Below are 57,671 nucleotides of genomic sequence, written 5' to 3'. Positions count from 1 at the left end.
ATTTTAAGTCATACACCATAGCCATTCCGGATGGATCTTCGGTAAAGCACAAGTACCCGACCTTTTTCATTCAGGCCGGAATCAGCATCAATATCCCGGATATCCCACGATCACCCATGAAGAGTGACCATGTGCAATTGAAGCATATTTATACAGATCCTGTGACTGGCAAAAGAATGGAGGTGCGAGGGCAACCAATCCATAAGCGACAAAATCCCAAAGTAGGAGAAAACCATCGGAAACTGTGGCGTTATAAAAACAAGAACAAGCGCAAACTTAACCCTACCAAAAACTAAGCTCTAGCAGGGCTCAACAAAGTGAATTCTGTTGGTAAAAAACCATCGGGTTCACCCAAAATTTCGCTAAATTGCGGGTTGATTTTTGGCAAACCCAAATAAGCATAAATGGCAGACGGAGATATTGAAAACTTAGCTTCATCCGAAGAGAATATTATCCCAATAAATATTGAAGAAGAGATGCGTGGTGCTTACATCGATTATTCGATGAGCGTAATCATTTCGAGAGCTTTACCAGATGTAAGAGATGGCTTAAAACCTGTACACCGAAGGATTCTTTACGGTATGGATGAGTTGGGGGTCAACTACAACAAGTCCTATAAGAAGTGTGCAAGGATTGTAGGGGATGTGCTCGGTAAGTACCACCCTCATGGGGATACAGCAGTATATGATACGATGGTGAGGATGGCTCAGGACTGGTCTATGCGGTATCCACTCGTGGACGGACAGGGTAACTTCGGTTCGGTGGATGGGGATTCACCTGCAGCCATGAGATATACAGAGGCACGCTTGAGGAGAATTTCCGAGGAGCTTCTGGCTGACATCAGAAAAAATACCGTTGACTATGTGCCAAACTATGATGATAGTACCGAAGAGCCAAGTGTACTTCCATCAAAGATTCCTAACCTGCTGGTGAACGGTGCAAGTGGTATTGCGGTAGGGATGGCCACTAATATGGCACCACACAACCTTTCTGAGGTAGTAGATGGCACCATTGCTTACATCGAAAATAGAGAAATCACCATAGAAGAGCTCATGCTGCATGTTACTGCCCCAGATTTTCCAACTGGCGCAACCATCTATGGATACCAAGGTGTAAGGGCTGCATTCGAAACTGGAAGGGGAAGGGTAGTTCTAAGGGCTAAAGCAGAATTTGATACTACAAGCACGGGCAGGGAACAGATTATTGTGACTGAAATACCATATCAGGTAAATAAGGCCACTATGATAGAAAAAACCGCCGCGCTTATTAATGAAAAGAAAATTGAAGGAATTGCGGATATACGTGATGAGTCTGATAAGCAAGGGATGAGAGTTGTCTATGACCTTAAAAAAGATGCAATTCCAAACATTGTACTAAACAATCTATATAAGCAAACGGCCCTCCAGTCTTCTTTCAGTGTAAATAATGTGGCACTTGTAAAGGGTAGACCGAAAACCCTTAATCTCAAGGACTTAATTGTGCATTTTGTTGAGCACAGGCACGAGGTAGTGGTTAGAAGAACCGAATTTGAGCTGGATGAAGCTGAGCGAAGAGCACATATTCTGGAAGGCTATTTAATCGCATTAGACAACCTGGATGAAGTTATCAACCTTATCCGTGCTTCTAAGGATCCGGATGAAGCCAGAATTGGGTTGATTGAGAAATTCAGTCTCTCGGAGATTCAGGCTAAGGCCATTCTGGATATGCGACTTCAGCGATTGACCGGCCTTGAGCGAGATAAAATCCAGAAGGAATACGAAGAGATACAGGCACTCATAAAGGAACTGAATGAGATTTTGGGTGATGAAGGCAAGCGAATGCAGATCATCAAGGATGAGCTTCTGGAGATGAAAGAGCGCTATGGTGACGAGAGACGTTCCGATATTGAGCATAGTGCAGACGAGTTTACGGCAGAAGACATGATTCCAGATGAAGATATGGTGATCACCATCTCACATCAGGGATATATCAAACGAACACCGTTAACTGAATATCGCACCCAGGGAAGGGGTGGAGTAGGTAGTAGAGCGGCTACCTCCAAGGACGATGATTTCACTGAGCACCTTTTCATAGCTTCAGCACACAACTATTTATTGATTTTTACGGAATTCGGTAAAGTATTCTGGATCAAGGTGTGGGAGCTACCGGAAGGAAGCAAAGCCTCCAAAGGACGCCCGATTCAAAACCTTATTAACATTGAATCGGAGGATAAGGTAAGATCGGTCATCAACGTCAAGACACTGGATGATCCGGATTACATTAATAACAACTTCCTGGTAATGTGTACCAAGAGAGGGATCATCAAGAAAACCTCATTGGAAGCATATAGCCGTCCCAGAAAAAATGGTATAAATGCCATCACGATCCGAGAGGATGACAAATTACTTAACGTTCGTCTGACGGATGGTGATAACCACATTGTGATTGCATGTAATACCGGGCGGGCAATTAATTTCCATGAATCCGACGTGAGATCAATGGGAAGGATGGCCTCCGGGGTTCGTGGAATGAACATCACCAGCAAAGAATTTGTCGTTGGTATGGTTTGTGTTGATTATAAGAACCCATCGAACCTGTTGGTTGTATCCGAAAAGGGATATGGCAAGCGATCTGATCTGGAAGATTATAGAATCACCAAAAGAGGTGGTAAAGGGGTAAAAACCCTCAATGTAACAGACAAGACAGGTGCCTTGGTAGCAATTAAAGATGTGATTGATGGCGATGAATTGATGATTATCAATAAGTCAGGAATTGCGATAAGAATGTCGGTAGACAATCTCAGGGTAATGGGAAGAGCAACTCAAGGTGTTCGACTTATTAAACTAAATGAAGAGGATGAAATCTCCGCTGTAGAAAAAATTTCCAATATCGGAAACGATGAATCTGACATGGAAGATCCATCCTCTGAAAATGAAAACAAAAAAGATAACGAATAACTTAACAGACGTATAATGAGAACTTTTTTAACTCTAGTACTAGCTGCGGTTTGCATAGCGGGGTACTCACAGAAAAAGCCAAAAATTAATCAGGCACTTTCGGCTCTGGAAAATGGAGAATTGGCGGAAGCTAAAACCATCATTGATGAAGCTATCGTGCATGAAAAGACCAAAGATGATCCAAAGACCTGGTACTACAGGGGTCAAATTTATGCTGCCTTAGATACAGCCAATAGCGAACCAGGAGCGCTTGATGAAGCTTTGGAGGCATTTAATAAAGCCCTTGAGCTAGATCCTGAACAGAAGTCACTTAGCACTGTAGACTTTACTACTGGACAAGTTGAAAATGTAGATTCAAAGATTCAAGGCTGGTATGCGCATTATTATACGGATGCTCTTTCGGATTATAATTTAAAAGATTTTCTATCAGCAGCTGAGAAGTTTGAGACTGCTTTTTATATCAATCCAAGTGACACCAATGCTATTCTTAATGCTGCTTTTGCATCTGTAGCAGCAGGTAATGACGAGAAAGCGGAAGAAAATTTTAACAAGGCGTATGAAGCAGGAAGTAGAGATAAAACTATATTTCTTCAGTTATACAACTATGCAATTAGAAATGAAGATTTCGAAGGAGGGCTTGAAATTATCAGAAAAGCCAAGTCTTCCTATCCAAATGACGTTGATTTTGCGAAGTATGAAATCAACTTGCTAATCCAACTAGAAAGGACAGAAGAAGCAAAAGCTGAGTTGGAAAACGCAATTACTGCCGATCCTGAAAATGCTGACCTACTTTTTAGCCTGGGTGTTTTAAAAGAAGAGTTGGGAGAAAAGGAAGGAGCAATGGAAAGCTATAACAAAGCCTTAGAAATCGATCCAAATCATTTCAACTCAAATTTCAATATTGGTGTGGCATCCTTCAATGAAGCCAACGAGTTGATAAAGGAAAGAAACGCCCTAAGTTATAAACAAGAGACAAAGTACAAGGAGCTAACCACGAAAATCAATGTGAAACTAGAAGAGGCACTTCCGTACTGGGAAAAACTTTATAGCCTGAAAAGTGAAGATCAAACTGTGTTAGAAACACTTGCATATATCTACACATCATTGAAAATGAATGACAAAGCGGAGAAAATGCAGGATGAACTTGATGCCCTGGGTGGAAATTAATTTGTAAATGAATCAATTGCCAAAGCCGATCCAACGATCGGCTTTTTTTGTTTGAGGTAACAAAAGTTACTTTTGGTATCTGCTCCAATCTTTATTTTAGAGGCTTATGAAAAATCTCCTGGTTCGACTTTTCCCCATCCTGGACTGGCTTACAGGATATAAGAAGGAAGATCTAAAAGGAGACCTATTCGCAGGAATTACAGTGGGTATAATGCTCATTCCTCAGGGAATGGCCTATGCACTCATTGCGGGGCTACCGCCAGTCTATGGTTTGTATGCCTCCATTGTTCCTCAGGTAATCTATGCTATTTTTGGTACGTCTAGAAGTCTCTCCGTTGGTCCCGTAGCTATGGATTCCTTGCTGGTAGCCGCAGGGGTTTCTCTCATAGCAGCAGAAGGTACTGACACCTATATTGCTTTCGCCATCCTGCTTGCCACATTTACTGGCATCTTTCAGATTCTGCTTGGTTCCTTTAAGCTTGGGTTCATTGCCAATCTGCTTTCAAAACCGGTTATTAGTGGGTTCACTTCAGCAGCAGCATTGATTATCGGGCTAAGCCAACTCAAATATTTGCTTGGGGTGGGTATTCCCTCAAGCAATCGATTCTATGAAGTAGTGATGAACTCCTTCGGCCAGCTAGGCGAAACACACGTACTAACCTTGCTGACCAGTGTTGGGGGTATACTAGTCATGCTGATGTTGAAGAAAATTCATCCAAAGATTCCTTCTTCCCTGGTAGTTGTAGCCATCGCTACCATAGTAGTTTATCTAACAGGACTTAACCAATTGGGAGTCAGTATTGTAAAAGACATCCCGAAAGGCCTTCCAACTTTTAGAACTCCTGATATATCCTTGGGAAAATATTCCGAACTAATACCTCTGGCATTTACCATTTCAGTGGTAGCATTCATGGAAGGCTTTTCTATTGCCAAGACAATCGAAGCTAAACGAAGGGGTCACAAGGTGCTGCCAAACCAGGAACTGATCGGATTGGGACTGGCCAATTTTGTCGGATCACTTTTCCAATCATACCCTGTAACTGGCGGGTTTTCCCGAACAGCCGTCAATGATCAGGCAGGAGCAAGGACACCACTTGCTTCGGTGATTAGCGCATCCATTGTTGCTCTGACACTGCTGTTTCTCACACCAATATTCTACTATCTTCCGCACGCCATTCTCGCTGCGATAATCATAGTGGCAGTCAGCAATCTGTTTGATCTTGCATATGCTAAAAAGCTCTGGAAGCACAATAAAAAGGAGTTTTCGATTCTACTGCTCACTTTTCTGGTGACCCTCAACATCGGAATGGTGACGGGTATAGTTACCGGCATCATCAGTTCCATATTACTTTTTCTATATCGTGCCGCATACCCGCATATTGCTCAGTTGGGACGAATCAAAGGACATCACGAATTTCGAAATGTGACTCGGTTTTCCAATTTGGAAACATGGGAAGGTCTCGTCATCATCCGGATCGATGCACCCCTTAGTTTCATCAACATCCAGGGAATTAAAGAGTACATCCAAAAATTGATTCACACAAATGACAAACTGAAAGAGATCATCGTGGATGCCGGACCGGTGAGTCACCTGGATGCATCCGCCAGCGAAGGAATCCATGAAATTCTGGATTTGCTGAACCAGAAAGGGGTGAGGCTGGTTTTTTGTGACGTGATAGGGCCGGTAAGGGATACAATGAAAAAAAATGGTCTGACAAAAGCCATAGGAAAAAATAACCTGTTTTTAAGTATCAATGAAGCATTGGACAATGCCCTGACCAACACCAAAGATCCATTTAAAAAAGTGACACTACAGACCAATATAAAAGGGTAACAAATATTACAAACTCATGCTAAGAAGCATCGTAAATTTGAATCAAATAGATTAGTTGAAATTATGAACATAGAACAGATATACACCGGATGCCTGGCGCAGGGAGCCTATTTTATTGAGAGCGATGGAGAGGCAGCTATTATTGATCCATTGAGGGAGTCTGAGCCGTATTTGAAGAAAGCTCAAAAAAATGGTGTAAAAATCAAATATATTTTTGAAACCCACTTTCATGCGGATTTTGTATCCGGCCATGTGGATCTGGCTCAGAAGTCTGGGGGAAAGATTGTATATGGGCCTGGAGCTAAAGCTAATTTCGACTTTCACGAGGCTAAGGATGGAGAAGTTTTTGAATTGGGAAAAGTGAAGATTAAAGTCCTTCACACTCCTGGTCACACGCTCGAGAGTTCCACTTATCTACTCATTGATGAGGCAGGGAAGGAGCACGCCATCTTCAGCGGTGACACCCTGTTTATTGGGGATGTGGGCAGGCCGGACTTAGCACAAAAAGGAACAATGACCCAGGACGACCTGGCAGGAATGCTCTATGATAGTCTTCGGAATAAGATCATGACCCTTCCTGATGAAGTGATCGTTTACCCGGCACACGGAGCGGGCTCTGCCTGTGGAAAGAACATGAGCAAGGAAACCTGGGATCTGCTGGGCAACCAGAAAAAGACCAATTATGCGCTGCGAGCCAATATGACGAAGGAAGAGTTTATCAAAGAGGTGACAGATGGCCTGCTGCCTCCACCACAATATTTTGCTCAGAATGTTGCCATGAATAAGGCAGGAGCTGTGGGGCTAGACAAGGTATTAAAAAAAGGAAATGTCCCACTCGATGTAGAGACATTTGAAGCAATGGCCAATCACGAAGGGGCACTTGTGCTCGACACACGCCATCAGTCAAAATTCATCGCCGGGCATATCCCGAATTCCATCTTTATAGGAATCGATGGTGGATTTGCACCATGGGTGGGGGCTCTTATTCCGGACTTGCAGCAGCCCATAATATTTATCTCAGATGCCGGACGTGAAGAAGAAGTGGTGACAAGGCTTTCACGTGTGGGGTATGACAACACACTTGGATACCTGGACGGTGGATTAGAGGCCTGGCAGTCTGCGGGCAAAGAGACACAAACGATAGAGTCAATCTCTGCCAGGGAATTTGAACAGGAGTTGGAAAAAAGCAAGCTCAATATCATGGATGTACGAAAGCCCGGAGAATATGAAGCTGAGCATGTGGAAGATGCCATAAACATTCCATTGGACTATCTGAGTGAACGCATGGATGAAATTGAGGATGACAAGACATACCATATTCACTGTGCTGGAGGATACCGCTCTGTTATCGCCGCGTCGATCCTGAAATCCCGAGGATATCACAATCTGGTGGACGTGGCTGGAGGGTTCAAAGCAATTAGGGATACCCAGATACCTGTAACGGCTTATATATGTCCAACCACTCAAAAATGAACCTAAGAAAGGAGCGGGTAAATTAGGGTAGACTGGATAGAGAGATCATAAAAGCGTGGTAACTTAAAGCCATGACATTAATAACACTATTGCTGCTGGGTCTGGTGGCCATCATCTGGTTTGTATGGTATATCTTCAGAAATGAAGGACCACATCACAGATAAGCTTGATGCAAGTTTTATTGCATTATTTGTATTTGTGCAGATGTGTCGAAAATTCAAGCAACTAAGTAATTCACGTATTCGATCATTTCAGTAATATCCTCGTGCAGGCATGATCAGGAAGGATCACTTTTGTTATCTAAATCAAAGTGATTATGAACCGATTAGCAGGACTCTTCTTCGCAACATTTTTGATTTCCACTTTCTGCAGTGCCAATACCAAAAATGGTGATGTGTGTACTGAATCTACAGAGGATGACAGCATTACAATACTTGCTAAATCATTGCTATCAGTACTGGAAACGTATAAAAACGAACAAAGAGACCAGTGCATTTTTGAACTTACACAAAACCTGGGTTTTGAGCTGGTAAAGGACGTAACACATGAAGTGCCCAAAAACTGCACAGTAGACAGCCTGGTGGTAGGAAATGATCAATTGTCCCGTTGGGCTTATTTCAAGACAGTAGACCTGGAATACCTGAAAGACGTAGAGGCTGTGATCACACTGAAAACCACAGAATCAAAAGAGCTGGCAAAATCGCTTGCTGACATACTGATGCGTGAAGGATTCGATTTGAGCCAACCAACAGCCACCTTGTACGAATTTAAAGACCAGCAGGGAGGACATGTAATTGACAGCAGGTTTTGCGTGCCAACCAGATCTCACATACGCACACGGTATCATTATCAGATAGAAGTATTGGATGACTATTTGATTTTTGATGTGCGGGAAGTCCTATCCGACAACTGGGTGACTGACGCCATGGAAGACATGGAACAATCCAGGCTGGCAAAGAATTAACAGAGCACATTCACCACAGCAGACTAAAACCTCCGGATTTCACAAATGCATGCAAATCCTCAAAACACCCACATAGGACAGTGTTTTGATTTCATTACTTAACATAATATAAATTATGTAACGAGCTGACGCTCGTTAAACATAATAATGTTATGCTAAATAGCTACGAACGATTGAGCATCGTTTCATATTGCTATTTAGCTTTTTTTAATAATTCAAGTAGTTTTTTTAGGATCCTGCCGATTATCCCAGAAAGCTGTGATGATTATTTCTCAGGAATTGAACTTTTCACCAACGGGCTCTTCACCAATGCTTCTTTCATCTTAGGCTGTGGATTGTATCTTCCACTAAGGCCTACATCTTCCAGCAAAAGTGCGTCCGGAGTGATGTAGCTGGTACGTCCATGGTTTTCCACCATCAGGCTGGAGGATATCCCAAGGATTCGCTTTAAGTTATTGATACCCAGATCAGTAATGTTGGCACCTCTCAAAACTTCTTCCTCGCCAGTTTCTACATGCACTTTAACCACGCTGAGGTCATACAAACCTCCGTATTCATTGGCTTCCCTGATAATAATGGCATATTCCTGATCGTATTTTCTGGCCAGTTCAAGCAACCGCTGACGTAGTGCTTCTTTAGTAGAGCCCTCAGAGGTTGAGATCAACGCCACACCAGGCCCTGAACCTGTTCCATTGGCCACCTGGGTTTCTTTGGTAAGCGTTCGTGAGGTCATGAGGTTTTTTAAGATGCCATTTTCGATAAGCACGAGGGTATCCGCAGGCATTACTCCCTCACTATCAATACGGTAGCTCCCGCTCAATGCCGCACCTCCCCACTCAGTAAGAGTGGGAAGAAGTGTTACGGAAAGTTCTTTCGAAATCACCCGCTGACCGATCCGGTCGTCCATCGCGTGTGAGCCCCCATTATAACCCCCATAATAGCCTTCACTTTCCAGCTGAGTAGAAGCATAAAGCTGATTTATCAGGTACGAGCTAAACAGCCGGGATACGGTCTCGTCCTCAAATAGCACGGGCCCGTAATAACTATCCACAAAGCGCTCGGCACTGTCCTTGGCCAGCATTTTTCCTACCAATCCAGTTACAATCTTTTGCACCTCTTCCATTGATGGCAGAGAATCTTCAGGAGCTAGTTCATGGTTATGAGTTTCATAGCTCATTTCCCCCTCGCTATTTATCATAGAAACCGTAAAGTCAATATTGGCAAAAAGCGTGGAAGTGCGGTACCGCGTGCCCTCACTGTTTAAGAAATACTCAGTACTTACATTGCTATTGGCCCTCACAGATGAGATCAATAGATCAGGATACTCCACAAATAATGTAGAGGCTTCACGCACAAAGTCTTCCAGTTTCTTTCTGGAAAAGGGTTGCTTCAGGACGGGCTCCATGTACTCCACCACAGGCACTTTCGCAAACCGTTTATGATCAATGTCTTCATAAGTCTTACCGTCCTTTTCCAGATCATTCAAAAAATCCTTATAGTACTGCCCTGCTATCTTGTAAATAGCATCTGTTGTAATCCAAAGTGACCGCCTTATACCGTAGTAATCATCACCAAGTGGCATGGTAAAATCTGCATAACCATACGGGTATTTTCCGTCTAGCTCCATTCCATCCCCATCCAGGCTTTCGTCATTAAATTCATAATCTCCCACCATGACACGAATATCTTTGGTGCGAAAAGGCTCCTCGCTGGAATTGTGCAGAGCGCCCAGCGAGGCAGAGACGGTTATGTTTTGTTGATCAATAATGCGGTAGCGGATGAAGAATGGATCCGAATACTTATCGGATCGCAACTGTGTCATGTTTCGCTCCATCTCATCCATCATGGCACGCTCAATCGTGCTGAGCATGTCCTGTCCACTGGTAGTAAAGCCAAGCAGTACCACCAAACTTGCACTTAATGTCAGTTTTTTAATCATTTGCTTTACCACTTAAAGGTCTGGACAATATGGGAGCTTCGTCTTCATTCGTCTCTCTCATTTTCTTTTGCGTTTCTATGCGGCGCACCAACAGTCCCGGAGCGGTAGCGCTTACCGGCACATTACCAGACTCTGCCCCACAGTATCCGTTGAAGGTGGCTCGATGGTCACTTGCGGCTTTGATCTCAGCGAACATGGATAACGGGGTGCCTATCAAATCCACGCCCCGAACGAGTTCATCCGGCCGGCCATCTACATACACTTTGTATACCACTGTGGGCATAATATTGAAAGCATTCGGTGAAAACCGGTTGGTGTTTGTAAAACCTCCCTCTACATCAACAAAGTAATAGCCGTATTTCTTGCCCTGCTTTTTGCACTCTTTGATCAGCTGCTTTCGCAGGTCATCTTCGCTCAGCTGCCTGTCGGCTTCCACGATCAGGTTAGACTGACGGGAAACAGGTGCCATGCCTCCCTCTGTCCTGGCATGGCCATTAGATGAAACAAATGAATCCAGTGGTTTGCGGGTCATCAGGAAATTTTTCAAAATGCCCCCTTCTACCACATTTACCTTTTGTGCCCTCACTCCTTCATCATCAAACAAGTAATGGCCAAGCAGAGCCTGATCCCCCAGTTCTTTGATTGTAGGATCCATGTAAACGCTGATACTTTTCGGTAATACGGACTCTCCTACTTTCTCCTTGAAGGTTTGGCTGTCGTATTCGCTGCTGAGCCTGCTTCCTTCTATTCGATGGCCAAAAATCTCGTGAAAGAAAACCCCGGCCGCTCGTGGATGTAAAATTGCAGGACCGGAATATGGTTCTGCCAGTGGTGCCGATTGCAGCGCGACTAGTGTTTCAATTAGTCGGTTAATATCAGCTTTCAGTGATTCTTCATCCGGCAATTCATCCAGGTCATAGGCGAAGTAGGTTTGATAGAGAGGAATAAAGGCACCTTCAGAGTCAAGGATATTTCCACTAATGCTCAGGAAATTGTACTCAATCTGATGTGCAACCTTTGACCCTTCGGTGGATACAAAGTACTTCGTTTTTACCTCCCTGTTTAGGCTCACTTCGCCGATTATGATATTTTCATTCTGCAGAAAAAGTGCAGACAATCTTTTTAGCCTGGCTTCAATCTCGTCTGTGTCCCTGGTGAGGTCTTTTTCCTCAATTTCCTCGATATAAACCTCAGGCTTCTCTTTAGTAAAATCTGCCGTTGTGGTCTTGTCCTCCCTGGCTGTGGCTTGTCTGTACTCCTCCACTGCTGCCTGGTACTTGATATTGGTCATGGTCCAAAACATATGTGAAATAGCCTGCTCATTCGTTTCCAGCGCTATAGGCATGGCATTGAATTGCTGCTGATTAAACTCATTGACATTGTGTGTATTGTCGCGCTGGTAATCCCCGATGCGAATGTTGACGTTGGCCGTGCGTCTGCGAGAATGAGTGGAATTAACTAGGCTGCCAAGATTGGTGTGAATAATCTGCTGATTCACATCCATAACTTGATAATCCATGTAATAAACCGGATCGTCTGCTTTGGAAAGCACCTCAAACTCTCTGTCCAGCTCTTTGCTTAGAATGTCTATAAGTGGATTGCTCTGTGCCCGGACGGTAGATAAAAAAGCAAAGATTCCGACAAGCAGACACGCCAGTCTGAGGTCAATTTGTTTTTGAGGGAATGGTTTTGAATTCAAAGACTTCTTTGGTTTTTTGGTTGAAATGACCGAATTAGTTGAGGGTTGTGATGACATTGCAACGTTAATAAGTAACTGAGTAATGCATGGCATCATCGGATGATTAATTAATAGATCGAATTGAAAAATGAGTACACATGAATTTAATTATGTTTGGGAATATCTATTCTTTTAATATCCAACCATGAAAATCCATACTTTTGATTCACTTTTTGAGTGATCTCTTTTTCAAACCAAATATGGTCTCTTTAATAAAAGAATTTGTGATAGATTTTCCTAAAAGATGGTTAAAGCGGATTTTATCAATAAAAACTCGTCCGAAATTTGGAGTTAGAAAGGATTTAAGGATAATACCAGTCGACGACCAAATGCAATTTTTAGTATACTGGAAAGTCCTGCCACATGGTAAAGGCCCGGCTACTGTTCTGGAGATAGGAGATCGTGAATTTGCTAAATTTGATTGTTTTGGAGAAAAAGAGGGGCACTACCATATTTCACCCCACTATGATTTCAGAATTTTTTTTCATGAAAAATCACGTGAAGATCAAGTAAATCGCACGATTACAGAGCTTGAGTCAACGACTCAACTTTATTTATTCAAACATCCGGATCCAAAATTCAAGGCTATAAAAATAGATCAGAAAAAATTTGAAGTGGCTCTAAAAGAAGTTCGAAGGAATATGATGGAAATTGTAAAGGATATCTTTTAACTCTACTTATTTACGTTCCTTAAATTCAATACTTAAGTATCCAAACTCCACTTTCAAAGCCTGTAAATGAAGAAGAAGCGTTAACTGCCTGATCCCAAGTAGCATAGTCACCCAGAGACACACCATGGAAAGGCAACTCATTGGCATGGTGTTTTACGAGCTTAACGTTGATTCCACTTTTCGCCAATTTACGTGCATAGTCCATCGCCAAATCCTCGTCGATACTGCTGGATGCAATAATGTAAAAGCGTCCGGTGGGTGAAGTAACCGTTTCCACAATTCCGGCCGCTTTTCTAGCCTCCAATTCAGCTATTTCATCCAACTTCGCATTCACCATCACCAATTGATCCTTTGGGTACTGTTCATTCTGGAATATGGCTGATGCTTCTGAATAAAGGGAACGAGCGGATTCCCAATTCTCCAAAGACACCTCAGAATCAGCATTTTCAATCAGTTGATCGTATCTGGCTTTATTTTGTGCCTCTTGTTCTCTTCTCTTTTTCTCTGTCTCTTGCTTTGCTAACTGTTCCAAGCGTGCTTTTTCTTTCGCTTCCTGCTCCGGCTTATACTTTGCAAAATACCAAATTCCTGAAAAAACCACCGCTACCAACACCACGATGATGATAACTACTAAGGTCTTGTTGCTCCCTTTATTAGCGTATTCGTTCATTACTGCAATTTACTTTGAACTTAAAGGTAATTAAACCGGATAGATTGACATCCAAACCATTTCTCGACAATAATACCATCTTCTCTTCACTTCTATGGGTATTTTATTCATTGCGCCTCAATTTGGCCTTGATATATTTTTTGAAACCGCATTTTGCTAGTTTCATCGAATGATCCCTTATCAATTTTGTCGAACTAGATACGTGATTTACTTTTAGAAAGATTAACCTAACCAGATAAAGCCATGAAATACATCCTCATTGTTTCCTTTTCAATTCTAACCTTCTTCGCTCAGGCTCAGGAAAACATTGTTGCGGTCATTGATGACCTGACGGTGAAGTGGGACAAGCAGGCTGAAGAGCTTGAAACGTACTCAGGGATTAAATACTATTGCACCGCAGAAGTTTATCGGGAAAAGACGATCGCACTGTTAGATAAAATCCATCATTACGATACCCTGCTTTATCAGATTGTAAGCGAGAAATATGAAAACTCATCCGATAAGGAAGCAGATGCGACATTAAAAGACATCCTGACTGTGGAGATTGAATACACTACCCCAAATTTTAAAGCATTTCTGAAAGAAGAATGTGTGAAGTTTGAAGAGATTGGAGAAGAATATGACATCTCAAGCTCAAAGTATTTCAAGGAGATTGAAAAACTGGAAAAGGAGCTTGCCAAGTATGTAGATGCTGTCACTGCCCGAATTGACCTGATTGATGAACACGTTCATCATTTGAAGCTTGATTAGTTTAAAGCTAAGACAGCTTTGAGCTATTTATTTTATTCTGAATCTTCTACATCACATTAGGAAAAGCTGTTAAAGCTAAACGCTGTACAAATGAAAAGCAGGATAAGAAAATTTGATCGAGAATCAAAGAAAAAACGGTCAATCTTTTGTCCGGATGATAGAGTAGGCAAGCTTGGGAAATGTGATAGCTTACACAAAATGAAGCCATAATATTTTAAATAGAGTGCTAAATTCATTTTTTTATCTTATCATGCTCATTTCGATTCAATGATTTGAATGGAAACAAACATAGGCAGCAAGACAGCTAGATGCCCTCCTTAACCCTTCAAGGGGGGGAGTATCCCAAATGCCCCACCTCATTAAATCCTTTCATCCGAAAGGTCTCATTCCGGTATTCCAGCACGTAGTATGAACAGTTGGTGTGAGGAAAGCCGTTCATAAACTGGAGTGGATAGTTTAGCGTCCAGCAAAGCAATACGCGCATGGCTCGCCCGTGCATGCAGATCAGGATGTTTTCACCGTCTCCTTGAATCACTTCGCTCATCGCTGCTCTTTGCCGCTCCATCACCTGGATAGGGTTCTCCCCTCCTCCCACATTCAATTCCAGCTCACCCCTCTGCCAGCCATTCACCGTCTCGGCATATAGGTTCTTTGCGTTATAGTCGGCCATCACTCCTTCCTGGTTGCCCCAGCTGATCTCATCAAATCCATCCAGCGATCTGATCGGCGTAGATCCGTTGATAAATTCTTTGACTGTTTCATGGGTGCGCACCAATGCGGAAGTATACACCCGATCAAAAGCAATATGCCGGAAAGCCTCGCCTGCCTTTCGGGCCTGTAGCCTGCCGGTCTCGTTCAGCGAAGCATTGACGCCCCTGCCCTGCACCATGCCATTCTTGTTGTAGTCCGTTTCTCCATGTCTTAGAATGTAAATGGTCTTGCTTTTCAAATCTCCTTTACGTTGGTTTGCTATCGAAATGGCAAATGAACGAATTTTTCCCGACTACATCGAACTGGATGTAGTCAACAGCATGTCGGAAGGATGCATGGTAGAGCATCTGGGCATAAAATTTACTGAAATAGGGTCTGACTATCTCGTGGCAACTATGCCCGTTGATCACCGAACAAAGCAACCCATGGGATTGTTGCATGGAGGTGCTTCGGTGGCCCTTGCGGAAACGATGGGAAGTGTGGGGTCTACCCTCTGCATCGATTTGAATACGCAGCATGCAGTGGGATTGGAAATAAACACTAACCACATCAAATCGGCACGTGAGGGATTGGTCACAGGAAAAGCCAAACCCATTCACCTGGGCAAAGGCACACAGGTGTGGAGCATTGAAATTACTAATGAGCAAAAACAGCTGGTTGCCATTAGCCGGATAACAATGGCTATTTTAGACAGGAAATAGTGAGAGAATTACAACAAATACTGGATCTTCAGAAAGGCGATACACTGCTGACCAGCCTCATGCATGCTGGCTATGCATTTGCCGCATGGCGAATGCCAAAGAAAGAAGAGGTCACCTTCATTGTTTCGTTAAAGGAAGTACAAAAGCAGGAAGGTATTACCCTGAGTGCCGCCGATCCGGGGTTTTTGGTGAATGCATTCAGCGATAACCACCCGATAAAACCCTATCACATTGCCGCTGATATCATCATTACCAGTCAGGGCGAAGTGACCCTCAGTCCGAAAGTGACTTCTACGGAAATTGATGACTTTAAAGCTCGTCTGGCGGAAAATGTGACAGCAAGGGCTTTAAAATCAACTGAATCAGTACCTTTTAATAATTATGAGCAAATCGTAGCAAATGCAGTAGAAGAGATCAAAAATGGTTCATTTGAAAAGATCGTGCTTTCCCGCTTTCGGGATGAAGTGCTTCCGAATGATTTCTCTGCATGGGAGTTCTTTGGTGAAGTAGCAAAAGCGTATGCTAATGCTTTTTGCAGTCTTACTTACATTCCCGGTAAAGGGCTCTGGATAGGTGCTACTCCGGAATTGTTGCTTTCAGACTCCAATGAGCGTTTCATGACTGTAGCACTGGCAGGCACCAAGCGACTGGAAGATGATCAGCCATTGAGTGAAATCGCCTGGACGCAAAAGGAAATTGAGGAGCAGGTGCTGGTTAGTCGGTACATCATTAATTGCTTCAAGAAAATTCGACTTAGGGAGTTTCACGAGCATGGCCCCAAGACCATTCAGGCCGGAAATCTTGCTCACCTGAAAACAGAGTTCATCGTGGACTATACAGAGCTTGTGTTTGAAGACCTTGCCGATCAGATGTTGGAGCTCCTCCATCCTACTTCGGCAGTTTGCGGTATGCCGATTGAGTTGGTAAAACCATGGATTGTGGACAATGAAAAATACGACAGGGAATTCTATGCAGGCTTTATCGGCCCGGTCAATTTTGATGGTGCTACCAATCTATTCGTAAACCTCCGATGCATTAAGGTGGAAAATGAGACCATTCGTTTCTTTGCCGGAGCGGGCATCACAGAGGATTCCAACCCTAAAAAAGAATATGTGGAGACCGAGATGAAGATTGATGTGTTAAAAAGGATATTCAAGTAATCCATGCTTCACCCTACCGTATTCAACACCTCTCAAATCTGCCGTCAGCTTGGCATCATGCATGCGGTGATGTCTCCGGGATCCAGAAATGCACCACTTACAATCTCCTTTGCCCGACATTCGGAAATAAAGAAATGGATCATTCCGGATGAGCGAGCAGCAGGTTTCATTGCCTTGGGGATCGCTCAGGAACGAAAAGAGCCTGTAGTGCTGTGCTGTACATCAGGAACTGCCCTATTGAACTATGCACCTGCCATTGCTGAGGCATATTACCGGCAAATACCCTTGATAGTGCTTTCCGCAGATCGTCCACCAGAGCTGATTGATCAACGGGATGGCCAGACCATCCGACAATTTGAAGTGCTGAAGAATCATGTGAAAGCCTCCTATCAGCTTCCAATCATTCAGGATGAGCAATCTGCTGAGGATTATCAATTCACTCTAATCGAAGGTATTCAAGAAGCCCTGAAACAGCCTGTTGGCCCTGTTCATCTGAACATCCCCTTTGCTGAGCCCTTCTATCCTACACCTGATCAGCATTTGGAATTCAGGAAGGTGGATATCACGGAATCAGAAGTATCCATCACCCAAAGCACCATCGATCTTCATTTGGGTGATTGCAAAAAGATCCTCATTCTGATCGGTCAGCAACCATCCGATGAAAAACTGAAAGAAAAATTGATGCAGCTCGCAGATAGTATTCCTGTCATCAAATCCCCGTTGAATAACCTATCGGTGGGCATTGATCACGTCGATGGCTTCATTGATGGACAAAGCGAACTAAAACCAGACCTTCTGATTACTTCCGGGCTATCCGTGCTTTCCAAGAAACTAAAGGCCTTCATAAGAAATGCCAAACCGGCAAGACATATTCATTTCGATCCGGCCAGAGTTAAAGTGGATACTTACAGCTCCAATCCCCAGCTGATCAAGCGAAACATCATTGAATGTCTAGATCAATTGGTGGAGCATGAAGTCGATCCGGAATATGTTGCCAAATGGAAAGATTTATCGAAAGCCACCGAAACCACCATCAATGATCTGGTTTCTGAGTTGCCATTCTCAGAACCAGTTGCAACCTTAAAGGTGTTAAAAGCCATACCAGCTAATTCTAACCTACACTTAAGTAACTCCATGCCAGTACGTTATGCAGATTTATTCGGAGTGAAAGATGGCGTTGAAGTTTTCAGCAACCGTGGCACCAGTGGCATTGACGGGTGTACCTCCACGGCGTTGGGTACAGCAATGGTGAGTAAAAAGTTGAATGTACTTATCACGGGTGATCTCGCTTTTCTGTATGATCGAAATGCATTCTTTCACAACCATCAAACCCCAAACCTTCAGGTGATCATCATGAATAACCAGGGAGGTGGAATCTTCCGATTGATACCAGGACCTTCGGGTCTGCCAGAGCTGGAGGATTACTTTGAAACGAGGCATAACCGAACAGCAGAATATATTTGCAAGGAGAGCAATCTCAATTATAGTAGAGCTGATAATACAGAAGAGCTGGAGAAAGCCCTAGTAACCTTTTTTGAATCTTCTGAGCATGCAAAAGTGCTTGAAATCTATACTCAGCCTGAAATAAACGACAAAGCATACAAGGAACTAAGAACGAAGATCAATGAGCGAATCAACAATTAAGTGGGAAAAGGCCGGTGACTTTGAAGACATCACCTATGTAAAATGTGGCAAGGTTGCCAGAATAGCTTTCAACCGACCGGAAGTGCGAAACGCTTTCCGACCTAAAACGGTAGCAGAGTTGTATAAAGCCTTTCTGGATGCCAGGGAAGATGTCAACATTGGTGTGGTGTTGCTTAGTGGTGAAGGCCCTTCGAAGAAAGACGGTGGATGGGCTTTTTGCAGTGGTGGAGATCAGAACGCCAGAGGTCATCAGGGTTATGTAGATGACGATGGCATGCCCCGTTTGAACATCCTCGAGGTACAGCGACTGATTCGCTTCATGCCCAAGGTGGTGATTGCGGTTGTGCCCGGATGGGCTGTAGGTGGCGGTCATAGCCTTCACACTGTTTGTGATTTGACACTTGCAAGTAAAGAGCATGCGATCTTCAAACAGACAGATGCAGACGTTACGAGTTTTGATGGTGGATATGGATCAGCATATCTGGCAAAGATGGTTGGTCAGAAACGAGCACGAGAAATATTCTTCCTGGGTAGAAACTACTCAGCGCAAGAAGCTTTTGAAATGGGTATGGTGAATGCGGTGATCCCTCATGATGAATTGGAATCAGAGGCTTTTCAGTGGGCTCAGGAAATCCTGGCCAAGTCGCCTACATCTATCAAGATGCTGAAATTTGCCTTCAACCTTACCGATGATGGTATGGTGGGTCAGCAGGTGTTTGCCGGTGAAGCCACCCGTCTAGCCTACATGACGGATGAGGCCAAAGAGGGAAGGAATGCGTTTTTGGAGAAACGAAAGCCAAACTTTGATGATATTAAGTGGATACCATAAGGGCTGCTTCTTAGCAACCCTTTCCTTTTAACACTGCCTCTTTGCTGGAGTATTCGTATTGCACATTGAATGTTCTGGCGATGATTTCAATGGCATCCCTGGCCTTTTTCTTATTGAATTTCGCTGTAAGCTTACAATTCTTGAAGTTTGGATTCTCAAACTTCATATTAATACCATAAACCTCTTCAATCACCTCTTGCACTTCAGCCATAGATGATTGATTGAACGTGATGATCTTGGTTTTCCAGGCAAGGTAGTTGAGATCGCTATTATTCCTTTTTATGATGCCTTCATTATTATTGTCTACAAGCCCCATCTCTCCTTTAGCCAACTTTACAGAAACCTCATTTTTTCCTGATTTCAAAAGCTCTACCAAACCAGACTCTACCAAAACCTCCGTTTTTGAACCAACCGCATCTACAACAAATGAGGTACCAAGAACCTTAACGGTCGCATTGCTTGTATGAATCACGAATGGTCTATTCTCATCACGCTCAATGTCAAAGTAAGCCTTTCCATAAACTCGTACTTCTCTAATGTCTTTATTAAAATTCAGAACCTCAACCCGAGCATCTCCATGAAGGGACACCACGCTACCATCGGATAGACTTTGATCGGAATAATTTATCTCACTCGTATTTCTATTGAGCACAAAAAGTAACGAGATGGCTAAAACCAAAATCGCTGCGCTTGCATATCTTACCCAAGATCGTGCAAGAAATGAAACCTGCTTGGCTTGCGGCTTATCAATAATTTGCTCCAAAATGTGGGACGGAGCATCTTCAATTTTTCCTGAACTAAGCCAAACTAACTTACTGTCATAAAAGGCTTTTGCATTCTCCTCAGACTCTGACCTCCAGGTTTCCACTGAGGAAATTTCGTCCTTAGTGGCGTTCCCCGAAAAATATTTTGCTAGTACTTCTTCCATTCTTTCGTATCTTCTTGGTTATTAACAGTTTAATTAGCCCTTCCCCTTAAAGCTTTTTTACAAATTATCGTATTTCGGATCATAATTTATTGGTACCAAATCAGCAGTACGTTCCCAAGACCAATACCCATAGGTTGTAAGGCTAAATCGGTCCAAAACCTCACCGGAAAGATCTAAACGAACACCGTTTTTCAACAGCTTGATTATGGAGATTTGATTGCCTGGATTTTTAGTTAAAATATCATCAGAGGAAATGTACTTTGAATACAAAAGCCTTGTATAATCACTATTTTTCAAGAATTCTATGCTCTCGCTTTCCTTTCTATATTCAATAATTAGATAATTTTTGAAATCAAGTTCATAGTGGTCCCCCTTAAATACAACAATATCACTTTCTACTATTTCATCATCGCGCTTGAGCTCAAAATCCTTTATGTTTTTTAATTTAAAAATTCTATAACCCTCCTTCTTTAATTCCTCATTAATTAAAGCTTGTTTAAAGTGATTAAATGAACCATAATAGGCTGCCTTTCTATTCCTTTTCCACTCTCTAATTTCTCCCTTTGAGAGTGGTTCAGAATTTCTAAACCTAATTCTTCCCCTGAAACGAAGGTCTGAATCGGTCTTAACGAAAGATTCAAGTAGGTAGCTTATCCTATATCCGAGTGCTTCATTACGAATTTGTATTGGCTGATCGGAAAAGGCTTTCAATGTGTTAGTTGCTTCGTCAAATAAGAAATTTAGGGCCTCCGGATTTTCAATTACACAATTCGCCGAATTCCTAGATTGACCCAGTAACTCCTCTTTGAATGTATTGTAATAAACTAGCCAGTTATTTTCAGAATTGCGTATTCGATCAGAGATTATTTCAACCTCTTCTAACTGTTCCAAATCCACAGACATTTGATGATTTTGAATCCGGGAGCCTCCATTGCTCTCTGAAACTTGATAGATCGCATTCTCATAGCCCACATGTGAAAATACTATATCATAGAAACCGGGAGGTATTGATGACAATTGATAGCTTCCGTCTGCTCCACTTGAGGTACCAATTGTGGTTCCATCTAAAAAGATATTTACATTTTTTAGCGGCTCATTGTTCTCATCATATACCTTGCCGGATATCACAAAATAATTCTTTCTCCTTATCGATTGTTCTTCAAGCACTTCATAGTTCAAAATAATTTGATCCTTGAAAAAAGTATACTTGAGTCCGGTTCCAACAAGCAATCGGGAAAGGAATTGATCTACTGGCAAGTTTTCTGCTGATATCGTATAAAGGCTTCCTTTAGGTAGTAAGTCTGAATTGTAGCTAAAAAAGTAGCCGGTTTGCGCCGAAAGGGTATCAAAAATTACTTCAAGTGATTGATTATCAAATGAGGCATTAACCAGATCACCTTTTTTACTTTGGCCCGATGAAAAGACAACAGGAAAAAATAAGAGAAGAAACAAATTAGCTCGCATCTCTCAGATTCTTTAAATCCCTTAAAGCTTCTCTCAAAACTTTCAAAGCCTTTCCCATCTGCACTTCAACCGTTTTCACGGAAATATCCAGGTGATCTGCAATTTCCTGATACTTCAATCCCTCATATCTACTCAATCTAAAAATCTCTGCACACCTGGGTGGTAGTTTATCAATCTCTTCGTTGATCCTATTCCTCAGTTCATCCGGATCCCTCTCATCAAATTCATTTTGATACGAAGATTCCATCACATGAATCACGTGCTGGCGATAGCCATCCTTCACCTTTTCATGCTTCAGGGTATTGAGGCATGAGTTGTGAATGGAGCGGTACAAATAGCTTTTGATCGAAGAATCCTCAGATAGTGAATCACATTTTTCCCAAAATTTTACAAAAACATCCTGAGTGATCTCCTCAGCTTCTTCCTTAGTATCCATAAACCTGGAAGCATAAAGGACCATAATGCCGTAATACTGATTAAAGACAAGTTCGAAAGCCCTCTTATCTTTGTTAATTAATCTATTTACTATTACCTCTTCGTTTTCCAAGTCCAGTGATTATTATCTCTAAAAATTTTTCGCTAAAGTTAGAAGAAATTCTAGAAGATGAACTTCCAGCAGAAATATATAACGAGACGGAAAATTATGTGTTAAAAACGGTACGCCAATGGCATTCAAAACAACATTTTTTCTATCATCAAACATCTGGCTCTACCGGAAGACCCAAGAAAATCAAGATTAGTAGGAATAAAATAGAGATAAGTGCGCGAGCGACTATGGATCATATCGATCCGAAACGTGAGCTAAACAACTCGGTTTTGTGTCTGGATCCCCGACACATTGGTGGTGCTATGGTCATCTACCGTGCCTTGATTTTCAATCATCATCTTAGAATAGTGGAGCCGTCATCCAGACCAATGACCGGGCTTAAGTCTACCGAAACATTTGATTTGGTTTCAATGGTTCCTATGCAATTCAATAACCTGACTGAAGAGGAAATCAATCGCTTTAAGGTAATCCTAATTGGTGGTGCACCTATGCCCATCCGCAAAGCCAATTTTAGGTCTCGCGTATTCTCCACTTTTGGGATGACAGAGACAGTTTCACATTTTGCACTGAGAAAGCTGGATGATGATATTTACCATACCATAGGCGATTCAGAAGTGGAAGTAGATGCTGAAAGTTGCCTTAAAATCAAAGGGTCCATCACAGATAATAAATGGCTATACACCAATGACATAATTGAACTGATATCACCTCATTCCTTCAAATGGAATGGTAGAAAGGATTTTGTAATCAATACCGGTGGTGTAAAAGTGAGTCCGGAGGTGGTCGAGGAAAAACTGAAGAATAAAATAAACGGAGATTTCATCATCGGATCACTTCCTGATAAGACCCTGGGTCAGAAAGTAATCCTGATCTGCGAAAACGAGCCACATAAAATTGATTTCGCAGAACTAGATAAGTATAGTCAACCGAAAGAGGTTTATTTCAATCAGGTGCTAGCTCGAACAAAAAGCGGAAAAATAGACAGACCAACATCCTTGAAAAAGCTGCTTGAAAATGCCCGATAGGCACCTTTGGGATTGGACTCAAAAACGAGTAAATTCAAGGAGATTAATTACTTTCAACCTTAACTCAATCTCATGAAAAGCTTAGGATTTCTTGGAAAACTCATGTATGCCGGACCAATGGCTATGTTTGGCATTTTTCACCTGATGGGAGCCTCAGATATGAAGGGAATGGTCCCTGAATTCTTACCTGCACCTATCTTCTTTGTTTATCTCACCGGACTTGCACTAATTTTAGCTGCAGTAGCAATCATTATTGGAAAAAAGGCCAAATTAGCTACCCAACTTTTGGGGTTAATGTTAGCACTTTTTGCCATGTTAATACATCTATCAGGATTCCTAAATCAGGATCCTGTTGGTTCGTCCATGTTCCTAAAAGATATTGCATTAGCAGGTGGAGCTTGGTTTATGAGTGCTCACCTCTCGGACTGAAAATACCTTATTCCATTTACAGGATAAGTATGAAGAGGAGACCCTGGTGAATGCCGGGGTTTTTTATTAAAACAAACTGTAGGCTCCACCCCTTCTAAAATGAGATGTCTCCAGTGGTTTTAGCTCCCTATCTTTAAAATACTTGCGTTTACTGACCTCAAAAAGCTTCCGGATCACCTCTGAAATCTTTCCCTCACCCTTTATCCTCCTTCCAAACTCCGAATCGTTTACATTTCCACCATGAAGATCCTGAATCTGATGCCAAACTTTACTGGCTCGATCAGGAAAATTCTTCACCAGCCAATCATGAAAAATCTTGCTCACCTGACCATTTAGCCGAACCACAGTATAGCCTGCGAAAGATGCACCGGCTTGAGCACTTACCTCCAGCACTTTAGGAATTTCATGATGATTAAGGCCCGGAATGATCGGAGCATTCATTACCCCAACGGGTATGTTGTTCTTTGCAAGCTCTTCCATGGCCTGTAGCTTCTTTAAGGCACTTGCTGTGCGTGGTTCCAGTATTTGCCTTAGAGACTCATCCAGAGATGTAATAGAAAAGATCACATGTACCAGGTTATTTTGAGCAAGGTCTTTAAGCAGGTCAATGTCTCTTGTCACTAACGCATTTTTGGTAATAATCCCTACAGGATTTTGATACTTAAGAAACACCGCCAGCAGCTTACGGGTCAATTGATATTTTTGCTCAAGTGGCTGATAGCAATCCGTGTTGCCACTCAGCATCACCACCCTGGGTTTCCAAGAAGGCTTTAAGAACTCACTTTCAAGAAGCTGTGGAGCTTCCGGTTTTATAATGATTTTGGATTCAAAGTCCAGGCCAGCGCTAAATCCCCAGTACTCATGCGAGTTTCGTGCGTAGCAATACACACATCCATGCTCACAGCCCTGATAGGGATTGATAGATGCCGAAAGACCCAAATCAGGGCTATTGTTGGTGGAGATGATCTTCCTTGGTGTCTCTTTAAAAACCTCAACTTTTGGCTTTCCCTGCAGCAGTTCTTCATCAATTCCATCCAATTGTTCCGTTGACAATTCAAGTGATGCAAACTTGTTGGGCACATTTATTTGAGCACCTTTCCCTTTCAGATAATCCATTCATTAAAATTACTAAATATATTAGTAATTTATCTATTTCTGAAAGTAAATGCGCTCACCAAACCCACAATGGCACCCATCAGATGCGACTCCCAGCTAATGCGATCATCCAGATGGAAAATGCCCTCTGCCATGCTTCCATAGATGATGATCACTATGGCACTAATGATCACAGACTTGAAATTTCCTTTGAAAAATCCATAGAATACCAGGAAGGAAGCAAGAGCATAGATCAGTCCACTCGCACCAATATGATAAAAAGAACGACCGAATATCCAGACAAGGATATTTGTAAACATGTACGCATACATAAAAACCCTGGTGGCTATAGGAGGATAAAAAAAATAGATGCTGCCACCCAGAACAATGAGGGGTATCGTGTTTGAAACCAGGTGATTGAAATTGCCATGAAGCATAGGAGCCATCACAATGCCAATCAATCCGGTGATCTGGCGGGGGTAGATGCCCAAATACCCCAGGTCTACATGCAAGTAGAATTCAATCGTGAACACAAGCCACATGAAGAAACAAAGTCTGAGGGGTGGTACTATTCCTGACTTGTGCATGATTCAATTTAAACCAAAAAACCCTGACTCAGTTAAGAAATCAGGGTTTCTGTCGGTTATGTTGGTAATTAATTACTCAATTTCCTTGATCATCTTCAGCTCCATCAACCGGGACTCCTCGTAGCTTACAGAAAGATACCCCAGCACTCCACCGGAAGCTTCCGCGATTTTCTTTGCCAAATCTTTCAGACTTGCATGAAATTTAATAGCAAAATTTCTGTCGATTTTGGGAAGTATGAAATTCAGTTTTCTCAGCTCAGAAGTTATCGCAGAGATTCTCGCATCAGTTCCTGAAGGAAGGTCATCCACGAGTTTATTGAAATTACTCTCAAATTGCTCCCCTACAAGTTTATAAAAATCGTGAAGCTGCTCACGCGATCTGCTTTGCTTGCTTCTCGCTACCTCAATGGCCTCTCTTCGCTCTGATTTGTCAATCTTTCCGTCTGCTCCGGCGATGAGAATTGCTACATAAACAGGTGCCTGAAGCAATACTTGTATTTCGTCTTCTCTTAATGGTTCAAATTCTGGAATCATTCCTTTGGATTTCAATTTTTCGGCTCGAAAATACTAAATAATTTCTGTGATGCTTGCGACATGCTCCCTAAATTTCCCTATGATTTTTACCTACTTGAGTCTGGTTGATGTTAGATTTATTTCTGGATTAAGCTTTTATGGAAAAAATTGATTTTACCTACCTGGAAGTCTTGGGTGAAGACGACCCTGATTTTAAAAGTGAGTTTGTTGAAACTTTTGAAGAAACCTATACCATGCTGGTTGCCAAAATGGAAAACGAGCTCAAAACCGGCGATCTGGACAACCTGGCCAAGTCGGCGCATCAGCTCAAGCCCTCTGCCAAAATGATTCAGTTGCCGTGCGGCGATACGCTGGAGCAGCTACAGCATAACCCCGGGAATGCAAGTATTGAAGTACTAAAAGACATTCATCAGCAATGTGAGGATGCGCTCAGGCAACTTAAAGAATGGGCTGGAGTTTAACCTTTGATTGGTAGTGTGACTTCTTCTCCAAGGTATTTGGGCTTTCGCTGAAATACATAAAGGTCCAATACGGCCATGGTACGTGCTAGCACTTCCCTCAGTGCCAGCATATTCCCGATTGGGCCACCATCATCGGCAGATACTGCCACCGCTTCCATATTGAAATAGTTAGCAATGAAGAGGGATCGGTAGCAGTGAAACTCCTGGGTCACGATGGTTACTCTATTCTGACCAAAAACTTCCTTGCATCGAACGACAGAGTCGAGTGTTCGTAGACCGGCAAAATCGAGAGAAATATCCTCTTCCGGGATGTCCAAGTCTCCAAGAGCTTGCAGCATATCTCGTGGCTCATTGTAATATCTTGTCCGGTTATCCCCACTGACGAGAATGTGTTTGATCTTCTCACTTGAATGAAGCATTGCTGCCGTCTCCATTCGTTCCATAAAAAAACGATTCGGATTACCATCAATTGTACGCTTGCTGGTGCCCAATATCAGGGCCACATCGTTCACTGGTGAATTCACAACATTGTAAATGAACCCTTTGGTAGACTGAACCACCCATATGTTTGTACCCAAAACAAAAAGAAAGAGCGTAATTGAAATCCATATTCCCAGGCGGAGAAATTTTTGCGGTGTTATTTTCATATATCCACTCCTTTCGCTTTTAAGATTAGATCAGCCTCCCTCACTATTTTCCTGTACCACTCCGAACGCAGCTCCAGCTTTTCCTGCTCTTCTAATGGTGGCCATGTTTCTAATCCTGATTTTAACACGGTGAGGCAAATAGCTGCACTCACGGAGAGGTTGAAGCTTTCAGTAAATCCCTGCATGGGAATATGAACAAATCCATCGGCTTTTTCCCCTGCTTCCTTTGTAATTCCTTCTGCCTCTGTTCCAAAAACAATGGCTGTTTTTTCCTTTGGATTTAAATCATAAATAGAGCGAGAGGTCTCATGAATCGATGTGGCATAAATTTTATAACCAGTGCGACGGAGGGTGTCATAGCAGCTGGCCACATTATCTTCACCTTTCGAATGATGATGCAAAGTGACCCATTTGGCAGCCCCTTGTACAATGTTCGGGTTCACTGAGTAGCTGTTCTTGTTTTTGATAAAATGCAGGTCCTGGATGCCCATACATTCCGCAGTTCTGAGTACCGCACTTACATTGTGAGGTTTATCGATATCCTCAAAAACCAGTGTCACATGCCTGGTTCGCTGAGAAAGTACCCGATCAATATGAGCTTGTTTATTCTCAGATACAAATTCTTCCAGGATATCGATTACCTGCTGATGATTCATTACTCCTTCTTTTCACCGAAGAGCCCTAACTGATTCTCCTCTTCTTCCACCTCGCTTTTGATCGTATTCTTAATAGCATCCAGGTCTATTTCAGCCTGTCGCGGCTTATCTTCTTTGATCAAGTCTATGGAGATTACCTGCTGAACTGGTAGCTTATTACCAATGGCCTTCCACCCTTTGATATCAATCAGATTCATCAGATCAAGCTTCTTCTTCTCATGCTTACGGCCATCCTTATAGGTGACCTCTACATCAGTCTCTATGCCTTTGGAAATAAACATCAGCCTTGAGCTTCTGGCTTCAGTTACAAAAGAGAATTTCTTATTGAGCGTATTTGTCTCGATGATGAAACGTTTCACGAAGAAATTCTTTGACTCTCCGTCATAGTGGATGGCATTGAAAGATGCATCCTGGTCCAACTTGTAGATGCCCATCACATTGTTGAAATCATAGTGATTGGTCAGCTCAAAAGTGGTAGCCTCATAGCTTCCATCTTTGTAAAATGCCACAACCTGATCGCCGGACATAAAATTGCCCAGATGATCCCCTCGCTCTTCCCTATTCAACCTACCCACTGTAGGATCATACCAGATATCTACCCCTCCAAGGGTTGACCTTCCTTCTTCCTTCAGCACAATCTTGCGAACAGGATAGCGGGTCAGAATATTTCCTCCGGCTCCCCGTCCTTTTATTTCCAGTTCAGAAAAATCGAAATCAAAAACCTTCTTACGTGCTTTACTGGCCTGTGTCAATGACACGGTGATGACCTCAGCCTCTCCATTTGGATTGGCAGTGAAGTAGTGGACTTTTCCTTTGCCTCCTTTGGTCAGGTCATACTCCCGATCCCGGGTCACAGATAAAACCTGAAAGCGTTTCACATAGCTATTGCCAGATTTGGCATCTACATAGGCCATGTTATACACCATACGCTCGTCATTCTTTTTGAAAACCCCTGCGTAGAGAATGTCTTTTCCAACAAACACCTTGTCCTGAATTTTGGTCACTACGCATTTACCGTCTTTGGTAAAGGCAATGATGTCGTCGATATCAGAGCAGTCGCAAACGAATTCATCCTTCTTCAATCCATAACCAACAAATCCATCCGCTCGATTTACATAAAGCTTAGCATTGTTTGCGGCCACCACCGTCACATTAATGGTATCAAAATTGGTGATCTCGGTTTTGCGCTCACGGCCCTTTCCATACTTATCCAGCAAGTTCTGATAGTAGGAAATCGCAAACTCATTGAGGTTGTTAAGATGATGGTCCACTTTTTCAATTTGCTCCTGCAGATCCTTCATCTGAGCATCCACCTTACTGGTATCAAAGCGTGTAATACTACTTAGAGGCTTATCGATGAGTTTCTTATAGTCCTCATTGGTAATCTCCCGATAAAACTGATCGAAGAATGGTGTGAACAAAGTGTTTAGAACCTCATAGCATTTCTGTAGGTCGCCGGAATTTTCATACTCCGGATGCTTATACATCCCTTCATTGATGAAAATCTTGAGCAGGTTGCTAAAGAATATCTTTTCTTTCAGTTCGGCTTTTTCTATTTCCAGTTCCTGCCTCAGTAAATCCACCGTTTGATCAACTGACTGTTTCAAGATATCCGAAACACTCATGAACTGTGGCTTGTCATCCACAATCACACAGGCATTGGGAGAAATGGACACCTCACAGTCCGTAAATGCATAGAGTGCGTCTATGGTAATATCCGGTGATGTGCCTGGAGCCAGGCTCACCACTATTTCTATGTCCTTAGCGGTATTATCAATGACCTGCTTGATCTTGATCTTTCCCTTATCACTTGCCTTTACAATGGACTCTATGAGCGAGGTAGTGGTGGTGCCGTAAGGAATATCCTTTATTACCAGAGTTGATTTATCCAACTCTTCAATGACTGCCCGAACCCTCACCTTTCCACCACGCTTTCCATCATTGTAATCGCATACATCTATTTTTCCACCAGTCAGAAAGTCTGGATATAACCTGACCTTTTTTCCTTTTAGAATAGCAATACAGCCATCCAGGATTTCACAGAAATTATGAGGCAGCATTTTCGTGGAAAGTCCTACGGCAATTCCTTCCACGCCCTGAGCCAGCAATAATGGGAACTTCACCGGGAAGGTTACAGGCTCCTTCTTGCGCCCGTCATAGGATAGCTGCCATTCTGTGGTCTGCGGATTGAAGAGTACCTCCAATGCAAACTTGGACAAGCGAGCTTCGATGTATCGGGGTGCAGCTGCTGAATCCCCCGTACGCACATCTCCCCAGTTTCCCTGCGTGTCAATCAATAGGTCTTTCTGTCCCAGGTTTACGATGGCATCTCCGATTGAAGCATCTCCATGAGGGTGGTATTGCATGGCACTACCGATGATATTGGCGACTTTATTGTAGCGCCCATCATCCATTTCCTTCATGGCATGCAAAATCCTTCTTTGAACGGGCTTTAAGCCATCATTGATAGCCGGCACAGCACGCTCCAGAATTACATAAGATGCGTAATCCAGAAACCAGTTTTCATACATCCCCGAGATGGGAATGACATCATGTATTTCTTCCTCGTTTTCGTGTTCTTCTCCCATTTACAAACAATATTCAATCATCTATTAATTATTGACCAGATGGTGGATTAAATCCTTACACATTTGGTACTCATCAATTGCCAAGCTTTTACGCCTTCTCCACAAGGTTGACTCATCTTTTTGTTGAATCTTGGCCAATGCCTTGTAATCATGACCTTGAAGAAATCCCGACACAGTACTTCTATCCTTTGGATGCCAACTATCTATAAAATGTTGAGCAATCCTCATCATCTTATTGATGGCTGTCGATGATTTAGTGGAAACATAAAAGCGACCAGTGTCCTTCTTCATTTCGTTCAGCCTGTTCCTTGCATTGGTCAACCCGGAACCCAGCATCTCAAGTGCCTTTTCAGGGTTTATTGGAGACTCAACTATTCCTTCATACAGCACATGCCTTAGCTTAAAATCAAACTCTTCTTCCAGGATATACTCCTCCATTGCAAGTATGATGTCTATTCCGGCCATTGCTGAAGAAACAATCCCCTGAAATTCATCAGCAAGTGTAATTGTTAGTGGTGACTCAATTGATGAACTAAATATCTTATTCGTGTAACTCACGAGCATTTTAAAATCTTCCATCAATTGATTTCCAGCCGTCTCATGACTACCAATCACATCTGCTATCAATATGAATTGCTTTTTAGCTGCCATAATGCAAAGGTTAATTTATTGTAATTTTTTTACAAAAATTCTTTATTGCATAATTTATACAATTGATCTAAACTCTAAGCTGCTTCAACCTCTTTACTAACTTCTTTCTCCACTTCATTCACCAAGTCTTTCTCAACCCGTAGTTTATCAATAATAAATTGCTGACGATCTGGCGTATTCTTGCCCATGTAGAAGGTCAACAAGTCATTGATACTGGTATCTTTCTGGAGTATGACCGGATCCAGACGGATATCATCACCGATAAAAGCGGCAAATTCTCCTGGGCTTATTTCCCCCAATCCCTTGAAGCGAGTGATCTCGGGTTTGTTACCAAGCTTGGCGATGGCTCTTCTACGCTCCTCTTCTGAGTAGCAATAGATCGTTTCCTTCTTATTTCTCACCCTAAATAGTGGCGTATCTAGAATGAAGATGTGGTTGTTTCTTACCAATTCCGGAAAGAATTGCAGGAAGTAGGTAAGCAGAAGCAGTCGTATATGCATGCCGTCTACATCTGCATCCGTGGCTATTACGATCTTCCGGTAACGCAAGCCCTCCAGCCCATCCTCGATATTTAATGCGTGTTGCAGAAGATTAAATTCTTCGTTTTCATAGACCACCTTTTTCGTATGACCAAAACAGTTGAATGGCTTACCTCTGAGTGAAAAAACAGCCTGTGTCTGCACATTCCTTGACTTGGTGATAGATCCACTAGCAGAATCGCCCTCTGTGATGAAGATCATGGTTTCATCCTGTATCGTCTCATCACCCTTCTTATCATTGAAATGAATGCGACAATCTCGCAGCTTCTTATTATGAAGGTTGGCCTTCTTGGCTCGTTCGTTGGCCAGTTTCTTAATTCCTGCAATCTCTTTTCGCTCCCGTTCAGATTGCTGGATTCTTTTCAATAGAGCGTCTGCTGTTTCAGAGTTTCTGTGCAGGAAATTATCGAGCTCAGTCTTAATGAAGTCATTGACAAACGTTCGCATGGTGGGGCCATCTGGCCCTACACTTTGAGATCCAAGCTTTGTCTTTGTTTGACTTTCAAAAACCGGCTCTTGCACCCTTACCGCTATCGCCCCTACAATGGATGAGCGAACATCGGAAGCTTCAAAATTCTTTCCATAGAATTCCCTTATGGTTTTTACCAAGGCCTCCCTAAAAGCAGCTAAGTGAGTTCCACCCTGAGTGGTATATTGTCCGTTTACGAATGAATAATATTCCTCGCCATACTGATTGGCATGAGTGAGTGCAATCTCAATGTCATCACCCTTCAAATGAATAATGGGATACCGAATGTTTTCAGCATCGGTCTTTCGATCAAGAAGGTCTTTGAGTCCATTTTCGGAGTGGTACTTTTTATTGTTGAGAATGATGGTCAGCCCTGAGTTCAGATAGGCATAGTTCCACATCAGGTTGTCCAGATATTCCGGAATGAAATGATAGTTTTTGAAAATGGTATCATCCGGTTCGAAGATAATTTGTGTCCCGTTTCTACCATCGGCTTTCTCCACTTTTGCGTCGCTGGTGATCTCCCCTCTTTCAAACTCTGCCACTTTGGTGTCACCGTCTCTATAGCTTTGGACTTTGAAATATTTGGAGAGTGCATTCACTGCCTTCGTACCAACTCCATTTAGTCCAACTGACTTCTGGAAAGCACCTGAATCATACTTACCCCCAGTATTGATTTTACTCACACAGTCTACCACTTTTCCCAATGGTATTCCTCGTCCGTAATCCCTTACAGTCACGCGATGATCAGTCACCTTCACCTCAATTGTTCGACCATGCCCCATCATGTGTTCATCTATACTGTTGTCTATGATTTCCTTCACCAACACATAGATGCCATCATCTGGAGAGCTTCCATCTCCAAGCTTGCCTATGTACATACCAGGCCTAAGCCTGATGTGCTCTTTCCAATCCAGGGATTTAATACTATCCTCGGTATATATCGCTTCAGCCATTCAATAAAATCGTTATAAATGATTTAATATTCACTAAACCAAAGTAATGATAAAAATCCAATACTTACACGTAACAACCTCACTCGTAGCAGGAGTTTTACTTCAGATAAGTCAATTTAAGAAACTGATAAAGAGCGGGTTCTATTTGTTTTTGATGATCAAAAAAATCAATCCAAAAATCCAGATTATCAATAAAACCGGCCCCATATAATTAAGGTAGGCGTAGCTGGAGGGGCTCACACTGGTGGTGTTATTAAGCACCCCTATGAACCCAATGAGAGTCGTAAGGTAGAAGTTTACTATGAAGATGAGCGATCGAACCCAGGAACCCAATTCTTCACCAAAATTCCTTGTGCCCAAATTGATTGCAATTCTTAAAACAATATTAGAAATCAGGAATACTCCAAAAGCATAATAGAAAAATATCTGCTTGTGCAAGTTGCTCACTCCTTCTATTTCCAGGTCAACTGAAAACGGGAGATAGGCGTACACCAAAAGAAAAATCGCCGTGAAGAGAAAATATGAAATGTAGTTGAGGACTTTGATCGCCTGGGTCATATGGAAATGATTATGTAATAAAATGACAGCATGAAATACTAACCAACAAAATTAGAATACAAAAATGCCATTCAGTATGAAAACAAAAATCTTTGCCATTTTAAACATTCTTTCATTTTTTGGAATGATCATCCCACTTGAGCTGGAGAGTTCAACACTTTCGCATTTAGTTCTAGCTATTTCTGCTATCTTATTTGTAGCGAGCTTGTTACTAAGTGTATGTAAGCCAAAAATTTGGAACCTGGCACACAAGAATCCTGAGCACCAATTCAGTACCTTTTATAGAGATAACTATAGAATACTATCAGGTGTTTTGGTTAGTAGTGTGGTAGTTATATCCATCGTCGGTGATTTTATAAAACCGGAGAGAGATCTATCTCTTTTTATCAGCAGAGTAGTTATTTATCTTTCCCTGTTGATGCCTAACTTTTATGTGATTTTCAAACAGCCGAAGGTCGCACACGCTGAAGTTTGATATAACTTTACTTATGGATTTTAACCCAGTAATTCTTTCCATTCCCCTCTATTTTCTTCTGATAGGTTTTGAGCTGGTTTACCAGCTGGTGAAGAAGGCTAAAATCTATCGTACAAATGATGCAATCTCCAATATCAGTTGCGGCATCTCCTCTCAGGTGACAGGGGCACTGTGGGGAGTCCTATCCATCGGGATGTATCAGTTCGTTTATCAGTATGCATCCATCACAAAAGTACCGAATGCATGGTGGAGCTATCTTCTGCTCTTTGTTTTGGTAGACCTGATGTACTACTGGTTTCACCGGGCTAGTCATGAGGTAAATTTTCTCTGGAACACAGCCCATGTTGTTCATCACCAAAGTGAGGATTACAACCTTTCCGTTGCTTTAAGGCAGGCCTCTTTCGGAGGAGCTTTTTCGATGCTTTTCTATCTCCCTCTTGCATTCCTCGGGTTCAACACCTATGCATTTCTGACGGTGAAGGGTTTAAATCTTATTTATCAATTTTGGATTCATACTGAAGCGATAAATAAGCTTCCAAGGTGGTTTGAATATGTTTTCAACACTCCCTCTCATCATCGGGTACATCACGGACGAAACCCAAAGTATATCGATCGAAATCATGCTGGAACACTTATGATCTGGGATCGCATGTTTGGCACATTTCAGGAAGAAGAAGAGCGACCCACCTATGGGGTGACCAAGCCAACAAACACCTGGAATCCTGTTTGGGCGAATGTGCTTCCCATCGTTGATATGACTAATCAGGTAAAAGCTACACCCGGATTTTTGAATAAGCTTAAAGTTCTTTTTTATAAGCCAGGCTGGCAACCAGTTGAATTAGGCGGCTATCAGATGGCTCCTGAGGTAGACAAAAAGACCTATCGAAAGTTTGATGTGCATCCACATATGCCAATGATCAGGTATGTATTTGTGCAGTTCGTCCTGGTGCTTGTCTTCACCTCTCTTTTTCTTTTCACCCAGTCCAACTACAGTTTTGAGGTAAAACTGGCTTTAGCTGGCTTTATCATTTGGTCCATTGCTCAGCTGGGCATTCTAATGGAGAATAGAAAAAGCTGGATTCCTGTGGAGTTCCTACGCTTGATTGCCTCTGCAGCAATTATCGTTTTTCTGCTTAATGAAAATTTCTCCTATGGCCTGGCCGGAGGTTTTGTCATACTTTTTAGCTTCTGGCTATTCAAATCATCTAGAAAGGTCTAGAAGTATTTTTCTTCATATTCCTCCTCTAATTTCATATGCACAGACCAAAATCCTTCTGGCTCTCGACCATTCATGAGATCTACAAGAATATCTAAGTGGGTATGCCAGCCTGCCAATGTACCAACACGCGCATCTTTGGTCTCTTTAAGGTTCTCATGCGTAAGTGTCAGTTTTACTTTATCTCCTGCTTCTTCCAACTTAAAAGTCACAATTCCCTCCCATTCTAAAACGAGCAGATGAGGCGGTTCAGCTTTGAGAACAATGGCAATAGATTCAAATCCATCCCTGAAATCTTTATACTTTTCCGGTGTGGGTTCCGGAGTAGGTGACAAAGTGGAATTGTGAAAAATAAGCTTCATTTCTCCTTTTGGAATGAGATCTGTTGACCCTCCTGCAAACCATAGCCCTCTCTTCTTTTCGTCTGTTAGATACTCCCAGACTCGTTCTATTGGGCCGGCTAGCATTCGCTCAAAATACAGTGTATGATCATTGATAAGTTTTCCGTATTTATCCATTATCGTATTATTTAGTGTTGTCTTCTTTTAGCAATTCTTCCAGTTTGTCCAGACTTGTATTCCAGAATCGGCGATATTGATGTACCCACAAGGCGATCTCTCCCAGTCTGTCCAGATTGGCATGACAGAATCGTTCTCGGCCTTGTTTTATAGTAGACACCAGTCCACATTCCTTCAGAATCCGCACATGCTTGGATACGGCTGGTCTACTCATTTTAAAGTTGTCGGCAAGTTCATTCACATTCCGTGGATGTTCGGATAGGATATCTAATATCCCTCGCCGTGTTGGGTCTGCCACTGCCTGAAATACATCTCGTCGCATAATAAGTAACCTTTTGGTTACAAGAATACTAAAAAGAAACCAAATAGTTACGTTTTAATAGCAAATTTTTAGCTTCATCTTTGCAAAATGTCTCACATCAATGACACCATTGTTGCGTTAGCTACACCCCCAGGTCAGGGAGCCATTGGAATTATTCGCGTTTCCGGATCTAATACTATTCCTATTGTGAATGAGCTATTTCGAGGTAAAGACCTGACCAAGGTGGCCTCCCACACCATTCATCTGGGGACGATACGTGACGATGAAAACAAAATCATTGATGAGGTGCTTGTCTCTGTTTTCAAAGGCCCTCACTCCTACACTAAAGAGGATGTAATCGAGATATCCAGCCATGGCTCACAGTATATCCTTCAGAAAATTCTTAGCCTTCTTATTAAAAAAGGAGCTCGCCTTGCAAAGCCTGGGGAATTTACTCAAAAGGCTTTTTTGAACGGACGATTTGACTTAGCTCAGGCTGAAGCTGTAGCGGACTTAATTGCATCCGAAAATGCAAGTATGCAGCAGACAGCCATGAAGCAAATGCGAGGTGGCTTTTCGGATGAAATCAAAAAACTCAGAGAAGAGTTAATCCATTTTGCTTCCATGATTGAGCTGGAGCTGGACTTTGCGGAGGAAGATGTAGAGTTTGCTGACAGGCAAGGATTAATCAAATTGATTAATAAAATCCAGACGCTAATTCAATCATTGATTGCCAGCTTCGAGTATGGAAATGTGATTAAGAGTGGTGTACCAACCGTCATTGCCGGTAAGCCCAATGCTGGTAAGTCTACCCTGCTCAATGCCTTGCTAAATGAGGAGAAAGCCATCGTATCAGAGGTTGCAGGGACCACCCGGGATTTCATTGAAGATCAAATTTATCTGGATGGAATCGCTTTCAGATTCATCGATACGGCGGGAATTAGAGAGACGGATGATAAAGTGGAAAGTATAGGTGTGCAGCGGACACTTGAGAAAATGAAACAAGCGAGCCTTGTAATCTATTTGGTTGATTTAATGAATGATTCAATTGACTCGATTGAAGAGCAACTCCAAGGGCTGAGAAAATCCTCTGTGCCAAGCCTGATTGTGGGGAACAAGGTGGATGAGGCCAAACCCGAACTAAAAGCACTCCTTGAAGATGAAAATGCCGTGTTTATCTCTGCAAAAGGGAAAGTCCACCTGGACGATCTGAAGGCTCGACTCCAGGCTATTGTCGCCGAGACTAAAAGCTCCAGCGAGGTGATTGTAACCAACACACGCCACCTTCAAAGCCTGCAACAAACCGACGAAGCGCTCAACCGTGTGATTGAAGGCATAAATATGGAAATGAGCAACGACCTGGTGGCTCAAGACATCCGCTCTGCGCTCTTCCACTTAGGTGAAATCACCGGTGAAGTTACAACTGATGATTTGCTAGAAAATATATTCTCCAAGTTTTGTATTGGAAAGTAACTTCCCCAATCATCCAAAACCATCAACAATAAAACCTTAAATACTGCTTAATAGCGTACTTATTGATGTTTTTATGTTCTTTTTAATTCGCATTTTCTAGCGATTTTTTGCCTTGTTTTGTACCTTATTTGTATCTAATTGTTTATCTTTATTAAAGGTACAAAAAGGGAGAAATTATGTTACATAATGATACATTAAGTTACATATAGATACACTCCTAACTTTCAGTATAAAGTGAAACAACCGTGAGTTCAAATATCAGAGTACAGAGAATTTGCCAGCATTGTGGTAATGAGTTTACCGCCAAAACAACTGTCACAAAGTATTGCGGTGACAATTGTGCGAAGAGAGCTTATAAGAAGCGTCAGAAAGAGGAAAAGATTGGCCAATCCAATAAGGAAACATTGGAGATTAAAGCTGCACCAGTCAAGGCAATTCAAGAGCAGGATTTTCTAAATATCCAGGATACTTGCGAGCTCCTCGGCATTAGCCGCATGACTTTATACCGCATGATTAAGGATGGCCGCATTCAGGCCACCAAAATTGGAAGACGTACCATCATAGCTCGGAAAAATATAGACCACCTTTTTAATATCAATCTATGAAAGTCACACTACGTCAAAAGAAAATATCAAAAGGAAGATTCAGTCTGTACCTGGACTTCTACCCTCCTCTTGTGGATCAGGAAACGAAGAAATCAACCCGAAGAGAGTTTCTCAAACTCTACCTTTATGATAAACCCAATGGAGTATTTGAAAAGCATCACAACAAAGAAACGAAGATTCAGGCGCAGAGTATTTGCTCAGCTCGTCAGTTAGATATTCAGGCCAGCAGGTTTGATTTCATTTTCAAAAAATCCAAGCAAATAGATTTCCTCCACTACTTTAAGAAACTGGCAAACTCAAAGTGGGACAGTGACGGCAATCATGGCAACTGGATGAGTGCTTACAAGTACCTGGTAAGGTTCACTCATGGCCAGTGCACCACTGCTGACATTAATCAACAATTCTGCGAGGATTTCAAGGAATACCTGAAAACTACACACTCACTAAAAAGTCAAACGAGGAAAATATCTCAAAACAGCCAATCCTCTTATTTCAGTAAGTTTTCTGTAGCTGTGGAGACTGCATTTAAGAAAGGGCATCTTGAAGAAAACTACATGCTTAAAATTGACAGGATCAAGCAGAAAGAAACTGTTAGGGAATTCCTTACCCTTGAAGAGCTTAAAGCTTTGTTCAATACAGAATGCGAATCGATAGAACTTAAGAAAGCCTCGATCTTCTCGGCACTTACTGGCTTACGCTGGAGCGATCTGATCAATCTAACCTGGGGAGAAATCCAATACTCGGAGATCAATGGCTATTTCATTCGTTTCATTCACCAAAAGACTGAAAGACCACAAACTCATAACATTCCGGAACAAGCAGTTAATATACTAGGCTATCCGAAAACAACAGAACAAAAGATATTTCAAGACCTCAAATATTCAGCCTGGACAAATCAAAAACTATCCGAATGGATTAGGAGAGCAGGTATCACTAAAAAGATCACTTTCCATTGCTTCAGACATACTTACGCCACACTACAGCTATCCTTAGGAACTGATATATACACTGTTTCGAAATTGCTCAATCACAAGACTGTCAAAACCACACAGATCTATGCCAAAGTGATCGATCAGCGAAGGAAGGAAGCAGCTGAAAGGATTCCTAATCTGTCATCAGATAAATCAAACATGAGAATCGCATAATTAGAGTTTATTCTTATCACTAACAAATATGACGACATGACAGGTGAAACCAACTTATCCAAATTGATCAAAACAATGACTCCCAAATTAAATAAGGGAGATTACATTTTTGCGACCATTAAAAACATTGATAAAATAAGCCGACAAGACACACTTTGCGAATTCAAGGAAGATGAGGGATGGTCTGTGATAATTGAAAGAAGAAAAGCAGATGAATTGGGGATTTCTTATAGTTTCATTGCTTCATGGATTACTCTTGATGTGCATTCTTCACTGGAAGCTGTGGGTTTAACAGCTGCGTTTTCAACAGAGCTCTCCAACCACAACATAAGCTGTAATGTGATAGCTGGTTTTTATCATGACCACATTTTTGTAGATAAAAAAGATGGAAAAAAAGCTTTAGAAATCCTGAGAACTCTTTCCAAGAACGCCTGATAATTAACGTCTTTTATTTTAGAGAGCTATTCTTTATCCGGGTATTGGGTAATCCTAACATTTTCTCTTGAAATCTTAAAGGTTGCTAAAAGCACCAGAATGATGCCCAGAAACTTCATTATACCAAAATGACTTTTGTATACAATAATATCACTTGCTATTGCTATTACAGGCTCTATGTACATCAATGGCGCAATAAGAATTATGGGTATTGATTTCAATGACTTATAAAACAGAACATAGAGAATGGCTGTATGAACAATACCCAATATCAAAACATATACCCAGCTTTTCAACTCGATTGATTGCAATGAAAAATCAATAAAAAAGGAAAAGAACAATGCACCTATGCACATTTGTAATAGACTAATATATTCAGGAGGGTAAAATTTGATTTTTTTACCAAATAGAGTCGCAATTGCATAAAATAAGCCTGCAAGTAATCCAAAAACAACACCAATATAAAGGTCAGCACCGTCAATCACATCTATCCCGTTTGCAGCAGCAATTATTATTCCTAGGAAAGCAAGAAACAACCATGCAAACATGGAGACTTGGACATTTTCTCTCATTAATACTGAGCCAAGAATTAGCACATAAAATGGAGCTGTGAAATAACATAAAATACCGATAGTAATGGATGCGAGTTCGAAAGCCTGGAACAAGCAATACCAGGTTGACACCAGACTTAAACCTCCAAATATCACATATAGCAACTCCATGCTTATTTTAGGTATTTGGATTCTCCTCCTATTGTATGCACAATATATAAGCATAGTAATAGCAGCAAAAAAGCATCGAAAAAAAACCAAGCGTTCAGGTGTCAATTCCGATTTCATTGCAAATACACCAATTGTACCTGCTATTAACATTGATAAGCTGAATTGAAAAATTGGTAATTTCATTTTTTAACCATTAAAAAAAGAGTAGATGGTTAAATATATAATATTTTTATCTATATTAACCAGTAAAATTATAATTGATGGTTAATTCGAATACATCAGGACTTAATCCAGGAGATTACAAGGGGACCTATAAACTAATTGGGGGGTCACTTTGCTTTGACTTTGCCAATACAATGAGTTGGAGAGATTCAGAATCACCTCACGAATGGCTCGATGGAATCGACAACTTGCTTGAATGGTGCCGATTGGCTGAAATTGTTAATGACTCTGAAGCACAAATCATACTTACTGAATTCGAAAAAGCGAAGGATAGTGAGGCTTTGTTGGCGGAATTAATAGACCTGAGAGAGTTAATCAATAAGATTTTTTGTGCGGTTATTGACCATTCTGTGCCCAAAGCAAATGATATGGTTAAACTTAATCAGTTGGCGAGTAAAACGCTGAGCAAACTAGAAGTCGCTTATTATGAAGATAAATACCAACTACGGCTGCAGAAATGTGATTCAATTATTGGTAAAGTCTTCAATGAAATAGTTTGGTCTTCCATTAGAGTACTTACGGAAACGGATATAAAACATATTAAAAAATGCAAGGCCTGTCATTGGCTATACATCGACAAGAGTCGGAATAACAGTCGTACATGGTGTACAATGGAAGATTGCGGAAACCGCAGTAAAGTAAATCGATTTAATAGGAAGAACAGAGTCTAAGCGCTATTACTTAAAAATATGGAGTATAATCTTTTAGGAAAGACCGGCATAAGTGTTTCATCCTTGTGTCTGGGAACAATGACATTTGGAGATGGTGCTGACGAAAAAGTCTCCGCTGAGATGTATGCGTTGGCACGCGATAATGGGATCAATATATTTGATTGTGCTGACGTTTATGCAAATGGAGAGTCGGAAGTGTTGTTAGGGAAGTTCGTTTCAAACCACAGACACGAAGTTATACTTACCACTAAGGCTTATTACCCTACTAGTGAAAATATCAACTTCAAAGGAGGAAGTAGGTTCTACCTTACCAAGGCATTGGATAAAAGCCTGAAGCGTCTGAAAACAGAATACATTGATATTTATTACCTGCACAGTTTTGATGAGAATACAGACTTAGAGGAAAGTCTCTCAACACTCAATGATTTTGTGAGACAAGGTAAAGTTCTCTATTTGGGGTTAAGCAACTTTTCTTCCTGGCAGGCTATGAAAGCAATTGGCATTTGTGAGCGCAAAAATTTCGCGCCCATTTCCTGTTTGCAACCTATGTACAACTTGCTCAAGCGGCAATGTGAAAGTGAAATTCTTCCTATGGCACAGAACGAAAAGCTTGGGGTTTTCTCATATGGCCCTTTAGCTGGAGGTCTACTTACAGGGAAGTACCTTAATAAAAACAGAAATGAATCCGGAAGATTTGATACCAACGAGATGTACGTTAGTAGGTATGCAGATTCTGAAGTTCAAGAGTCCTTGAAGCTATTCATCAATTTTGCAAAACATCATAATTTCAATCCGGCAAGTTTGGCCATTGCCTGGGCTAAAAGTCACCCTGCTATATCAGCCACAATTATTGGATCTAGAAATTCCAAGCAACTCAATTCAATTTTAAATTCTTTGAATATTGAAATGACAGATGAATTAAGACTAACTATTTCTGAATTCACACAAAGACCAGCCCTGGCCACTGATAGATCAGAAGAAATCAAAAAAGCTTAATTGGATTTCCTCAATTCATCTATCCTCCACCCACTCTCATTTTCTTTCTTAGAAAGTAGGTAACTCCAAACAGTAAAAATCCAATAGCTACACACAGTTGAAATAAATCGTGTATTACTGTATCATCAGCTGGAAAAATTACCAGACATCCTATTACGAGAAAAATATCAGATAAAAGACTACACCATTTATAAGCCTTTGATACACTCATAGCTTTAAAGTATTCAGGAATATCTCAGTTTTGCAAGCACTTAAAAATATTATAAATGCCAGTGCTGAGAGTATAATTATTTTATTTTTCATTCTTTAGTTGAGTTCTATTGTTTTGGCCTAAGATTCTCAATAACCTTTGCATCCACCCAATAAGGGCTTCCTACCCAAAAAGAACTTCCATCTTCTTCAACCCTTTCGTATCCCCTCCAGAAGAATAAATATTTCTCATCGGGAGTCACCTTTGGACCACTTTCCCCATGTGTCGTGTTTATCTTGTCTCCCATGTTAATTGCAAGCGTCCATGAACCATTGTTCTCTTGAAAACTAACATAGATGTCAGAATCACCATATCCATCCTCTCTTTTGACATTCCATAGCAAATAGGATTCATCCGGAGCAATGTAAGGATGTGCAATCCATGCACCTGTGTTAATCTCCTCACCAAGCTTTTGGCGAGGTTGATATTCACCATTTACCCTACGTGAATAGCTGATAGCCCCCACTGTATCAGGTCTCTCGAATTCATCAAAGACGAATTCATCAAAGAAAAATGTCCCACTATTAGAAACCGTTATTCCCATGATGATCTTGTCGGTAAAAGGCGATCCCATACTTTTGAATTCCGACCAACCTGAGTCAGTTCTAACTTTGTATTTATTGCCACGGTAAATAGTGTTTCCATCCTTTGAGAAAACTGGATATTTAATGTCCGTCTCAACTTCATCCCCCCAATTTCCATTTTCATATCGAATAACCATTGATGTGGGTTTTTCATATTTTCCTCCATGCCTGACGAAATAGTATTCCTTCAAATCGGGTGAAAACGTGTTGCCATCTTCGAAATACTCTTCTGTGGATACAATACCTGGGGCGAATGCTATAGGCGTTAAGCCTGGTGGTTTTTGGCCGAGATAGCGATCGGATATAGGTTGTAAATAAGAATCTTCATCCTTTTTTGTTTTGGGTTCACACGCATCTAATAAAAGTGTGCCGGCAAGTATTAATATCAAATAAATCTTCTTCATTGCTTTCAAAAGGTTGCCGTTTCATTATTGCTTAGGTCTAAGATTTTCGATAATCTGACTGCTTACCCAAAAAATATCTACATTTTCATAATCATCAGAACCCATATTTCTGTTAAAGAAGAGGTATTTTCCATCTGGCGTTACACTCGCTGATGCTTCCCACGCTTCTGTATTTATTTTGTTACCCAGATTAATAGGATCACCCCATTCTCCATTTTGTTGGCGATAACTGATATAAATATCAGAATCTCCAAATCCGTCTTCTCTTTTGCTATCAAATATTAAATACGACTCATCATGTGCGATAAAGGGATGAAAACTTTTTCCAGTATTAATCTTTTTGTCGAGCAGTTTAGGTTCTTCATATTTCCCATCAACAAATCTTGAATATCGAATATCGCCTGTAAAGTCCCGTTTGAACTCATCAAAAAAATAAGTCCCTTTAGAAGAAGCCGTAAGACGCATAATTGGTAAGCTGTCGAAAGGAGCTCCAAGTTTTTTTATTTCAGACCAATCTCCAGTATCAGTACGCTCTTTATATCTTCTGCCAAAATGCATTTTCTTGCCATCTGGAGAGATAAAAGGCTCTCCTTGGCGAGAAGATATGACCGTCTCATTCCATTTGTCTCCCTCATTTTTATAGACAACAAATTCTTGTTCTTTGGTTCCTTCAACTTGTCTGAGGAAATAAAATTCTTTCATATCTGGACTAAAGACTCCACTGTATTCCCAACCTCCTGACGTAACTAAATCAGGAGCAAAAGGCTCTGGTATTAAGCCAGGTGGTTTTTGACCAAGGTAAGGGCTTTCTTTGGTTGAAGAATCATCATCTTTCGATTTCGATTTATTTGCTTTGCAAGCACTTAAAAGTATTATAAATGCCAGTGCTGAGAATTTAATTATGTAGTTTTTCATTGTCTGTTTATTTAATTACCGCCAACATATTGTATGGTCTATTTTGGTCTTAGATTTTCAATAACATCGGTGCTCACCCAATGAATATTTGACAGTCCGGGTTCAATATCTCTTTCGTCCCTGCCAAAAAACAAATACTTGCCATCAGGACTAATACTTGGTGTTTTTTCAGAAAAAGTGGAGTTTACTGTGGCTCCAAGATTAATGGGGGTTGACCATGTTTCATCTTCATTCTTGAAATAGACATATATATCATTATCCCTTCTATTTTCTCCTCCTTGATTGCTGCGATCGGTCACTAACAAATAATCACCATTTGGTGAGATAAAAGCATGATGCCCTATTTCAATCTCAACTGCTCGGGGTTCTACGAATTCACCATTTTCATTAGGAGCATAGGAGGTTTTGAATGTTGATAAGTCGAAGTAATATAGCCCACCGTTCTTTGCATGATTTGCAAAAAATACTTTATCATTATTTACGGGAGAATTCAGTTTAATAGCATCGCTCCATCCGTTCTCGAAACGGTTGACATACCATATCCTTTCATCTGAAAAAGTAGAGTCAAATGCGGTAAAATAAATCCGTTTACTATCAGGACTCACGAAAGGGTGCATTTCTTCTTTTTTATTTCCTTTAGTAAGATTTGCTTTTTTAATTGGGGTCCAGGTACCATTAACAAGTTTGGAAAAATAGATTTGAGATGCCTCATCCTCATGTTTAGCTTCAAAGTATAGCTCTTTTAAATCTGGAGAAAATGAAATAGTGCTTTCAAACCTTCCATTGATAGACACTACATCAGGAGCGAAGACTTCTGGGATTAACCCAGGTGGTTTTTGATCAAGATAAAAACTTTCTTTGGTTGAAGAATCATCATCTTTCGCTTTCGATTTATCTGTTTTGCAAGCACTTAGAAATATTATAAATACCAACACTGAGAATTTGATTATATGGTTTTCCATTGCTTAATTTTTTTTAATTACCGTCAACTTTCCTTTTAATTAAGTGAACCTAGAAAAGTAGTAATAGCATTCCAGTATTCGTCAGCACCTTTTTGACCACTCCACAGGACTCTTGACCCATGATACCCATTGCTTTCGGGCACAAAATGAACTTTCGTTTTCGACAGTTTAACATCACCTAAGAGTTTCTCTATCATAACTGCCTCTTCCTTTGAGGAAGTAATAAAAAAAGGCTTATCAATAGTTGGAATAACACTACCAAGACTAGCTTTAGCATCACCGAAATAGTCACCAGGACTGAATGCCATTACTGCTGCAACATTTTCATTCTCAGAAGCAATATGGAGTGCAAGGCTTGAGGAATAAGAACTACCCCAGACAATCACCTTTTTACCATATTTAGTATACAAGTAGTCTATAGCTGAGTTAATATCTTTTTCCGCCTCTAAGTAGCTTGTTTCTAATTGTTTTTCCTTAGCTCTTTCGAAGGTTTCATTCGGTTTCTCAGCGAAGGTGCCACCGGATCGTTGATCGATTGCAAGACAATTCATACCCATTGCATTGAGTCTCGGAGCTATATCGGCATATTCATATTTATTATATCCAGCTTGATGACAGAGTAAAACAACAGGGGCACTTTTATCAATTTCATATAGACTGCCTATTACTTGAAGATCATCGCTAGATCCAAACTCCACTTTTTGAGCTGGATATTTATTCATCATTTCACCTGGGTTTGGTTGTTGAACACTTTCCCGCATCTGCCTCGCCTGCTCCATTTCTTGTTTGACAAGATTCTCAACCAATTCAATCCTAACTATCTGACCTGATTCATCAAAGTGTATATACGATTCACGCTCACCCATCAAATCGAAGTTGTAATAAACTTTAGCCTTCCCAGTTTCAACATCAATTATCTTTATGCTTATCAATGGAAGGTTGGTGACAATGTTGTTCAATACAGCCGGAGTATTAGCTACGGGGACCGGATCGAACTTCAACTCAGGGCTTATGTGTGGTTTAATATGACTAATATCCTTATTCTCGAAACTTTTTCTAAATGCCTCGACCTGGGCTGTATAGTCCTGGCTGAAGCCTTGAATCGACAAAACTGAGAGAACAACTAATATCCAGGGTCTTAATGAAAAGACAGACTTCTTAACCTTTTTAAGGGATTTTCTATTTGAAAATAGCCACATAAACATGCCTATATTAAAAAGTATGAGTTCATAATACCATGGATAACTTTCTGGTACTACTGCAAATGCACCAAGCATAATGATCACGCCAGCTACTAACATTATTTTTTGTAAAAGGGAATTTTTCATTTCTCTAAAGTTTTGTTCAAATTCTATTCTACCTGTAGGTTGCACAATACTGACTAGCGTTACAGTTTTTACGATTTATTTTCTTCTAAGAGTTCATCTCTATATGTTTCCAGCTTATTTACGTAGTTCCCAAATTTGAGCTTTTGAGAATAACGCTGCACATAGAAGGCAAAGACTCCTATAACAAATGGGCTTATGGCTAGCACTAACATTCGCCAATCCCAGGAGAAGCTATCTTCTCGATAGGCATAACCATAAAAAAGCCAGGTTATGATAACGGGAGACATAAATGCATCTGAATAAATATTGAAATTCATCGCCTTTTTCATTGCCTCGATAACCATATCCAATGACTTTTTAAGAGGTAAGGCCTGCGTTTCTGCAGCATCAACTTTTTGATAGGCTCGATAGTTAAACAGCAACATTGCGGTGAGCGACACAATCAAAGTACAATAAAAAAGAATGGTCTCTTTTGGACTAAACATAAAATCCAGCGTATTGAATTTTTGAGGAGCTATGAAAATACCCATTAATAGAGCCGCCCCTACCAGTGTTACTAGTCCTCCAATAACCAATTTGAATAACAAAGCCCTCCGAATCTTTCCAACTTCTGTTTCGGATTTCATGTGAATAGTTTCAATTAAGATTTTATCCTCTACAAAATCGTTTTTGCTGATGTCGGCATTTATCAGGTGCCATATGGATTTTAATTCTACTAGTTCCATTTTCTTAGTCTTTAATTTTTTCAGAAATCTTCTTCTTAATTCGGTTCATTTTTACCCTAACATAATTAGGCGTGATACCTACAATATCTCCGATTATTTCATTGCCGTTCCCATCCAAATGAAGCATGATAATCGCCTTGTCCAGTTTGTCCAGATGACCAATTGCCTGATGAAGCGTACGAAGCTGTTCGTCTTTAGTCGGGTCATAGGCAACATCCTCCACATCCATAAATTCATATGATTTAAAAAATATGAGCTCTCGTTTCTTAATCTTCCTAAAATCCTGTATCGCTACGTTCAATGCCACCCTATACATCCAACTTGAAAACTGGCTCTCACCCCTAAATGATGGAAACGACCGCCATAATTGCACCATGATCTCCTGAAAAAGATCCTTACGGTGATCCTCATTTTTACCATACATGTGGCAAACTTTATGAACTATGCCCTGCGAGTTCTTCACCTTATCAGTAAATTGTTTTTCCAGGTGTTTTCTATCCAAAACTTAAGCTTAAGTGTACATCCATTAGTTTGTTGTTATTTATCGCCAAGCATTACACTTGAATGATATTTTTTAGAGCATCCGCTAAATAAAAACACGCAATTTCTTATTTACCAACATCATCAATAGAGTACCACTAATCCTTGTGACTTTATTCAAATATCCTATCTTCAAACAATCGCTTCAGTTCGTCAAAAGTCTGTTTAGGTTTTCTACAGATATAAATATGTTGATGTAGTTCCTCTTCATTTTCAGAGTAAGGATTATATATGGTCCTTACCTTAATTATTTCGTCAAAATGTTCATGAAAAAAGCCTCCAACATTATAGCCTAACGCAATCGTAACAGCAGGCATTTCTCCTTTCGGCACCCAGTTGTAGAAACTCCCATGTAATGAAAAGGCCGTTGGCAAACCATACTGCTTATTAAAAAGATTAACCGCTCCTGCCTGAGCATAGTGCTTGCCCCAGATTATCGAGTTCTTCCTGTCAGTTTCAGGCAAACTATCGTACACACTTTGAAGTTCTTTAAGCGATTCTGACCATTTTTCTTTTGAGTACCGTTCTTCAAATCTGATCCCATATTGCCCGCCAGCTACTTCTTTTTTCTCATAGGGATAGTCATTCTTTAAATAACTGGCCAATGGAAAAACAGGCATTCCAAAGGGAATTAATATGACACCAAATAATAGAATAACGCTTACCGGATAAATGAGCCATTTTCTTTTTGCAAACAGGACATTTTCCCAAAACACACCCCCATAAGTTAAAATAGTAAGTGCCATTGGATAGAAATAATATGATTTTCCCTGGCTGTACATCAACAATATGGCCGACAACAAAATGGACAATGTTAGCGGTCTATATAATTTCATTTTGTTATGAAACATAAAGACTATTCCACCAATCGAAATCAATAATGTCACTGGGTTTAATGCTATAACCAGACTTTCAATAACCTCTATTGGAGTTAACTTGTCCAAGTGCATTTCGTACAATCGTGCGAACATTTTAAGGACTGGAAAGTCATTCAGGTATTGCCAAACAATATTGGGGCTTATCAAGAGAATAAAAACAATGGCATTCCACCAAAACCTGTGTTTGATTAATGTCTGTCTGGTGGACTTAAACATTAACAAGGCGGAAACTCCAAAAATGAAGAACACAGCGTCATACTTAGTCAGGAATGCCAATGTTGTTGTAATTGTCAGATACCACAAAAATTTCTTATCAGAATATTTGACATATTTTAAGAGTAAATAGAAATTCAGTACCCAAAACAACTGACTAAAGACGACTGGCTGAAACAGTTGCTGCGACCGTCCAAATGCAGGGGCAATGATTATGCACAGCAAAACCAAAAAGACTGCTTTTGTCTGACCACCCAATTCCACAACTATTTTAGAAATGATAATCAATATCAGAACTGCAGAAAGATGAGCGAAAATGTGATGCACAAAAATGGAGCTGGATTGAAACAGATTTTGAATAAATGCAAAAACCCCCATCATAGGCGGAAACTCCATAAAACCGAACGCAAGGTGATTTCCTGTTTGGATATGCAAAAGTTCATCCCCCTGAAAGCCTGAATTCCAATCAGCAATTAGGTGAAGCACCAACTTGACGGTGCAAAAAAAGAATACAATAATTTTGGTCTGTTTAGTCATTTATTCTGATTGGGAGATAGTATTTTAAAATGATACACGAGATTGTTTGAGCTTTATTTCTTCTTGATTTTGGAGATCGTTAAACCTGTCGATTTGGTCAACTTATCCATGTCATCAAGTGCAAAATCAATAGATGCTAATATTAATTGCCTTACTTTTTCATTTCTATAATCTTCGGATTTTTGTATGGGAATGTGTCGAATCAGCTTACCTGTTCCTTTAAGAAGCCCATGCGGATCTTTGAGCAAAGTCCCCATGTTGAAGCCTAAATTTAAGTGGTTCGTATAGATAGGAATCATGCAAAATCCATCTGACATTTTTTCTGAGGTTGAGAAAAGAGTGGTCAACGCATGCGTGTGATACAAGAGCTCATTGCTGGTTGGATGCAACTCAAGGATGTACCCTCTTAAATCAGTGAACAAATCAATCAGACTTTGCTCCTTCCATTCCAGATAAAATTGAAAATCAGGATGTATTGGTCTATCTACTTTCATTTTGTAGCCGTAATGTTTTGCATTAAACTCAAATATGCCGTTTCAGTAAGCATGTCAAACACGTTGCTCGGAAGATGAATTTCCTTCATAGTTTTTTGGTCATTAACATATCACATCTTGGAGATTCGGCTTTTCCTTCAGACTCTTCAAATCCATAACTTCTATAAAGTGCGATGGCAGATTTCATCAACTTAGAAGTTTCTAAGTTTATTACTTTGGCTTTTTTGTTAGATGCTTCTTGTAATAAAGACTCTAGTATTTTCTTGCCATAACCTTGGTTGCGGTATCGCTTTTGCACATACATTTTTCTAATCTTGAATATCCCATCCGATATCTTTTTTAAAGCACCTGTGGCTACCAGTTCACCTTCATCTTCAATAATTAGAAAAGAACCCCCATTATTTGTGTATGCCTCCTCTATATCGTTGAGATCAGCCTCTGAGGTCCTTGCAGAATAGTCAAATCCAAAGCCACTCAAGCCTTCTTTTACAAGTGATACTATCGCATTGGTGTCTTCCTTATTTGCTTTTCGGATGTTCATTTGAAGCTACTCTATTTGGATATTGAACCACTTCCTTGTTTGGTTAAGAAGTCTTTAGATTTTTTAATAAATTCTTCCTTATTTACTCCTTCATGAGCTCCATGAGAAACATTGGGTAAAACCCATAGATCAGAATTCCGAAGGTTTTTTCGAGCCCTGGCTACTTCCATTATATCTATACCCTCATCGTCATCACCTAAAACTATCAACACCTCAGGTTGTATTTGCTGCAGTTCTTTGTCAGTTACCAATATTGAATAGTTCTTGAACTGGTTCATTAGTTCCTTTACCTGTTCATCACTAGAATGGTCACTCAACCATGGGAAATTTTTACGATTTTCATAGGTGAATTCATTAAGGTAGTCTTGGAAGTCACTTACCTTCCAGGTTCCAACCGCCCCTATTGTAATCATTGATTCAATCAATGATGGGTTTAGCAAGGCCAGCTGATAAAGGACATCTCCTCCAAAACTGAATCCGATTGCTTTGATTCGATCAATATCTAAATAATTGATAAGGAGGTTTAAATCCACAGCAACATCTGATATTGATAATTCAGATCTAAATAATTCAGATTTTCCATGGCCAGTTAAATCGACCAGATAAACTTCATATTCATTACGGTAGTCATTTACATATGCTTTCCATGATTTGGAAGTCAAACTATATCCATGTAACAGAAACAACGGGGAGCCATCTCCATACACCTCATAATAAATTTCCTTCCCATTAATTGAGACAGTTTCAGCTTTCTTAGGCTCTTGACCGATGGCATAATTCGACATTATTAGAAGCAGTATAGTAGTATAATATTTTTGCATAAATTCTTTCAGTCAACACTTAATAAGGATATCCACAGCTCAATACTCCTATTTTATTGGTCAGAGTAATTTGGTCAACCACCTCTTGGTTTTTTGATTGAACTATGCCCATTTAAGAATTTCCAAGAACCGTTATTTTTTTCAAATAAAATAGTAATAGCACCATCAAGACTAATTTTATATCCTGATTTGAGAATAATATCTTCTTTAAATCTTACGAAGAATGATGCATGTCTCCCACTTATGGCATTAGCCTCTGTATCTATTATTTCCATTTGCACAGAATCAACCTGAGGCATGAATTCTTTTAATCCACTGACCAATGATGCTTTATCAGGATATTGGATTACTCCATCTTCCACCCAATAGAACCTCTCATCATCGATAAAAAAAGTATCTACAGCTTCAAGCCCTTTTAAATTTACATGGTTCACATAGGCCTTAAATACACCTTCAACTTCAGATTCTATTTGCTCAGAGTCAAACACCTCTTTTGGTGTATTCTCAGCACACCCCATCCCAAGTAATAATGATAAAACTAGAATCGTATTGGAGTAGGTTAAATTTTTCATAGGCATAAACTATTTTGATTTTACCACCTCAATTAAATAATATATGAAGTGTAAAACATGTAAAAAGTGGCTGTTTAGTCACAAGATGTTACAATCCTGATTAGTTAGTTGGCTTAAGTGCCTTTCCATTACACTTTATTTATGAATTTCACTTTAAGTGGATTGTCTTTGTGATCTATATTCAGAAATTCAGAACTTTAAATAAAACGGGGAAACGATAAGAAAAAAACTTATAGCACACAATCACAAATTGCAGACTATTTAGAATAGCCACATTTTACAAAGTAAGTTGAAAATGCATTTTTACCTTTCCCATAATTTAAGGAATCATGAAACAAGGAGATGCAGGAAGTACATCGGCTTTATATGTCTGGAATGGATTTAGTGTATTCTGGGGCTCATCCTTTAATACAAGCCCTCACCAACATGATACACTTCAACTCACATTTGATATTGACAAAAGTTTTCTTGTTAAAGATGAAAAATCAGAGTGGGCACCCTATTCAGCCGCAATCATCAAAGCATCACACCCTCATCAATTGGATAGCAACGGAAGTTTACAATTGTTTTTCTATCTGGATAAAGACTCGGACTATACCAAGAGACTTACGGCAAAGTATCTCTGCAATGCCAACATTAGTGCCATAAATACTTCCAGTACCAGGACGTTGAGAAATGATTTTTTTAAGAGCTTAATTACCTCCAAAAATTGTGATCAACTATTTGAAAAATGTCACGCTATTCTAGAGGAGTTGGTAGAAATTGAACTCCCTAGAAAAAGGGATGATCGGATTGAGAAGGCCATCTCCTTTATCACAGAAGCAGCGGATAAAAATTTGAGAATAAAAACGGTAGCTGAGCACGTCTGCTTATCTGAAAGTCGATTAAGGCATATTTTCAAAGAGCAAGTGGGTCAACCAATTCAAAATTTCATTTTATGGATGAAGGTGGTAGACTCACTTAGCATGGTACTTAAAGGCAAAAAACTTACCGATGCAGCGTATTCCAATGGGTTTTGGGATATATCTCATATGAACAAATCTTATAAATCCCTGATTGGGGTTAACCCGGCAGACATAGTAAAGTATGAAGACAGCATCAAAATAGTTTCCTGTACTTCAAACAACAATTTTTTCTCTATCCGAACGGGCCTTATGGATAAGTTGGGAGATAAAAAACCACATAAATGGATTGAAATCGAAAAATGAAAGAATCATGAAAAACAACCTTACACATTTCGCCATCTATATTGAAAACATGGAACGAGCTGCAAAATTTTATGGCTCCATTTTCAATTGGGAGTTTTCGGACTATGGTGCCCCCGACTTCCTTCAAATTAAATTGAAAGAAGAGAAAGAGCCAAATCCCATTGGAGCTCTACAGCATTCCAAATATTCATTGATACCGGAGAAAGTCCGAGGTTTTGAATGTTCCATTGAAGTGAGTGATATTAATGAAACAGGAAAAGCAATACTTTCAGCCGGTGGCAAAATACTTATGCCCAAAACGGAAATTCCACATGTAGGTTGGATAATCAAGTTTCAAGACACAGAAGACAATATTGTATGTGTTGTTCAATATTCGTTTAGTTAATAATACTATTATGGAGCGTTTACCTTGGGTAGAAAGAAAATTTCAATTCAACATTCCTGAAGGATGGCTACCGAATATTATTTCTCGTCTTTCGGGAACGAGTGTAAGGTTAGTGGAGATGTCCTCCATCATCCGGGAGTCAGTAGCTGAGCAACGACTGCAAGGCAAATGGAGCATCAAGGAACATATAGGACATCTGGCAGACCTTGAAGACCTTCATATCGGCAGGATTGATGATTTTGAGAATCGAAAACCAACGCTTCGAGCAGCAGATATGAAAAATGTGAGAACCGAAGAAGCTAACCATAATGGTCTAGAAGTCACTGAACACATAAAGCGATTTAAGAAAAAGAGAGGCGAGTTTTTATCAAGACTTGAGTATATGTCCGATGAAACACAATCTTATCAATCGTTACATCCTCGATTAAATACGAAGATGAAACCTGTGGATTTAGCATTTTTTACTGCAGAGCACGATGATCATCATATAGCCTGGATAATGCATATACTAAATCACATTTAAGCAGCTCTCACCCTGCTCATACATTGTGTAATTCAAAAGTCATCAAAATCAAGAAGCAAGAAGTCGATATCAACCTAAACATTTCTGTAGATGTTGCCAACTCTAACAGGATTGGAATGTCCGCACATGCAAATTTCCAAGTAGGCAAAGTTGAAACGGACTTTTCGGTAGCACAGCTCGCCTACCTTTGTCGGATCTTTTATGATCTGGGCTATTTCACCAACAAGAACCAAACGGAAATGCTCAAGGTAGCAGCACACAATTTTAAGACATCAAATTCAGAAGAAATCTCACTTAAATCATTAAAGGCTAAGTATTACAGTGTTGACAATAGCACCAAAGAATCCGTAAAGAAACGGCTCCTGGAAATGCTGAATTATGTCAACAGGAAAGAAAAGTAAGGGTTACACAACGGTTATAAAATGGCTCCAAAATCATACTTTAGATTCACTAAAGTTATTTTTTATCTCATTGTTACCTGTTTGTTTCCTTTTCAATTGGAAAGCAGCCTCTTAGTATCGTCAATCGCTTGAAATAGGAAAAGATCGATCAGTTAAACAGAACGATTTCAATATTTTTTTTAACAAATTTCACTCTATTAAATACTTCATTTTCAATAGGTTGCTTCAAGGTTACACAACCCCTGTATCTGCCTTAGAACCAATGAAAAAGCCATATTTGTCATTCATTACGAATCACACGCTAGCGTTATTGGAAATCCTGTATGCAGGTAGAGCTCATTACCAGGGAAGACTTGGAAAAATTTAAGGAAGAGGTATTTGAGAGACTAACCTCATTGTTGGCCAACGGCCATTATAGTAAGAGATGGCTAAAATCTGAAGATGTACAGGACATGCTCGGCATCTCCCCTAGCACCCTCCAGAATCTTCGCCAATCCCGCAAAATCCCCTTCACCAGACTTGGCGGAGTGTACTACTACCCGGAACAAGGTATTATTGATGAATTAGAGAAGAATTTGAAGAAAGTTAGATGACATTTATTACATCCATTTTGACTCTTAAACTCCTAATAAGGCAATAGTTTCTTTTTCAAATTTGGCGTATGACCGAATACCCAGTTGATACATCTTTTCTAACTTTTTAATGTCTTTTTCGATCATATTTGTCCCATGTTCTGGTTCAGAAAACGTCTCATTTATTCTTACGATTTTTAATGATGGGAATAACAAATTAGCAATAACCTCAGTAGTGTTCGAACTCGCAACCAATATTCGACTCGCTATTTTGGCCATCTCAAATCGCTTCAAAAATTGCATTTTGCGACTCATCGGTTTTTCTACATAATTACCAACTCCTACACTCAAAACAGCAATATCTTTTAAATCAAAATTTAGAGCTTTGGTTGCGTCTATCATTGCAAATAGAGTCGGATTATTTGCTACAAACCCTCCATCCATGGCTTGGATAACTCCCTTATTTTTGGTGTGTAGTTCTCTAACTTTGAAAATCGGTGCAGCTGCACAAGATGCCATAACTGCTTCCGCAATCGTGAGTCCAAACCCAGGCTCAAATGAAGGCTTGACACCATGAGCCCTATCGACCTCATTTTTAAATATTAGTGGTTTTTGAGTGTCATAGTTTACTGCAACTATCCCAATACCTGTTTTGAAATAATTAAAATCACGATCCCCAAAAATGCTATTAGCATGCTCTAAAAGCTTTTCAGATTTACTCTTGGAAGTTCTGCATGACATTATTGATGGGATTAGTTCAAGGTACTTCTTCTTAATATCCTCAACAGAATACCCAAGTCCAATTAGTGACGCTATAATGGATCCGGTACTTGTGCCATAAATCAATTGAAAGTGTTCACATAGGTTACCTCCAACTGCCTTCTCAAGCTCAGATAAGACTCCAAGGGAATAAATTCCCTTCGAGCCTCCTCCATCAAGTGTCAGAATTTTAAAATCTTCCATCAGTTAATACCGTAGTAAGTTTCTGCCTTATCAAAGCTTTCAAACAAAGGTCTTACGTCATTCACTACATCATCAATGACATCCTTTAGTTCGGCTTTCAGTTTTATAAACTCTGACAGTGCCACTCCATCATTACAGAAAATTTTCCTAGTCGAATTAGCCACCTCCAGTCCATCTCTATAAGATATATCATTGATGATCTTTTCAAAATAGGAATGACAGTTATCTAGAAGCTGTAATGTCCTAGATTCTGAAACCAACAACGATGAGTCATCCATTCTATATACTAAGGAAGCAATATCATAGCTTGAAACTTTAATTTTATCATCTGCATCAGCCTTAAGGGTTTTAAGAAATCGAATCAGCTTCTTAGCGTTTCCGTTAACCTTACCATCCTTATAATTGATCCAATAAATGTGCATGAAGGGATAGTTCAAAATACGCTGAGCAGAATTATTCTTCTTATCCCAATCCAAAATCTTGACACCTCTATAATCTTCATCTTTAGTTTCAGAATATTTAACAGTATCATACCAATTACTTGAAATAATATCAATTGATCGATTCAATGAGCCTCCTGAGATGTTAAGGGCCTTGCTACCTGTATCATCAATGGTAGCCGCGCTATATACCGTATCAAGGATTTTGTAGATATGCTTCCGCATATTTTTCAAGTCCTCAATTGGATCTCCCTTATACGGGTAAGGAACTGGTAGAGGTGGTTGCATTGTAACGAAACCTTGATGGATCACCAATAAGTCAATATCACTATAGTTCTTGATATGAATATTATTAGGAACAGAACCTTGATAACGATACTCAACCTCCACACCCTTTTCCAGTAGGCCAAGACTTATATGTCCCTGAACCTTTTCACAGGCTTTATATGTATTATTCGTGTATTCCTTAGCAATAGGTTGCATCGACTCTAAAACATAGGTGATAGTATCACCATATAGGTTTTTATTAAAGCCTTCAGTAACACTAAATGCCTTTGTTATTATATCCTGTCGCCTAGCTTTGAGATTTTCTATTCGTTTCTTATAGTCTTTCATCTCTTAATTTTTTGATAAAGTTCCTATAACCATAAAAAACAATGTGAGGCTAGCAGCTATTCTTAAACCACCACTAAAGTTCTCAACTTGAGTGCTGTAAGATTTGCCATGTTGCAAATAATTCGCAAAATGCTCACAGTTGAATTTGAACAAATCGTATTTAGTTCCAAGCAACTCCTCGCCTCTTGTCAAAGCTGCACGTCTTTGATTGTCATTTCCTTTAAAATACTCAATCCTCTTAACCTCAAAAACTCGATCCACGAATCTTTGTAACTCAATTATCTGAACACCTATATTATCTTGGTTCTCAATGATCCAATGAACACCTTTATGGTCAACTCCCCAATAAATTGCATGATGCTGGATAAGTCTCCATCCGCTTCTTGGGGTGACAATGCGATCCCCAGGTCTTAAGTTGTACTTTTGTATGAATGCTTTCATCATCTAGCCTTTTATATTCCTTGGATCATTACCATAACTATTCTTCTCTCGAAACTTGTGATCTTTGCCCTGAATAATTAGTTCACCTTGACTTTTCTTTGCGAGATCCTTCCCAATCTCGATTGACTCTTTTTGAGTACCTGTAACAGCTGAAGCTCTCTGGCTTCCTTCTTTTTTCACCGCCCAGCCTCCTTGAGGTCTGGTAACGACATAGTAATCCTTCTTCGACATTTCTTCGAATTTTTAAATTGTTTATACT

At 40.5% G+C, this 57,671-nt stretch carries 62 protein-coding genes (1 of these 62 only partly in view); 28 read left to right on the top strand and 34 right to left on the bottom strand.

The features are described from left to right. The 6 genes from RLN88_RS11280 to RLN88_RS11255 all read left to right on the top strand — a co-directional run. Positions 1–296: the 3' end of a hypothetical protein gene (locus RLN88_RS11280; protein WP_350221508.1), read on the top strand. The gene continues 796 nt to the left of window position 1, outside the view; only the last 296 of its 1,092 coding nucleotides appear in the window; its start codon lies beyond the left edge, outside the window; its stop codon occupies positions 294–296. A 108-nt stretch (positions 297–404) separates the two neighbouring features. After that, complete coding sequence (gyrA, locus tag RLN88_RS11275) at positions 405–2,936, top strand: DNA gyrase subunit A (RefSeq protein WP_350221507.1); 2,532 nt, start codon at positions 405–407, stop codon at positions 2,934–2,936. A gap of 15 nt (positions 2,937–2,951) precedes the next feature. Next, complete coding sequence (locus RLN88_RS11270; RefSeq protein ID WP_350221506.1) at positions 2,952–4,103, top strand: tetratricopeptide repeat protein; 1,152 nt, start codon at positions 2,952–2,954, stop codon at positions 4,101–4,103. Between the two features lie 106 nt (positions 4,104–4,209). Then, positions 4,210–5,937, top strand: a complete 1,728-nt coding sequence (locus RLN88_RS11265; protein ID WP_350221505.1) for a SulP family inorganic anion transporter — start codon at positions 4,210–4,212, stop codon at positions 5,935–5,937. 63 nt (positions 5,938–6,000) lie between these two features. Next, positions 6,001–7,410: an MBL fold metallo-hydrolase gene (locus RLN88_RS11260; RefSeq protein WP_350221504.1), complete on the top strand. Its 1,410-nt coding sequence runs from the start codon at positions 6,001–6,003 to the stop codon at positions 7,408–7,410. A gap of 316 nt (positions 7,411–7,726) precedes the next feature. Then, positions 7,727–8,374, top strand: a complete 648-nt coding sequence (locus RLN88_RS11255; RefSeq protein ID WP_350221503.1) for a hypothetical protein — start codon at positions 7,727–7,729, stop codon at positions 8,372–8,374. A 265-nt stretch (positions 8,375–8,639) separates the two neighbouring features. On the opposite strand, the gene RLN88_RS11250 is transcribed toward RLN88_RS11255, so the two are convergent. Together RLN88_RS11250 and RLN88_RS11245 are read right to left on the bottom strand one after the other, a co-directional pair. Further along, positions 8,640–10,313 (bottom strand): metallopeptidase TldD-related protein, encoded by a 1,674-nt coding sequence (locus tag RLN88_RS11250; protein WP_350221502.1) that lies wholly within the window; start codon positions 10,311–10,313, stop codon positions 8,640–8,642. Continuing rightward, complete coding sequence (locus RLN88_RS11245; protein WP_350221501.1) at positions 10,306–12,069, bottom strand: TldD/PmbA family protein; 1,764 nt, start codon at positions 12,067–12,069, stop codon at positions 10,306–10,308. Before RLN88_RS11245 ends, RLN88_RS11250 begins: the two co-directional genes overlap by 8 nt. A 182-nt stretch (positions 12,070–12,251) precedes the next feature. Here RLN88_RS11245 and RLN88_RS11240 point away from each other — a divergent pair, with 182 nt between their 5' ends. Further along, positions 12,252–12,722, top strand: coding sequence for a hypothetical protein (locus RLN88_RS11240; RefSeq protein ID WP_350221500.1), 471 nt, complete (start codon positions 12,252–12,254; stop codon positions 12,720–12,722). A gap of 25 nt (positions 12,723–12,747) precedes the next feature. Here the strand turns inward: RLN88_RS11240 and RLN88_RS11235 are convergent, their stop codons facing one another. Beyond that, positions 12,748–13,392 (bottom strand): hypothetical protein, encoded by a 645-nt coding sequence (locus tag RLN88_RS11235; RefSeq protein WP_350221499.1) that lies wholly within the window; start codon positions 13,390–13,392, stop codon positions 12,748–12,750. A 243-nt stretch (positions 13,393–13,635) separates the two neighbouring features. Between RLN88_RS11235 and RLN88_RS11230 the strand changes: the two genes are divergently transcribed. After that, on the top strand, positions 13,636–14,142 hold the full coding sequence (locus tag RLN88_RS11230; protein ID WP_350221498.1) for a hypothetical protein: 507 nt from the start codon (positions 13,636–13,638) through the stop codon (positions 14,140–14,142). Positions 14,143–14,467: 325 nt separating this feature from the next. Here the strand turns inward: RLN88_RS11230 and RLN88_RS11225 are convergent, their stop codons facing one another. Beyond that, on the bottom strand, positions 14,468–15,091 hold the full coding sequence (locus tag RLN88_RS11225) for a histidine phosphatase family protein (protein WP_350221497.1): 624 nt from the start codon (positions 15,089–15,091) through the stop codon (positions 14,468–14,470). A gap of 28 nt (positions 15,092–15,119) precedes the next feature. Between RLN88_RS11225 and RLN88_RS11220 the strand changes: the two genes are divergently transcribed. Genes RLN88_RS11220 through RLN88_RS11205 form a run of 4 tightly spaced genes read left to right on the top strand, consistent with a single transcriptional unit; the run spans position 15,120 to position 19,187 of the window. Continuing rightward, positions 15,120–15,554 (top strand): hotdog fold thioesterase, encoded by a 435-nt coding sequence (locus RLN88_RS11220; RefSeq protein WP_350221496.1) that lies wholly within the window; start codon positions 15,120–15,122, stop codon positions 15,552–15,554. Further along, positions 15,554–16,714: a chorismate-binding protein gene (locus RLN88_RS11215; protein WP_350221495.1), complete on the top strand. Its 1,161-nt coding sequence runs from the start codon at positions 15,554–15,556 to the stop codon at positions 16,712–16,714. Before RLN88_RS11220 ends, RLN88_RS11215 begins: the two co-directional genes overlap by 1 nt. 3 nt (positions 16,715–16,717) lie before the next feature. Next, positions 16,718–18,358 carry a 2-succinyl-5-enolpyruvyl-6-hydroxy-3-cyclohexene-1-carboxylic-acid synthase gene (gene menD, locus RLN88_RS11210; RefSeq protein ID WP_350221494.1) on the top strand — a complete coding sequence of 547 codons (1,641 nt, stop codon included), beginning with the start codon at positions 16,718–16,720 and terminating at the stop codon, positions 18,356–18,358. After that, on the top strand, positions 18,339–19,187 hold the full coding sequence (locus RLN88_RS11205; RefSeq protein ID WP_350221493.1) for a 1,4-dihydroxy-2-naphthoyl-CoA synthase: 849 nt from the start codon (positions 18,339–18,341) through the stop codon (positions 19,185–19,187). Before menD ends, RLN88_RS11205 begins: the two co-directional genes overlap by 20 nt. 10 nt (positions 19,188–19,197) lie before the next feature. Here RLN88_RS11205 and RLN88_RS11200 read toward each other — a convergent pair whose 3' ends face one another. Genes RLN88_RS11200 through RLN88_RS11190 form a run of 3 tightly spaced genes read right to left on the bottom strand, consistent with a single transcriptional unit; the run spans position 19,198 to position 22,126 of the window. Further along, the gene (locus RLN88_RS11200) at positions 19,198–20,115 is read right to left on the bottom strand and encodes a FecR family protein (protein ID WP_350221492.1); all 918 of its coding nucleotides are present in this window, start codon (positions 20,113–20,115) and stop codon (positions 19,198–19,200) included. A 57-nt stretch (positions 20,116–20,172) separates the two neighbouring features. Then, on the bottom strand, positions 20,173–21,579 hold the full coding sequence (locus RLN88_RS11195) for a carboxypeptidase-like regulatory domain-containing protein (protein WP_350221491.1): 1,407 nt from the start codon (positions 21,577–21,579) through the stop codon (positions 20,173–20,175). Then, a complete protein-coding gene (locus RLN88_RS11190; protein ID WP_350221490.1) occupies positions 21,569–22,126 on the bottom strand; it encodes an RNA polymerase sigma-70 factor in 558 nt (185 codons plus the stop codon). The genes RLN88_RS11195 and RLN88_RS11190 overlap by 11 nt, the downstream gene beginning before the upstream one ends. A 5-nt stretch (positions 22,127–22,131) precedes the next feature. Here RLN88_RS11190 and RLN88_RS11185 point away from each other — a divergent pair, with 5 nt between their 5' ends. Next, complete coding sequence (locus tag RLN88_RS11185) at positions 22,132–23,151, top strand: AMP-binding protein (protein ID WP_350221489.1); 1,020 nt, start codon at positions 22,132–22,134, stop codon at positions 23,149–23,151. A 72-nt stretch (positions 23,152–23,223) separates the two neighbouring features. Further along, positions 23,224–23,580, top strand: coding sequence for a DoxX-related protein (locus RLN88_RS11180; protein WP_350221488.1), 357 nt, complete (start codon positions 23,224–23,226; stop codon positions 23,578–23,580). Positions 23,581–23,646: 66 nt separating this feature from the next. Here RLN88_RS11180 and RLN88_RS11175 read toward each other — a convergent pair whose 3' ends face one another. From RLN88_RS11175 to RLN88_RS11165, 3 genes are all read right to left on the bottom strand, one after another. Then, positions 23,647–24,696 carry a PA0069 family radical SAM protein gene (locus tag RLN88_RS11175; protein ID WP_350221487.1) on the bottom strand — a complete coding sequence of 350 codons (1,050 nt, stop codon included), beginning with the start codon at positions 24,694–24,696 and terminating at the stop codon, positions 23,647–23,649. Positions 24,697–24,725: 29 nt separating this feature from the next. Further along, positions 24,726–25,217 carry a rhomboid family intramembrane serine protease gene (locus RLN88_RS11170; protein WP_350221486.1) on the bottom strand — a complete coding sequence of 164 codons (492 nt, stop codon included), beginning with the start codon at positions 25,215–25,217 and terminating at the stop codon, positions 24,726–24,728. Positions 25,218–25,334: 117 nt separating this feature from the next. Continuing rightward, positions 25,335–25,796, bottom strand: coding sequence for a hypothetical protein (locus tag RLN88_RS11165; protein ID WP_350221485.1), 462 nt, complete (start codon positions 25,794–25,796; stop codon positions 25,335–25,337). 137 nt (positions 25,797–25,933) lie between these two features. Here RLN88_RS11165 and RLN88_RS11160 point away from each other — a divergent pair, with 137 nt between their 5' ends. Beyond that, the gene (locus RLN88_RS11160) at positions 25,934–26,257 is read left to right on the top strand and encodes an Hpt domain-containing protein (protein ID WP_350221484.1); all 324 of its coding nucleotides are present in this window, start codon (positions 25,934–25,936) and stop codon (positions 26,255–26,257) included. Here RLN88_RS11160 and RLN88_RS11155 read toward each other — a convergent pair. From RLN88_RS11155 to RLN88_RS11130, 6 genes are all read right to left on the bottom strand, one after another. Continuing rightward, positions 26,254–26,904, bottom strand: coding sequence for a SanA/YdcF family protein (locus tag RLN88_RS11155; protein ID WP_350221483.1), 651 nt, complete (start codon positions 26,902–26,904; stop codon positions 26,254–26,256). The two genes, RLN88_RS11160 and RLN88_RS11155, sit on opposite strands and share 4 nt — an antisense overlap. Beyond that, positions 26,901–27,560, bottom strand: coding sequence for a TrmH family RNA methyltransferase (locus RLN88_RS11150; protein ID WP_350221482.1), 660 nt, complete (start codon positions 27,558–27,560; stop codon positions 26,901–26,903). The genes RLN88_RS11155 and RLN88_RS11150 overlap by 4 nt, the downstream gene beginning before the upstream one ends. Next, the gene (locus RLN88_RS11145; RefSeq protein ID WP_350221481.1) at positions 27,560–30,148 is read right to left on the bottom strand and encodes a DNA gyrase/topoisomerase IV subunit A; all 2,589 of its coding nucleotides are present in this window, start codon (positions 30,146–30,148) and stop codon (positions 27,560–27,562) included. The genes RLN88_RS11150 and RLN88_RS11145 overlap by 1 nt, the downstream gene beginning before the upstream one ends. Before the next feature lie 24 nt (positions 30,149–30,172). Beyond that, entirely contained in the window at positions 30,173–30,799 is a 627-nt protein-coding gene (locus tag RLN88_RS11140; protein ID WP_350221480.1) for a SatD family protein, read from the bottom strand. A gap of 74 nt (positions 30,800–30,873) precedes the next feature. Further along, positions 30,874–32,763: a DNA topoisomerase IV subunit B gene (locus RLN88_RS11135; RefSeq protein WP_350221479.1), complete on the bottom strand. Its 1,890-nt coding sequence runs from the start codon at positions 32,761–32,763 to the stop codon at positions 30,874–30,876. Positions 32,764–32,904: 141 nt separating this feature from the next. Beyond that, positions 32,905–33,321, bottom strand: a complete 417-nt coding sequence (locus RLN88_RS11130; protein ID WP_350221478.1) for a hypothetical protein — start codon at positions 33,319–33,321, stop codon at positions 32,905–32,907. 76 nt (positions 33,322–33,397) lie between these two features. On the opposite strand from RLN88_RS11130, the gene RLN88_RS11125 reads away from it, so the two are divergent. Then, on the top strand, positions 33,398–33,796 hold the full coding sequence (locus RLN88_RS11125; RefSeq protein WP_350221477.1) for a hypothetical protein: 399 nt from the start codon (positions 33,398–33,400) through the stop codon (positions 33,794–33,796). Between the two features lie 13 nt (positions 33,797–33,809). After that, the gene (locus RLN88_RS11120) at positions 33,810–35,015 is read left to right on the top strand and encodes a sterol desaturase family protein (RefSeq protein WP_350221476.1); all 1,206 of its coding nucleotides are present in this window, start codon (positions 33,810–33,812) and stop codon (positions 35,013–35,015) included. Here the strand turns inward: RLN88_RS11120 and RLN88_RS11115 are convergent. Both RLN88_RS11115 and RLN88_RS11110 read right to left on the bottom strand, forming a co-directional pair. After that, a complete protein-coding gene (locus RLN88_RS11115; RefSeq protein ID WP_350221475.1) occupies positions 35,012–35,530 on the bottom strand; it encodes an SRPBCC family protein in 519 nt (172 codons plus the stop codon). The genes RLN88_RS11120 and RLN88_RS11115 overlap by 4 nt on opposite strands. Positions 35,531–35,537: 7 nt before the next feature. Beyond that, positions 35,538–35,852: an ArsR/SmtB family transcription factor gene (locus tag RLN88_RS11110; protein ID WP_350221474.1), complete on the bottom strand. Its 315-nt coding sequence runs from the start codon at positions 35,850–35,852 to the stop codon at positions 35,538–35,540. A gap of 87 nt (positions 35,853–35,939) precedes the next feature. Here RLN88_RS11110 and mnmE point away from each other — a divergent pair, with 87 nt between their 5' ends. The 4 genes from mnmE to RLN88_RS11090 all read left to right on the top strand — a co-directional run bounded on the left by mnmE (position 35,940) and on the right by RLN88_RS11090 (position 39,489). Next, positions 35,940–37,304 (top strand): tRNA uridine-5-carboxymethylaminomethyl(34) synthesis GTPase MnmE, encoded by a 1,365-nt coding sequence (mnmE, locus tag RLN88_RS11105; protein WP_350221473.1) that lies wholly within the window; start codon positions 35,940–35,942, stop codon positions 37,302–37,304. A 245-nt stretch (positions 37,305–37,549) separates the two neighbouring features. Next, on the top strand, positions 37,550–37,909 hold the full coding sequence (locus tag RLN88_RS11100; protein WP_350221472.1) for a helix-turn-helix domain-containing protein: 360 nt from the start codon (positions 37,550–37,552) through the stop codon (positions 37,907–37,909). Further along, on the top strand, positions 37,906–39,054 hold the full coding sequence (locus tag RLN88_RS11095) for a tyrosine-type recombinase/integrase (protein WP_350221471.1): 1,149 nt from the start codon (positions 37,906–37,908) through the stop codon (positions 39,052–39,054). The genes RLN88_RS11100 and RLN88_RS11095 overlap by 4 nt, the downstream gene beginning before the upstream one ends. A 36-nt stretch (positions 39,055–39,090) precedes the next feature. Beyond that, complete coding sequence (locus RLN88_RS11090; protein ID WP_350221470.1) at positions 39,091–39,489, top strand: ACT domain-containing protein; 399 nt, start codon at positions 39,091–39,093, stop codon at positions 39,487–39,489. Between the two features lie 26 nt (positions 39,490–39,515). On the opposite strand, the gene RLN88_RS11085 is transcribed toward RLN88_RS11090, so the two are convergent. Next, entirely contained in the window at positions 39,516–40,394 is an 879-nt protein-coding gene (locus tag RLN88_RS11085) for a DMT family transporter (RefSeq protein WP_350221469.1), read from the bottom strand. Between the two features lie 77 nt (positions 40,395–40,471). On the opposite strand from RLN88_RS11085, the gene RLN88_RS11080 reads away from it, so the two are divergent. Further along, positions 40,472–41,104 (top strand): CGNR zinc finger domain-containing protein, encoded by a 633-nt coding sequence (locus RLN88_RS11080; RefSeq protein WP_350221468.1) that lies wholly within the window; start codon positions 40,472–40,474, stop codon positions 41,102–41,104. A gap of 18 nt (positions 41,105–41,122) precedes the next feature. Beyond that, positions 41,123–42,100 carry an aldo/keto reductase gene (locus RLN88_RS11075; RefSeq protein ID WP_350221467.1) on the top strand — a complete coding sequence of 326 codons (978 nt, stop codon included), beginning with the start codon at positions 41,123–41,125 and terminating at the stop codon, positions 42,098–42,100. 317 nt (positions 42,101–42,417) lie between these two features. Here the strand turns inward: RLN88_RS11075 and RLN88_RS11070 are convergent, their stop codons facing one another. The 11 genes from RLN88_RS11070 to RLN88_RS11020 all read right to left on the bottom strand — a co-directional run bounded on the left by RLN88_RS11070 (position 42,418) and on the right by RLN88_RS11020 (position 51,864). After that, entirely contained in the window at positions 42,418–43,338 is a 921-nt protein-coding gene (locus RLN88_RS11070; protein ID WP_350221466.1) for a hypothetical protein, read from the bottom strand. A gap of 24 nt (positions 43,339–43,362) precedes the next feature. Beyond that, complete coding sequence (locus RLN88_RS11065) at positions 43,363–44,253, bottom strand: TolB-like translocation protein (protein ID WP_350221465.1); 891 nt, start codon at positions 44,251–44,253, stop codon at positions 43,363–43,365. Between the two features lie 38 nt (positions 44,254–44,291). Then, complete coding sequence (locus RLN88_RS11060) at positions 44,292–45,215, bottom strand: TolB family protein (RefSeq protein ID WP_350221464.1); 924 nt, start codon at positions 45,213–45,215, stop codon at positions 44,292–44,294. A gap of 35 nt (positions 45,216–45,250) precedes the next feature. Next, a complete protein-coding gene (locus RLN88_RS11055; RefSeq protein ID WP_350221463.1) occupies positions 45,251–46,543 on the bottom strand; it encodes an alpha/beta hydrolase in 1,293 nt (430 codons plus the stop codon). A gap of 68 nt (positions 46,544–46,611) precedes the next feature. Continuing rightward, entirely contained in the window at positions 46,612–47,268 is a 657-nt protein-coding gene (locus RLN88_RS11050; protein WP_350221462.1) for a hypothetical protein, read from the bottom strand. A gap of 4 nt (positions 47,269–47,272) precedes the next feature. After that, positions 47,273–47,770 (bottom strand): RNA polymerase sigma factor, encoded by a 498-nt coding sequence (locus tag RLN88_RS11045; RefSeq protein WP_350221461.1) that lies wholly within the window; start codon positions 47,768–47,770, stop codon positions 47,273–47,275. Between the two features lie 151 nt (positions 47,771–47,921). Beyond that, entirely contained in the window at positions 47,922–49,280 is a 1,359-nt protein-coding gene (locus RLN88_RS11040; RefSeq protein WP_350221460.1) for an ArnT family glycosyltransferase, read from the bottom strand. Between the two features lie 209 nt (positions 49,281–49,489). Then, complete coding sequence (locus RLN88_RS11035) at positions 49,490–49,930, bottom strand: DUF1801 domain-containing protein (RefSeq protein ID WP_350221459.1); 441 nt, start codon at positions 49,928–49,930, stop codon at positions 49,490–49,492. Positions 49,931–50,015: 85 nt separating this feature from the next. Further along, on the bottom strand, positions 50,016–50,471 hold the full coding sequence (locus tag RLN88_RS11030) for a GNAT family N-acetyltransferase (RefSeq protein ID WP_350221458.1): 456 nt from the start codon (positions 50,469–50,471) through the stop codon (positions 50,016–50,018). Positions 50,472–50,482: 11 nt separating this feature from the next. After that, on the bottom strand, positions 50,483–51,292 hold the full coding sequence (locus tag RLN88_RS11025; protein ID WP_350221457.1) for an alpha/beta fold hydrolase: 810 nt from the start codon (positions 51,290–51,292) through the stop codon (positions 50,483–50,485). 74 nt (positions 51,293–51,366) lie between these two features. Beyond that, complete coding sequence (locus tag RLN88_RS11020) at positions 51,367–51,864, bottom strand: nuclear transport factor 2 family protein (RefSeq protein WP_350221456.1); 498 nt, start codon at positions 51,862–51,864, stop codon at positions 51,367–51,369. A gap of 329 nt (positions 51,865–52,193) precedes the next feature. Here RLN88_RS11020 and RLN88_RS11015 point away from each other — a divergent pair, with 329 nt between their 5' ends. The 5 genes from RLN88_RS11015 (at position 52,194) to RLN88_RS10995 (ending at position 54,974) form a co-directional block, all read left to right on the top strand. Next, positions 52,194–53,072: a helix-turn-helix domain-containing protein gene (locus RLN88_RS11015; RefSeq protein ID WP_350221455.1), complete on the top strand. Its 879-nt coding sequence runs from the start codon at positions 52,194–52,196 to the stop codon at positions 53,070–53,072. A gap of 7 nt (positions 53,073–53,079) precedes the next feature. Beyond that, positions 53,080–53,457, top strand: a complete 378-nt coding sequence (locus RLN88_RS11010; RefSeq protein WP_350221454.1) for a VOC family protein — start codon at positions 53,080–53,082, stop codon at positions 53,455–53,457. A 10-nt stretch (positions 53,458–53,467) separates the two neighbouring features. Next, complete coding sequence (locus RLN88_RS11005; protein WP_350221453.1) at positions 53,468–53,980, top strand: DinB family protein; 513 nt, start codon at positions 53,468–53,470, stop codon at positions 53,978–53,980. 23 nt (positions 53,981–54,003) lie between these two features. Beyond that, a complete protein-coding gene (locus RLN88_RS11000; protein WP_350221452.1) occupies positions 54,004–54,381 on the top strand; it encodes a hypothetical protein in 378 nt (125 codons plus the stop codon). Positions 54,382–54,704: 323 nt separating this feature from the next. Continuing rightward, the gene (locus RLN88_RS10995) at positions 54,705–54,974 is read left to right on the top strand and encodes a helix-turn-helix domain-containing protein (protein ID WP_350221451.1); all 270 of its coding nucleotides are present in this window, start codon (positions 54,705–54,707) and stop codon (positions 54,972–54,974) included. A 24-nt stretch (positions 54,975–54,998) separates the two neighbouring features. Here the strand turns inward: RLN88_RS10995 and RLN88_RS10990 are convergent, their stop codons facing one another. From RLN88_RS10990 to RLN88_RS10975, 4 genes are read right to left on the bottom strand one after another with little or no spacing between them, the layout of a single operon-like run. Then, a complete protein-coding gene (locus RLN88_RS10990; RefSeq protein WP_350221450.1) occupies positions 54,999–55,916 on the bottom strand; it encodes an anti-phage phospholipase in 918 nt (305 codons plus the stop codon). Next, entirely contained in the window at positions 55,916–56,971 is a 1,056-nt protein-coding gene (locus RLN88_RS10985) for a nucleotidyltransferase-like protein (protein ID WP_350221449.1), read from the bottom strand. The genes RLN88_RS10990 and RLN88_RS10985 overlap by 1 nt, the downstream gene beginning before the upstream one ends. 3 nt (positions 56,972–56,974) lie before the next feature. After that, positions 56,975–57,415 (bottom strand): lecithin retinol acyltransferase family protein, encoded by a 441-nt coding sequence (locus tag RLN88_RS10980; RefSeq protein WP_350221448.1) that lies wholly within the window; start codon positions 57,413–57,415, stop codon positions 56,975–56,977. After that, on the bottom strand, positions 57,416–57,643 hold the full coding sequence (locus RLN88_RS10975) for a DUF2188 domain-containing protein (protein WP_350221447.1): 228 nt from the start codon (positions 57,641–57,643) through the stop codon (positions 57,416–57,418). It abuts the gene before it with no gap. Positions 57,644–57,671: the final 28 nt, after the last annotated feature.

This window comes from Ekhidna sp. (assembly GCF_040223195.1).
GTDB lineage: Bacteria > Bacteroidota > Bacteroidia > Cytophagales > Cyclobacteriaceae > Ekhidna.
The sequence above is the reverse complement of the archived record's forward strand: the minus strand, read 5'-3'. Positions and strand labels throughout refer to the sequence as shown.

Bases quoted from the DNA above. Each gene is read 5' to 3' on its own strand.
- gyrA (WP_350221507.1), top strand. From the start codon at position 405: ATGGCAGACGGAGATATTGAAAACTTAGCTTCATCCGAAGAGAATATT.
- RLN88_RS11270 (WP_350221506.1), top strand. From the start codon at position 2,952: ATGAGAACTTTTTTAACTCTAGTACTAGCTGCGGTTTGCATAGCGGGG.
- RLN88_RS11265 (WP_350221505.1), top strand. From the start codon at position 4,210: ATGAAAAATCTCCTGGTTCGACTTTTCCCCATCCTGGACTGGCTTACA.
- RLN88_RS11260 (WP_350221504.1), top strand. From the start codon at position 6,001: ATGAACATAGAACAGATATACACCGGATGCCTGGCGCAGGGAGCCTAT.
- RLN88_RS11255 (WP_350221503.1), top strand. From the start codon at position 7,727: ATGAACCGATTAGCAGGACTCTTCTTCGCAACATTTTTGATTTCCACT.
- RLN88_RS11250 (WP_350221502.1), bottom strand. From the start codon at position 10,313: ATGATTAAAAAACTGACATTAAGTGCAAGTTTGGTGGTACTGCTTGGC.
- RLN88_RS11245 (WP_350221501.1), bottom strand. From the start codon at position 12,069: ATGTCATCACAACCCTCAACTAATTCGGTCATTTCAACCAAAAAACCA.
- RLN88_RS11240 (WP_350221500.1), top strand. From the start codon at position 12,252: ATGGTCTCTTTAATAAAAGAATTTGTGATAGATTTTCCTAAAAGATGG.
- RLN88_RS11235 (WP_350221499.1), bottom strand. From the start codon at position 13,392: ATGAACGAATACGCTAATAAAGGGAGCAACAAGACCTTAGTAGTTATC.
- RLN88_RS11230 (WP_350221498.1), top strand. From the start codon at position 13,636: ATGAAATACATCCTCATTGTTTCCTTTTCAATTCTAACCTTCTTCGCT.
- RLN88_RS11220 (WP_350221496.1), top strand. From the start codon at position 15,120: ATGGCAAATGAACGAATTTTTCCCGACTACATCGAACTGGATGTAGTC.
- menD (WP_350221494.1), top strand. From the start codon at position 16,718: ATGCTTCACCCTACCGTATTCAACACCTCTCAAATCTGCCGTCAGCTT.
- RLN88_RS11205 (WP_350221493.1), top strand. From the start codon at position 18,339: ATGAGCGAATCAACAATTAAGTGGGAAAAGGCCGGTGACTTTGAAGAC.
- RLN88_RS11200 (WP_350221492.1), bottom strand. From the start codon at position 20,115: ATGGAAGAAGTACTAGCAAAATATTTTTCGGGGAACGCCACTAAGGAC.
- RLN88_RS11195 (WP_350221491.1), bottom strand. From the start codon at position 21,579: ATGCGAGCTAATTTGTTTCTTCTCTTATTTTTTCCTGTTGTCTTTTCA.
- RLN88_RS11180 (WP_350221488.1), top strand. From the start codon at position 23,224: ATGAAAAGCTTAGGATTTCTTGGAAAACTCATGTATGCCGGACCAATG.
- RLN88_RS11175 (WP_350221487.1), bottom strand. From the start codon at position 24,696: ATGGATTATCTGAAAGGGAAAGGTGCTCAAATAAATGTGCCCAACAAG.
- RLN88_RS11170 (WP_350221486.1), bottom strand. From the start codon at position 25,217: ATGTGGCTTGTGTTCACGATTGAATTCTACTTGCATGTAGACCTGGGG.
- RLN88_RS11165 (WP_350221485.1), bottom strand. From the start codon at position 25,796: ATGATTCCAGAATTTGAACCATTAAGAGAAGACGAAATACAAGTATTG.
- RLN88_RS11160 (WP_350221484.1), top strand. From the start codon at position 25,934: ATGGAAAAAATTGATTTTACCTACCTGGAAGTCTTGGGTGAAGACGAC.
- RLN88_RS11155 (WP_350221483.1), bottom strand. From the start codon at position 26,904: ATGAAAATAACACCGCAAAAATTTCTCCGCCTGGGAATATGGATTTCA.
- RLN88_RS11150 (WP_350221482.1), bottom strand. From the start codon at position 27,560: ATGAATCATCAGCAGGTAATCGATATCCTGGAAGAATTTGTATCTGAG.
- RLN88_RS11145 (WP_350221481.1), bottom strand. From the start codon at position 30,148: ATGGGAGAAGAACACGAAAACGAGGAAGAAATACATGATGTCATTCCC.
- RLN88_RS11140 (WP_350221480.1), bottom strand. From the start codon at position 30,799: ATGGCAGCTAAAAAGCAATTCATATTGATAGCAGATGTGATTGGTAGT.
- RLN88_RS11135 (WP_350221479.1), bottom strand. From the start codon at position 32,763: ATGGCTGAAGCGATATATACCGAGGATAGTATTAAATCCCTGGATTGG.
- RLN88_RS11130 (WP_350221478.1), bottom strand. From the start codon at position 33,321: ATGACCCAGGCGATCAAAGTCCTCAACTACATTTCATATTTTCTCTTC.
- RLN88_RS11125 (WP_350221477.1), top strand. From the start codon at position 33,398: ATGAAAACAAAAATCTTTGCCATTTTAAACATTCTTTCATTTTTTGGA.
- RLN88_RS11120 (WP_350221476.1), top strand. From the start codon at position 33,810: ATGGATTTTAACCCAGTAATTCTTTCCATTCCCCTCTATTTTCTTCTG.
- RLN88_RS11115 (WP_350221475.1), bottom strand. From the start codon at position 35,530: ATGGATAAATACGGAAAACTTATCAATGATCATACACTGTATTTTGAG.
- RLN88_RS11110 (WP_350221474.1), bottom strand. From the start codon at position 35,852: ATGCGACGAGATGTATTTCAGGCAGTGGCAGACCCAACACGGCGAGGG.
- mnmE (WP_350221473.1), top strand. From the start codon at position 35,940: ATGTCTCACATCAATGACACCATTGTTGCGTTAGCTACACCCCCAGGT.
- RLN88_RS11095 (WP_350221471.1), top strand. From the start codon at position 37,906: ATGAAAGTCACACTACGTCAAAAGAAAATATCAAAAGGAAGATTCAGT.
- RLN88_RS11090 (WP_350221470.1), top strand. From the start codon at position 39,091: ATGACAGGTGAAACCAACTTATCCAAATTGATCAAAACAATGACTCCC.
- RLN88_RS11085 (WP_350221469.1), bottom strand. From the start codon at position 40,394: ATGAAATTACCAATTTTTCAATTCAGCTTATCAATGTTAATAGCAGGT.
- RLN88_RS11080 (WP_350221468.1), top strand. From the start codon at position 40,472: ATGGTTAATTCGAATACATCAGGACTTAATCCAGGAGATTACAAGGGG.
- RLN88_RS11075 (WP_350221467.1), top strand. From the start codon at position 41,123: ATGGAGTATAATCTTTTAGGAAAGACCGGCATAAGTGTTTCATCCTTG.
- RLN88_RS11070 (WP_350221466.1), bottom strand. From the start codon at position 43,338: ATGAAGAAGATTTATTTGATATTAATACTTGCCGGCACACTTTTATTA.
- RLN88_RS11065 (WP_350221465.1), bottom strand. From the start codon at position 44,253: ATGAAAAACTACATAATTAAATTCTCAGCACTGGCATTTATAATACTT.
- RLN88_RS11060 (WP_350221464.1), bottom strand. From the start codon at position 45,215: ATGGAAAACCATATAATCAAATTCTCAGTGTTGGTATTTATAATATTT.
- RLN88_RS11055 (WP_350221463.1), bottom strand. From the start codon at position 46,543: ATGAAAAATTCCCTTTTACAAAAAATAATGTTAGTAGCTGGCGTGATC.
- RLN88_RS11050 (WP_350221462.1), bottom strand. From the start codon at position 47,268: ATGGAACTAGTAGAATTAAAATCCATATGGCACCTGATAAATGCCGAC.
- RLN88_RS11040 (WP_350221460.1), bottom strand. From the start codon at position 49,280: ATGATGGGGGTTTTTGCATTTATTCAAAATCTGTTTCAATCCAGCTCC.
- RLN88_RS11035 (WP_350221459.1), bottom strand. From the start codon at position 49,930: ATGAAAGTAGATAGACCAATACATCCTGATTTTCAATTTTATCTGGAA.
- RLN88_RS11030 (WP_350221458.1), bottom strand. From the start codon at position 50,471: ATGAACATCCGAAAAGCAAATAAGGAAGACACCAATGCGATAGTATCA.
- RLN88_RS11025 (WP_350221457.1), bottom strand. From the start codon at position 51,292: ATGCAAAAATATTATACTACTATACTGCTTCTAATAATGTCGAATTAT.
- RLN88_RS11020 (WP_350221456.1), bottom strand. From the start codon at position 51,864: ATGAAAAATTTAACCTACTCCAATACGATTCTAGTTTTATCATTATTA.
- RLN88_RS11015 (WP_350221455.1), top strand. From the start codon at position 52,194: ATGAAACAAGGAGATGCAGGAAGTACATCGGCTTTATATGTCTGGAAT.
- RLN88_RS11010 (WP_350221454.1), top strand. From the start codon at position 53,080: ATGAAAAACAACCTTACACATTTCGCCATCTATATTGAAAACATGGAA.
- RLN88_RS11005 (WP_350221453.1), top strand. From the start codon at position 53,468: ATGGAGCGTTTACCTTGGGTAGAAAGAAAATTTCAATTCAACATTCCT.
- RLN88_RS10995 (WP_350221451.1), top strand. From the start codon at position 54,705: ATGCAGGTAGAGCTCATTACCAGGGAAGACTTGGAAAAATTTAAGGAA.
- RLN88_RS10990 (WP_350221450.1), bottom strand. From the start codon at position 55,916: ATGGAAGATTTTAAAATTCTGACACTTGATGGAGGAGGCTCGAAGGGA.
- RLN88_RS10985 (WP_350221449.1), bottom strand. From the start codon at position 56,971: ATGAAAGACTATAAGAAACGAATAGAAAATCTCAAAGCTAGGCGACAG.
- RLN88_RS10980 (WP_350221448.1), bottom strand. From the start codon at position 57,415: ATGATGAAAGCATTCATACAAAAGTACAACTTAAGACCTGGGGATCGC.
- RLN88_RS10975 (WP_350221447.1), bottom strand. From the start codon at position 57,643: ATGTCGAAGAAGGATTACTATGTCGTTACCAGACCTCAAGGAGGCTGG.